The sequence below is a fragment of the Roseibium sp. genome (assembly GCF_048260565.1).
Classification (GTDB): Bacteria; Pseudomonadota; Alphaproteobacteria; order Rhizobiales; family Stappiaceae; genus Roseibium.
Genome location: NZ_JBLXGP010000009.1, coordinates 168,459 through 218,288, shown reverse-complemented (window position 1 = coordinate 218,288; position 49,830 = coordinate 168,459). Strand labels below are relative to the sequence as shown.

Sequence of the window (49,830 nt, the reverse complement as noted above, 5' to 3'; positions counted from 1 at the left end):
TCGGGGCCGGGCTTCTTCAACATCAAAACAGTGAATCAAAAACCCCCGGCTAACGCCAGGGGTTTGTCAGCAGTCTGGACAGCCATTAGAGAGGCTGCCCTTTGTTTTTCTGCTTCCGGGAGGTGTCAGCCGGCCTTTTCGACCGGATCGAATTTGTGCCCGTAGTCGACGGCGACTTCGTAGTCCGGGTCTTCCAGGATCGAGACCTCGACCAGGCTGCCGGCCTTTTCGAGAAGCTTCTGGCAGTCCGGCGACAGGTGGCGCAGGTGCAGGCGTTTGCCCGCAGCCTCGTATTTGGAGGCGAGCGCGTCGATCACTTCCAGGCCGGAGTGGTCAACCACCCGGCTGTCGATGAAGTCGATGACGACATCGTCCGGATCGTTGTTGATGTCGAAGATATCCTGAAAGCCGGTGGTGGAGCCGAAGAACAGCGGTCCGGAGAGGCGATAGACCTTCCAGCCTTCCTTGCTGACGCCGATGCGGGCACTGATCCGGCTGGCGGCATTCCAGGCATAGGCGAGGGCAGAGACGATCACCCCGACCACGACAGCCATGGCAAGGTCGGTCAGAACCGTGACGACCGTGACCAGAACGATCACCAGGGCATCGATCATCGGGATCCGGTGCATGATCTTCAGACTTGTCCACGCGAAGGTGCCGATGACGACCATGAACATGACGCCGACCAGGGAGGCGACCGGGATCTGCTCGATCAGCCGCGAGGCGAACAGGATGAAGGACAGCAGGAACAGTGCTGCCGCGATGCCGGCGATGCGCGTGCGCGCGCCGGATTTCACGTTGATCATCGACTGGCCGATCATGGCGCAGCCGCCCATGCCGCCGAAGAAGCCGGTGACGATGTTGGCCGCGCCCTGGGCCAGGCATTCCCTGGAGGCGCCGCCCTTGGTGTTGGTCAGGTCGGCCACCAGGTTCAGTGTCAGAAGGGATTCGATCAGGCCGACGGCAGCCATGACCACCGCATAGGGCAGGATGATCATGAAGGTGTCCCAGTTGAGCGGCACCATCGGGATGTGGAAATCCGGCAATCCGCCGGCGATGGAGGCGAGATCGCCGACTGAGCGGGTGTCGAGGTCGAGGCCGATCACGAGTGCCGAAACGGCGAGAATGCCGGCAAGCGGAGCCGGGAAGGCCCGCGTGACCTTCGGCAGCAGCCAGATCACCACCATTGTCAGCGCCACCAGTCCGAGCATCAGGTAAAGGTCGGTCCCGCCCATCCAGGTGAAGCCACCGGAGCCGTCCGGCACCTTGAACTGGCCGAGCTGGGCCAGGAAAATGACGATGGCGAGCCCGTTGACGAAGCCGAGCATCACCGGGTGGGGCACCATGCGCATGAACTTGCCCCATCTCAGAAGCCCGACGACGATCTGGATGATCCCCATCAGCACCACGGTGGCGAACAGATATTCCACGCCGTGTTGGGCGACGAGAGAGACCATGACCACGGCAAGCGCGCCGGTTGCGCCTGAAATCATGCCCGGCCGGCCGCCGGCAACGCTGGTGATCAGGCCAACCAGGAAAGCGGCGTAAAGACCGACCAGAGGATTGACCCCGGCGACAAAGGCAAAGGCGACCGCTTCCGGCACCAGCGCAAGGGCCACGGTCAGGCCGGCCAGCAGCTCGGTCTTGATGCGGTTCGGCGTCAGGTTGGTTGAAACAGGCGCGATGGCCTCGGCACGTGCGGTCAAGGGGCACTCCAGCTCGTTGTCGTTTTTCGATCACGCGCCGGGTGTCTTGGGAGAAAGGCGCCTCGGATCAGATGGATTCTTGCGTGTTACTACAGATTTTATTGCGCTGCAGCAAGGGCGCCGGACGCGAAGCGGCCATGTGCCGCGCGCATGGTAGCGGCAGGTGAGCTGCAAAGTGTCGATCAATCTGGCCGATCACGCGCGCCGGCCACGTCCTAAGGACAGTCGCTATCCCGCACATAGCGGGCCTTGACCCATCCATGGGATACCCGGTCGCCGTTGTAGTGAGTGACCGGGCACCAGCGGCTCGGCCACGGTCTTGACGGCGGTTGGCAAGGCGCGTCGAGGTGAATGATCCCGTGGTGGCCTGGTACAAGGACATCGACAATGCGCGATGACGCCGATGCGCGCGAGCGCATGTTGAGTGCGTCATTTGCCGCGACATTGACCACGACCAGACAACCCGGGCCGCTTGTGGCTGCGGCGGGACGAGGCAGGAAAACGAGTGTTGCGAGCGCGCTTGTGGCGATTGCCGCTGACAGGAAACCGTTCTTTCGCATGTCATCCCCCTCCTTCCGGCCCCTTTTGCCGTCGATGGGGAACCGGGTAGCAGAACGTGTCGGGAGATCAGTCTACTTCGAGCGAAGCGGCTTGCAAACTGCGCTTGACGCTGGGTGAAGAGGCAGAGGATCACCGGCCGGTCGCGGTGTGCGCGAAACCGGCCGGGGAAGATGTTTTACGCCTTTGTTGCTTCGTGCCCTGGAGCCGGGGAGGTGAAACGCAGCAGCAGGTAACCCAGAACCGCGCTGGCGATCGAACCGGCCAGCACGCCGAGCCGCAGCTGGGCCATAAGGTCCCTGTTGTCGAACGCGAGCGAGCCGATGAACAGGCTCATGGTGAAGCCGATGCCGCACAAGAGGGCCACGCCATAAATCTGCATCCAGTTCGAGTCGCGGGGCATGGGTGCCAGACGTAATTGGACGGTGAGCCAGATCATGGCGAAGATCCCGATCTGCTTACCCGCGAAAAGGCCAAGTGTAATGCCGAGACTGACCGGTTCCGTAAAGCTGTCGAAGCCCATGCCGGCGAATGAAACGCCTGCGTTGGCAAAGGCAAACAGGGGCAGGATGCCGAACGCGACCCAGCGGTGCAGGCCGTGCTCCAACTCCTCAAGGAGGGTGTGATGAGCCCCTTCCGCTTTGGCAAGCGGGATAGCGAAGGCCGTGATCACGCCGGCAAGCGTGGCGTGCACCCCAGACTTGAGCACGATTGTCCACAATACGACGCCGAGTACGACATAAGGTGCGGTTTTCGTCACCCCCATACGGTTGAGGATGAAGAGAAGGACGATCGGGATGATCGCCAGCGCAAGCACCGTGAGCGACAGCTTGCTGGTGTAGAAGAAGGCGATGATGAGAATGGCGCCAAGATCGTCGAAGATGGCGATCGCCAAAAGCAGGATCTTGAGGCTGCCGGGAATCCGGTTTCCCAGCAGCGACAGCACCGCCAGCGCAAAGGCAATGTCGGTTGCCGCCGGGATCGCCCAGCCGCTCATGCTTTCCGGAGAGTCGAGATTGATCAGGGCGTAAATTCCGGACGGGACCAGGACACCGCCGATTGCGGCGATACCGGGAAGCGCCACTTGCGCAGGCGAGGCCAGTTCGCCGATGCGGAATTCCCGTTTGATTTCCAGCCCTACGAGGAAAAAGAAAATGGCCATAAGGCCATCGTTGATCCACAGCAGGAACGGTTTCGCGATTTCAAGCTCACCGAACTTGACGGCAACCGGTATCTCGAGAAACGCGGTATAGGTACCGACCAATCCGGAATTGGCGAGTACCATGGCAAGGACCGTAGCGGCAACCAGCATCAGCCCGCCTGTCGCTTCCATCTTGAGGAAGTCATTGATTGCTTCGGTCAATTGCCGGCGTTTTTGCCGGATCGCCTGGATCATGTGCCTGTTTCCAAATCCTGTCTGTTTTAAGTCAGACTGAAAGTATGGCAGCAATTCCGAAATTCAAACGTTGAAATGCACTCTTTCGTCGAAAGATGACAGCCTCGGAAGAGGCAGCTGCAAAAACCGCCTTGAGCACGGGCCCCACCGGGAGAAGCCGCAGCATCATCCCAATGGCCGCGATCAGCGGTTGCCGGTCCAGTTTGCGGCGAAGCGCACGCGGCAGCGCGGCATTGCGAAGGATGAACAGGGAAGGCGAGAACCAGCTTCGGGGCGTTGGAACGAAACGGGCGTTCGCGCCTCCGGTTCGCTTTCCCGAACCCGCCGGCGCGAACTGCGTCCGCGAAACCGGCCGGGGGAGCTGTCGGGGCGTTACGCCCCGGCTGCCTGTCGGGATGTGTATCTCAGCAGGAGGTAGCCCAAAGTGGCACTTAAGATCGAGCCGGTCAGGACGCCAAGGCGCAACTGGGCGACATATTCCTGTGTTTCGAAGGCGAGCGTCCCGATGAACAGGCTCATGGTGAAGCCGATACCGCACAAGAGGGCCACGCCGTAAACCTGCCCCCAGTTCGCCCCGCGGGGCATTGGGGCGAGACCGATGGTGATTGTAATCCACAACGTCAGGAAAATACCGATCTGCTTGCCTGCAAATAGGCCGAGGGAAATACCGAGCGCGACCGGTTCCGAAAAACTTTCAAGCCCGATCCCGGCAAAGGAAACGCCGGCATTCGCGAAGGCGAACAGGGGCAGGATACCAAAGGCGACCCAGCGGTGCAGGCCGTGTTCCAGTTCCTCAAGCACCGTATGGTGTGCGCCTTCGGCCTTCGTCAGCGGGATCGCGAAGGCCGTCACCACGCCGGCAATGGTCGCATGAACGCCCGATTTCAGATCGATCACCCAGAGGATGAGGCCGAGAACCACATAGGGAGCGGTTTTTTTGACGCCCGCCCGATTGAGCAGGAAAAGGCCGATGATCGGAAAGATGGAAAGCGCCAGGATCTTGACGGAGAGACCACTGGTATAGAAAACCGCGATGATGACGATTGCGCCGAGGTCGTCGAAGATCGCGATTGCCAGCAGCAGGACCTTGAGGCTGGTGGGAACCCGGGGACCCAGCAGCGAAATCACGGCAACCGCAAACGCAATGTCGGTGGCCGCCGGAATTGCCCAGCCGTTCAGGCCGCCCGGATTGGACAGGTTGAACAGAACATAAATCAGAGCAGGTGCCATCATGCCGCCGATGGCGGCGATGCCGGGAAGCGCGACCTGGGCCGGCGAGGCCAATTCGCCGATGCGGAATTCCCGTTTGATTTCCAGACCCACAAGGAAGAAGAAGATGGCCATCAGGCCGTCATTGATCCATAGAAGGAGCGGCTTTGCGATCTTCAGCTCGCCGAACTGGATGGCGACCGGAATGTCCAGGAACGCCTTGTATGCATCCTGATAGGATGTATTCGCCATCACCATCGCAAGAATAGTTGCCACCACCAGAAACAGGCCGCCTGTGGCTTCCATCTTGAGAAAGTCACCGATCGTTTCGGACAGTTGGCGCCGCTTTTCGCGGATAACTTGGATCATGTGCATGTTTCCAAATCGTGGCTGTTTGTCTTGGATCCGTCGTAGATATGGTAGATCTTCGGAGGATTTACATGGGACAGCGACATCTTTGTTGGAGCGTTGATAACGTTGGTAACCCACGGCGGTAAATAAGTCGTTGCGAGAACGCTCCGGCTGGCCGTATTCCTGCCGCCGGTCTTCCAGATCCTATCCATCCGGCTCAGTTCGATAGCGGTATTCCCCTGTCGGCCGATCGTCCGGTACTCAGGCAAGTGTCTGCAGATCCGCATCGATGCTGATCGCCTGACCTGAGATCGTCCTGCCCCGCTTTGACGCCAGGAACAGCATCATGTCGGCGAGCTGGCCGGGATCGATCATCTCCTTGATCGAGGCATGAGCGAGAAAGTCCGTTTCCGCTTGGCTGTAGGTCTTGCCGAGCGCATCCGCCTTGGCGGCGATCACCCGCGTCAGGCGATCACCTTCCACCAGCCCGGGCAGGATGGTGTTGCAGCGGATGCCGAAGGGGCCGAGTTCGCGCGCGATCGTCTTGGTGAAACCGACGATGCCCCATTTCGCGGCCGAATAGGCGCTTCGAAACTGGAAGCCGAATTTTCCCGCTGCCGACGACAGGTTGATGATCGAAGGATTGTCGGACGCTTTCAAAGGCTCGACGGCAAGCCGCGTGCAGTTGAACTGGCTGGTCAGGGTAACGGCGATGCACCGGTCCCAGTCCGCCGGATCCATTTTTTCCACCGGCGCGGTCGCGCCCGAAATGCCCGCATTGTTGATCAGGCAGTCGAGACCGTCGAAGGTTTCCAGCACCGTGTCGAACAGCGCCTGCACCTGCGCCCGGTCGGCGACGTCGCACAGGCTGGCGCCGATATCCGGATTGTCCGTCCTAAATGCGGACAGCGCCGCTTCGTCGATGTCGCAGATATGCACCCGCGCGCCTTCGGTGGCAAAAGCCCGCGCCGTATGCAGGCCGATCCCCGACGCTCCCGCGGTGACGAGCACCCGCAATCCTTCAAGTCCAAGATCCATTCCCGTTCCTCCCGGTGCAACCTGAATTGTCTTATTTGCTCAAGTCCTAACCGGAGTCGCTCAGCCGGTCGAGCCTCAGCCGGTGGCGGGGATCGGTCAGGCGCCAGGCGCTGGCGAGCACGGCGATCAGGACGCCCATGCCGGTCGCGCCGCCAATCAGGAACATGATCAGAAGCTGGTACTTTACCGCTTCCTGCGGGTCGGCGCCGGACAGGATCTGTCCGGTCATCATACCGGGCAGGGAAACCACGCCGATGGCCGCCATCGCGTTGATGATCGGCGTGAACCCGCTGCGCAAGGCGCGACGGAGCGGCGGCAGGAGCGCGGTCAGGCTGGTCTCGCCGAGGAGAAGCTGGGCCTCGATGGCGCGGCGTTCCCGGTCGACCAGCGAATGCAGGGAATCGAGGCCGAGGCTGACGCCGGTCATGGTGTTGCCGAGGATCATCCCGAACAGGGGAAGCGCGTATTGCGGCGACCACCAGGGCGCGGGCTGGATCTGGGTTGTGAGCGCGAATACGGTGACGAGGGTCCCTGAGAAGGTCATGGCCGCCGCGCCCAGACCGTAACCCCAGAACCCCGTGTGATGGCGTTCCTGCCGGGCGCGGATTTCACGGCCTGCAAACCCGATCATGAAGGTGGCAACAAGGGCCGTCAGCCAGGGGGAGGCCGCCGCGAACACCACCTTGAGAACGAGGCCCACCAGGAGCAACTGCAGGATCATCCGCACGGCGGCGATCAGCAGTTGCCGTTCCAGACCCAGACGAAGCGCCAAAGAAAGCCCTGCGTTGACGAGGATGAACACGGAAGCCAGGACCAGATCCCAGGGCGACAGAACGATGTAGCCCGTCATGCCGCAGCCTCCGGAACTTCCGACAATCGTCCGTCTTCCATCAGGAAATGCCGCCCGCCCAGACGCCGGGCCTGTGCCTGGTCATGGGTGACGAGCAGGATTGTGACCCCCTGGTCCTGCTGCCGGCGCACGATGTCTTCCACCCGTTCGGTGGCCCGGTCGTCGAGCGCGGATGTCGGCTCGTCGAGCAGAAGCACCTGCGGCTTGTTATGAAGCGCCCTTGCCAGGGCGAGACGCTGCTTTTCGCCGGTGGACAGCCGGTTGACCTTCCAGTCGAGCGACTCCGGCAATCCGACAGCATCAAGAAGCGCGGCCGTCTCGGCGCCGAGTTTGAAGTGATCGGACACGTTGTCGGTCCACCATCCGCTTTCCGCAGGGATCATTGCGACGAGGCGGCGCCACTGAGGGGCGGGCATCCCGTTCCGCGACTGCCGATCCAGCCGGACGTCACCCTCGTTCGGGTCGAGATCGGCGATGGCCCGCAAAAGCAGCGACTTTCCGGCACCCGAAGCGCCGCGCAGGGAAACGCATTCGCCGGACGCAATCGAAAGAGAGACCGGCCCCACGAAGGGCGTCTTGAGATCGGCGATTTCAAACATGGCGGCGGCTGGTGTTTGAGACTGACGATCCTACGCTATCGGGTTTGTCCGGAAAGTACACCGTCCAGAATGCCAAAAAGGCCGGCCGCAGGCTGCGCCGGCCTTTTCGGTCATTTGGCATCCAGTCGGATCCGGAGAGGTGTTACTGCCCGGCGGGTTTCGACTGCTGACCGGTGTTCTGGCCACCGATACTTGCGCCGAGAAGGGCAGCCGCGCCGGCTAGCCCGGCACCGTCGCCACCGACGATGGTATTCGGCACCAGCTTGCCGACCAGTCCGACGAGCTCGGGCTTGCGTTCCAGCGAGGCAAGCAGCTTTTCAAGCGCCTGAAGCAGGGCGACCCGGTCCTGGCCGAGCACGTCGACCTGGGCGCGCTGGCCGCGGGCGAGCTCCTCCAGGTACTGGCGTTCGGCGCGGCCGAGGGCGGCGCGTTCCTGTTCGCGCTGGTTGGCGACCTGCACCGCGATCTGGGCTTCCACCAGACGCGGCTGTTCATCGGCGGTGGAGCGGGCCTGCTCGGTCTCGATGCGTTTTTGCTGGGCGTCCGTCTCCCGCTCATAGGCGATCGACAGCTGGTCGGCGAGCTGGACGCGCAGGCGCGACACCAGGAGTTCCGGCGGGATCGCCGGTTCGCCCAGTCGGATCTCGCGGATGTCGACGCCGGCCTTGTTGCCTTCCACCTTGATCTGCGCCTCGATGGTCTGCTCCAGCGCGTCCCGGTTTTCAATCAGGTCCAGCACCCGGGTCGGGCGGACGGTGTAGGTGGCCGGCGAGGCCACAGCGCCGTTGGCATCCTTGTCCTGCACCCGGATCGAGGCGCCGGCCACGTTGCGTACGATGGACCGGATCGCGGGCGTCAGGATGCGGTTCTCGATCTCTTCCAGTCCGCCGACCGAGCCGACCACGACCGGGGCATTGGTCGGATCGACCTGGACCAGGGCACGCAACTCCAGCGGGATGTCCCAGCCTTCGACCTTGACGAACACCGCCTTGTCGGCGGCATCGTTCGGGACCGGTTCGTTCACGGAGCGTTCGGTCTGCTTGATATCGCCTTCCTGGTCGACCGAGAGGTCGATGATCCGCTTGGTATAGCCGCCCTTGTATTCCCAGGTCTGGACGCGGGTGTCGACAAGGGTGACCTCATAGGCCTGGCGGTTCAGATAATAGGCGCCGGGAAAGAGCGGGTCCTTCCAGATCCCGACGCAGCCGCGCGGAACCAGCGGCACGGACAGCGCTTCGCGGGAGACTTGCGAGGCGGAGACTTCCTCCTCCACGCAGTTGATGCCCGGCTGGCTGACGTTGGACTTGACCACGCCCACATGACCGGCCGGAATGACCGTGGCATTGGTGTTTTCGTCGAGCCGGACATCGAACAGATAGCGGTTCAGGCGATACTGTCCCGGCTTCAGCACCGTTTCCTGCGGGCCGCGCAGCCCGCCTTTGGTCAAAAAGACGTCGGCTTTCAGCATGTCGCCCATGTCCTCGTCCGGGATGGCGGGTGCCATGAACATGCCCGACGGCATGGCCTGGCCGTCCAGTGTGGTCAGCTGGCCGTAGTAGCCCTCGGGAATCGTGACCACGTCGAATTCCTCGAAATCGTAGAGGACGCGCACCAGCGGGATGAAATGAAAACCGGGGCCGAGGATTTCCGCCTGCGGACCCTTTTCGCCGTTGAGCGCGATGATCCGTCCCGGGGGCAACTCCTTGAAGGCGTAGATCCGCTTCAGATGGCCGACCTGGTTGGCATCCACGAAGATGAAGGAGGTCGAGGCCAGCATGAACAGGCCGATGCCCAGGGCGATGATCCCGCCGAGCGGACCGTAAAGGAGCCGGCCCATCCTGGACGTCGGCGTCGAAGGGCCCGGGCGGCGGACAATCATGATGATGCCTGCGACGACGGCAATTATGCCAATCAGGACTTCGAGCATGGGGGTTCTCCGAATCGTCTGTCTGAGGCCAGTTGGAGTTTACGCAACGAAAGCAGCCTTCCAAAACAGAATTGTGTCTGAGGCAAAAGGAATGGGGAGGAACACGTGCAAAGACCTCCGGACGGTCCGGAGGTCTTTTGCAGTCAGGAGATCAGGTCTCGACCGGATCAGTAACGGCAGACTTTGCGGTAGCCGACGACAACGTAATGACCGTAGTAAGGATCCCAGCGGCGCACGGCCTTGTTGAAGCAGCGATACGGACGCGGGGCCGGCCGATATCCATAGCCGTAAGCGGGGCCATATCCGGAGTTGTACTGCGATCCGATGATGGCGCCGGTTGCCAGGCCGATGACAGCGCCGGCGGCGAAGGCGCCCTTGCGGCCGTTCTTTGCATCTGCGGTCTGGGTCGTGACGGTCATTGCGGATGTGGCGATGACGGCGACGGCCATGGTGGTCACTGCGATTTTCTTGAACATTGTCTTTCCCTCTGCTTTCCGGCGGGACAGATCATTCCGCCGCCGATGAGGAAAAGCTACACGCAATTGCCCTTGCGTAATGTGATGGCGGTCACGCTTGGAGCTTTTGAGGAATATTGCGCGCCGGAGGGCTTTTCAGACGCGCAAACAGGCTTTTTGTGGAGTCAGGCAGCAAGACGTGCGGCGTCTTCAAGACCGGCGATATCGATCTTCTTCATGGTCATGAGCGCATCGAAGACCCGTTGTGCGGTCTGTGGCCCGCTTGAGCGGATGAGCCTTGGCAGGGCCTTGGGAACGATCTGCCAGTGAACGCCGAACCTGTCCTTTAACCAGCCACACTGACCTTCCTCGCCGCCGTCTGCGATCAGCGCGTGCCAGAGCCGGTCGGTCTCTTCCTGAGTGTCCGTCAGGACCGAGATCGAGGCGAGATGGGAGGAGACCGGGTTCGGGTTGCCGTTCATGGTCATGTAGGCTGTGCCCGCCAGGGAGAACTCGACCACCAGCGCAGGGCCGTTCGGATCCGGCCGGACGATCGAGTCGATCCTGCTGTCGGGCAGGAGAGACACATAGAAGCGGGCGGCTTCTTCGGCCTGTTCGGGCAGGAAAAAGCAGGGTCTGGTCTTTGCGGAGAAATCCGGTTTGCCGGTGCCCGGAGCGTTATCCGCAGCTACCGTGCGCGCCAGTTCGTCCAACTGCGCCGAGGCGGCGGTCCAGCCGGGCTCGAACCCCATTTCCAGATGCTTCTTCTTGTCGTCCTCGGTCTTGTGTCTTGCGCCCCAGATCATCCGGGTATGGCCGTCTTCCGTTTCCGAAAGGATGACATAGCCGGTCATGAAGGGGTTCGGCGCTGGGACAAATCCTTCCCGATAGGCGTCGGTGAACGCGAGCCGTTCGTCGGGCACGATTTCCAGCCAGATCCCCGGCATATCGACCCGCTCGCCTTCGGGACCTTGCATGACGACATTCATGCGCCCCCCCGGTTTCAGGTCGAAATCGGCTTCGGCAACTTTCCAAGGCTTCGGACAGAACCACTGCTTAAGCAGGTCCGGTTCGCTCCAGCAGCGCCAGACCGCGCTGCGCGGCGCCTCGATGATGCGTTCGATTTCCAGGTTCAGGTCGGTATTCCGGAACTGTACTTTTTTATCCATGGTTCTTCCTCCCTTTCGACAAGTGACTAGGCGGACAGATTGAAGAGAAGCCGGACGTACCGGATCAGGTGGTCGATGCTGTCGATGGCCTGTTGCGGTTCGTTGCGCGCTTTTGCGACGATGAAGCCGCCCTGGATGACGGCCTGGGTATGCAGCGCCAGGCTTTCCGAGCTGCAGGGCAGGGTGATCCCGTGACGCTCCGCCGCCTCGGCAATATCGGCGACCAGCGTATCCGCATGTCCGCAGATGCTGTCGGCACAGGCGTCCCGGATCGTCGGGCTGGTGTCGTAGACTTCCTGTGTCATGGTGCCGACAAGGCAGGTGAACTCGGGAACGGCGCCGGCGATCAGCGCCTTGCGGAAGTCCAGATAGCCGAGAAACCGGTCGAGCGGGTCTTCATGGTCGTGATAGGGGGCGCCTTTAAAAAGGGCGCCGGTGGTCTCGGACCAGTAGTCGGCGGCCGTGACGGCCAGATCGTCCTTGGTCTTGAAATGATGAAAGAAGGCGCCCTTGGTCACGCCGGCGGCGCGGCACAGGTCGTCGACACTGGTCGCCGAGTACCCTTTGGCTCGGATGACGCTGAGCGCGGCTTCCAGGAGTTTGGTTCGGGCGTCGGCTTTTCTCTTGTTTTTGGGTTCGTGGGAACTTGTCATATTTAAACATACCAACCGGTTGGTATGTGAGTCAAGTAGCTGCCTTTGCAGCCGGTATCTGAGATTATCTGACCTCACGGAAGACCTGCAGCATCCGGCCGCCATTTCCCTGCGCCAGCCTTGAAAAAGAAAGCCCGTGCAAACACTTCTCGACGCGCCTGGAAGCTGGCGCTAAAAGCCGATAAGCAAAAAAGATTTCGGGTGGTCCAGGGAGGGCCCTCATGAAAGCGACGAATCCCGTTTTTACCGGTCTGGAAACGACCATCTTCGAAACCATGTCGCGGCTCGCCATGACGCATAAGGCGGTCAACCTGGGCCAGGGCTTTCCGGACCTGGACGGTCCGCTCGATATCCGCCAGGCCGCGGCCGATGCGTTGATCTCCGGCCCGAACCAGTATCCGCCGATGCTGGGCCTGCCCGAATTGCGCCAGGCGGTGGCCGCTGCCAACAAGCGCTTTTACGGTCTCGATATCGACTGGCAGAGCCAGGTGATCGTCACCTCCGGCGCCACGGAAGCGCTCGCCGACTGTCTGGTGGCGCTGATCGAGCCCGGCGACGAGGTGATCCTGATCGAGCCGCTTTATGACTGCTATCTGCCTTTGGTGAAGCGGGCCGGCGGCATTCCGGTGCGCTTGCGTGTTACCCCGCCTGAGTGGGCGCTCGATCTGGATGCGCTGGAGCGTGCCTTTAGCGATCAGACCAAGGCGGTCCTGATCAACAACCCGATGAACCCGACCGCCAAGGTCTTTTCCGATGCCGAGCTGCAGGCGATCGCCGACCTGTGCGTCCGCCACGACGTTTTTGCCATTTGCGACGAGGTCTATGAGCATCTGCTGTTCGACGGCATCACCCATCGGCCGCTGATGACCTTCGACGGCATGGCGGACCGGTGCGTGCGCATCGGCTCTGCAGGCAAGACCTTCTCGCTCACCGGCTGGAAGGTCGGTTACATCACCGGCGCGCAGGCGCTGATCGACCCGATCGCCAAGGCGCATCAGTATGTGACCTTCACCACCCCGCCGAACCTGCAGAAGGCGGTCGCCTACGGTCTGGCCAAGGACGAGAGCTACTATGACGGCCTGTCGGCCGAGCTTCAGGCCAAACGCGATCTCATGGCGGCAGGCCTGAAAAGGCTCGGTTTCGGCGTGCTGCCCTGTGCGGCCACTTATTTCCTGACCTGCGACATTTCCGGTCTTGGTCTCGGTGACAACGACATCGAGGTCTGCCAGAAGATGGTGGAGGAGGCCGGGGTTGCCGTTGTGCCGGTTTCCGCCTTCTATGGCGACGAAGCGCCGGGCAATTTCATCCGCTTCTGCTTCTGCAAGCAGGACAGTGTGATCAACGAGGCAATTGAGCGCCTGTCCGCCTGGATGGCGCCCGCGGCGGCCGGCGCGGTTGGCAACTAGGAGTTCTTGAATGACCAATCCCGTCACCGTCGAAGTCACGCGCGGATCGCTGGTCGAAAGCTTTCATCGGGGTGCCGTCGCGGTGGCTGACACAACGGGACGGATCGTCTGTGCCGTCGGCGACACGCGTGAGCGGGTGTTTCCGCGCTCCGCCATCAAGGCGTTTCAGGCCTTGCCGCTGGTGGAATCGGGTGCTGCCGACGCGCTCGACTTCGACGATGCGGAGCTGGCCCTTGCCTGCGCCTCCCATTCCGGCGAGGCGGTGCATGTCAATGCCGCGCGGGTGATGCTGATCAAGGCGGGGCTTTCGGAAGACGACCTGGAATGCGGCTCCCACTGGCCCCGGCGCATGGAGGATATCGCCGAGCTGATCCGCGCCGACGAAACCCCGTGCCCCTTACACAACAACTGTTCGGGAAAACATGCCGGCTTTCTGGGACTGGCAAAGGTCATGGGTGTGCCGACGCGGGGCTATGTGCTGCCCGATCATCCGGTGCAGCAGGAAATCAAGGCGGTGCTGGAACAGCTGACCGGCGACACGCTGACCCCGGATATCTGCGGCACCGACGGCTGTTCGATCCCGACCTATGCCACGCCGCTGGAGAGCTTTGCCCGCGCCTTTGCCTGTTTCGGCACCGGCGAGGGACTGGACACGAACCGCGCGAAGGCGGCGGAACGGATCTACGAGGCCTGTGTCAACGAGCCGTTCATGGTGGCCGGAACCGACCGGTTTTGCACCGACGTGATGGCCGCCTTCAACGGCCGGGTCTTCGTCAAGACCGGGGCGGAAGGCGTGTTCTGCGGCGCCGTCCCCGAGCTGGGTTTTGGCATCGCCCTCAAATGCGACGACGGCGCCACGCGTGCCTCGGAAGTCATGATGGCGGCCGTTCTCGAAGCCATGCTCGAGATGAACGAGGACGAAGTCAAAACACTCGACCGGCTGGTCAATCCGCCGGTCCTGACCCGCCGCGAGGTTCAGGCCGGAGAAATCCGCCCGGCCAAGGATTTCCTGGCAAGTCTGAAATCCGCGCTGTCCTGAGTTCCCTTTCCTGCACACACAAAGGTTTCGAGATGTCCTGCCGCGAAGGCCTGTCCTGGCGTTTCACCCATGCCATCACCCGCACACCCGCCGACAGCGTGGCGAAGGGGTTGCGTGCGGTCGATACGGGAGATCCGAGCGGCGCGGCGTTTCGGGCCGAACATGCGGCCTATGTCCAGGCGCTTGAAACGGCCGGCCTGAGCGTGGATGTCCTGCCGCCGCTTGAGGCCTATCCGGACAGTTGTTTCGTCGAGGATCCCGCCTTCTGCCTGCCCGACGGCGCGATCCTGCTCCGGCCAGGCGCAGAAAGCCGGAAAGGGGAGCCGGGGGAAATCCGCGCAGCACTCGAAAGCCGCTTCGACCGGGTTGTCGAGATCCCCGGCAACGGTCACGTGGATGGCGGCGATGTGCTGATGCTCGACGACGAGATCCTCATCGGCCTGTCCGCCCGGACCGACCGGGAGGGCGCCGACGCCTTTGCCGGTTTGCTCGGGGCCTGGGGCTACACCGCCCGTGTTGCCGAAACGCCCGAGGGCGTTCTTCATTTCAAGACGGCCTGTTCCACTCTTGGGGAAGGCGTGATCCTGGCGACGAAGGTGATGATCGACAGTGGTTTTTTCGGCGGTCGCAAAACGATTGCCGTACCTGATGGCGAAGACTATGCGGCCAATGTCATCCGCGTGAACGACGTGGTTCTCGTCCCCGAAGGCTACCCGAAAACGCTGGCCGCTATCGAAGCTGGCGGCTTCAGGACGGTGATCGTGCCGACCCACGAGGCGCGCAAGGTCGATGGCGGCCTGTCCTGTCTGTCGCTGCGGTTCTCAAAGAGCTAGGCCGTTTCACCTGGCAACCGGCCGGTCAGTGATTGGCGCTCTTTTCGACCACGACCTCGACCGGCAGCTTGCCGGCGCTGCCGAAATCGAGAACGACCTCGAACTGGTCGCCTTCCTTGACGGTCTTCTTCAGACCGGACAGCCAGATGTGCTCGCGCCAGGCGGCCAGTCCGAACGGTTTGTTCGGACGCAGCTCGATGCTGGCCGGCCAGCTCTCCACTCCGTCCTTGGAAATCCGGAACCGGGTCTGGTCCGCGATCGGGCTCGATGCGCCCACGAGTTGGAGGGCTTCGGCTCCGGTGTTGAGGATCGGGCCATAGACCGCAACCCCGTCCTCGCCGTCGGCGGGCGGCGGCGCCCAGGCATGGCCGACCATGATGCCGTGCAGGTTATAGCTGTGCGCCCTGGCGCCGTCGGGCAAATGCCCGATCGCAAAGGTCAGGATGGCGGCAGCCAACAGGAGCGGAGCACGAGACAGGGAAAGATAGCGCATCGTTAAAAGCCGTTTCATTGTCTGGGGGCGTCGTTTTCGAATTGGGCGGAAGCCGAGTTCTTCAGCTTCGCATCCTTTTCTTCCGAACCGGCCTTCAGATCGCGGGCCGCCGCGACGTCTTCCGGCGACAGGTCCTTCTGGCGGAAGAACGTGTAGGACAGGGTGATGTCATGGGCGCCCTTGGCGTCGCTGTCCTTCAGCATTTCCTCGTCGACATAGAAGACGAGGGGCATGCGGGCGCTCTCGCCGGGGCCGAGTTTTTCCTGGGTGAAGCAGAAACACTCGATCTTGAAGAAATAGGGTGCGGCCTGATAGGGCGTGACGTTGTAGGTCGCCTGAGCGATCAGGGTCTCGTCGCTGTTGTTCTTCGCGTAATAGTAGACCTTGGTCGGCTCGCCGATCCGGGCCTCGACCTTGTGCCGTTCCGGTCGGAATTCCCACGGCAGGCCCGGGGCCACGTTGGCGTCGAAGGAGACGGTGACCTTTTCATTGGAGATCGGGGTATCCAGCTGTTTTGCGACCGCGCGCTGCACGGTTCCGCCGTATCCGGTCAGGTTGCAGAACATCCGGTAAAGGGTCGGCGAATAGCTCACCAGCGCGGTCGGGATCGCCAGCAAGATCCCGCTGACCGCGAGAATCTTTGCATGTCTGAAGCGTTTTTCGCTCATTCCACCCGTCCCGATGCCAATCCCGGTTGGTATGGCTCCCCAGCCTTGGGATTTCTAACATCGGTTGAGATACGTACAACGTGACAACACCGCGCACGCAGGCCCGGTATCCGTCGTGCATGCCATCCATGCCGCCGCTTACGCTTCCGGTTACGCCGCGACCTGATTGCCGCTGATGGTCAGGTTGGGCCAGTCGGTCGAGCCGTTCAGCTCGCCGGTTGCCTTGTCGAGCCAGCGATAGCCGTTGATCGCCCCGGTTCGGCTGCCCTGGACGATGTTGTTGCTGATAACCGCCGATCCCGCGCCTTCCACGACCGTGACTGCAATACCCTGGCCGCAATCGCGGAGCATGTTCTGGGACGCAATCAGGTTGCGCATATAGGGCCCCCAGCCGAGAAGCATGCCGAAACGCGGCGCACCCTCGATCACGTTGCCGGTGATCGTCGTGTCCGCCTCGGCGGCGATGCCGATGCCGAAGCCTGCGACCTCGGGCGGGTAGGGACCGACCTCGGTCAGGTTGCGAATGAGATTGCCAGAACACACGGCAAGCCGTCCGCCCTGCATGAAATTCGCGATGGACACCCCGGTCGTCGCACCGTCGATCAGGTTGTCGGAGATGACCGCGCCCTGGAAGGCGAATTCGGAATAGATCGCGACTTCGCCGGAGCGCAGGCAGGAGTTGCCGGTGATCTGCACATTGGACCCGGTGTTGGACCGGATCGCGGAAAAGGCGCAATCGGCGATGCGGTTGCCGGAAATCACCACGCCATGGGCGCGGAACACGTTGATGCCGTTGCCCCACTGGCCAGTGCCGCCGTGTTTGGCGCCGATGCGTTCCACCCGGTTGCCGGAAATCAGCGTGCCGTCTTCGCCCTCGCTCCACCGGTGCACCCAGATGCCGCCGTTGGCGCAATCGGTGACCACATTGCCGGTGAGGGCCAGACCGTCGGCTTCATTGGAAATGATACCGGCTTCAGCGGCACCGGAGACGTGACAGTCGGTCACCCGGCCCGAACAGCGGTCCATCAGCAGGCCGGTCCTGCTGGAACCGGTGACTTCGCAATTCTGCAACGTCAGCTGACGCACGCCGATGAAATGCAGCAACCCGTCGGTCTGGTCGCCGATCGACCGGTTGGCCCCGTCGAAGGTGATGCCGTTGAGCCCGACATTGTTGACGCCCTTGGCCGTGGCGAGCAATCCGCCGCCGCCCTGATAGATCAGCCGGGTGCGTCCGGGAATGCCGACGATGAGCGTGCCGGAGGGAAAATTCAGGTCGGAAACCGGATAGGTGCCGGCCGGCAGGAACAGCGCGCGGCCCTTTTCCGCGGCCCGGTTGACCGCATCCTGGAACAGGGCGCTCTGGTCGCTGGAGGCGTTCGGATAAAGGCCCAGATCGGTCGCGTCGATCGAGCCGCGCAGTTCGGCGACCTGAACAAGGGCCGTTGCAGCCGTGCCGGAAAGGCACAGCGCCGTACCGCCCATTGTCCCACCAAGGAACGCCCTGCGGGTCATTCCCGCACCGAACAGGCGGGAAACCGCTGTATTCCGGACGCAATCTGTCCCGGATTTGGAAATACGTTTGCTCATACGACGACTTGAGCAAACGCCGTGCCGATTGACGAGACCGCCCTTGACGCGGGTCAATGTTTCTCCTGACAGGCCAGGTATCCTGGCCATTGGAGGAAGGGAGGCGGAAGATGATTACGATAGAGGATTGCATCGGTCTGAGCGATCTCAGGGAAGACGAAATCCTGGCCCTTGCCGAGCACGAACATATCCCAGAAATCGCGGCGGCGGCGATGGGCGCCTATCTGCTGCACCAAGAACATGGTCCCGAACGGATCAGGGCCATGATCGAGGATGACATCCGCGCGGCCAATGCCCGAGGCGACCGGATACATGCGTCTGAACTTTTCATGGCCCTTCGCCATTTTCTGTATGACCACCGGGACGCGCTTAATGCGGAGCAGTGAGGATCAGATGCGGCGCCGGATTTCCTCAAGGATCAGGATTGCCGCCTTTTCCATCTGCTGCAACGACAGCCGCGTGTCGAAACGCCCGCGCGGCAGAGGCGGGACATGAACGAAGACGGACGGGATGCCGCTGCCGATGCTGTCCCACAAGGTCGCGTTGCACAGGTAGGTTCCAGCGTCACGGGAAAGAGCGACCGGAAGGCCTGAACGTACGGCGGCCTGATGCAGGGCGCGGACGGGCAGGGTGGACGCTCTCGCCCTCTCCGCGCCGGGCTCCAGCAAGGCTGTTTCGGCATGGGCGCCGGAAGCATCCGGTTTCACCCGTGTCGCCCGGTTGACCGCCCGGGTTTCGATATTGATCGTCCGGCGGCTGCCGTCGACGCCGAAATGGACGATGGCGTCCGGCGAGAGGCCCTGCCGCAACCTGTCGGTAACATCGAGCCGCCCGGCCCAGGTCGTCGGCAGGATTTCGAACCGGAACCGGATCCCGCGAACCTCGGGGATCAGCCGGCGTGGCAACCGCCTCATCAGCAGCGCTGTCGGATTCACCGGCATTTCCGGGGAAAGGCTCGAAGCCTGTGACAAGAACGGTTTTCAAGGTCGGTTCCCCGGAAGCGGCAAAAGGGTGCGAGCGGCAATCATTCCGCCGCAGGATCGCTCCGATTCGGATTTCGGACAACAGTCATTCGAAAACGGATTGCGGACGGAGCGGTGGCGCGCCCCGTCCGCAGCGAGCAGATGCAGCAGCTTGGTTCAGGAGGCTTCTTACTGCAGGTCGCTCGGAGCCTTGTCGGCGATGGTCTGCCACTTTTCATTGGCGGTCTTGATGTAGCCCGGAACATCTTCGTTCCAGCGCTTGGACACGGCCTTGGACAGGTTCAGGTAAAGCTTGTCTTCGACGATCTTCCACACGTGCGGGTCGCCGTCAAACTTGTAGCCCATGGCAGTGCCGAAGGCGCAGAAGCCGCCGTACTGGGGGGCGTATTTGGCCGGATTTGCCTGAAAGGCTTCCTGGTTTTCCTTGGTCGCGAAGCGATAGGTCGCACCCTTGTAGTCGGCGGTCAGGTTGATGTCCCCTGCCTGGGGGTCTCCGGCCTTGAAATAGGACACCGGGTCATAGCCGCGCAGGGCAAGGCCAGTGGTCGTGGCATTGACATCGACGCCGGCGGCCAGCGCATTTGCGGCAAATGCGACGAGGAGGAAAGCCGCGGCAAAGCCGCTACGGATAAAGGACGTCATGGAATGTATCTCCCTATCGGAATATCGATCAGACGACTCGGAGCCGATCGGGACGGTAACCTGAATTATGTACCGGTTGGTTCCCAATTGGCCGAACAGTTCCTTGCGTCGTCGGCTCAGGAAACATATGATTAGGAACCGTTCGGTACAAAACACATTGAGGTGATTGCCGGGTGATCAGGGAAAGACGGTTCGGGAAGACCCCTTCGGGGGTAAGGGAGCTCGCAAAAAATGGCGCGACCGCGTGAATTCGATCCGGAAACGGCCTTAACGGCTGCCATGCACCTGTTCTGGGATCATGGTTACGAGGATGCCTCTCTGGCCGGTCTGCTGGACGTCATGAAGATCACCAAGGGGTCGTTCTACAAGGCCTTTGCGGACAAGAAATCCATCTATCTCAAGACCCTCGACTATTACGACGACAAGGTGGTTGGCCGGACGGTCCGAAACCTGATGGATACGGACCAGGGAAACGGAGCCGATCGCATCCTCGCCCTGTTCGAAGCCGTTGCAACGTCCGCCAGGACTGATGGCGATCGATCCGGATGCTTCCTGTGCAATGCCCTGATAGATCGCGCCGCACATGATGCGGAAATCGAGGAAAGGCTGCAGGCAATGGTATTCCGTCTTGAAAACGGGTTCCGGGCCGCGCTGGAAGACTTGCCGCACCGGCCGGACGCCGAATGGGTCCGGGCGACCGCACGCGGGGTGCTTTCAAGCTATTTCGGATTGCGTGTGCTTGGAAAGGCCGGACTGTCGAAGACAATGGCCGACGATTGTGTCGCCCAGGTCTGGCGCCTGCTTGATCCGGCCGCCTAGGGTACAGATCAAATTCCGATCAACCCGGCGATCTCCTCTACCGCGATCGACACGGATGTTTCACCCTCGCGTACGGACGCTTCGAGGCTCTTCAGCCGGTCCGCGGTCCGTTTGTCGTTTTTCAGTGCCTCCATCATGCGCTGCTGCAGGAGATCCCACATCCAGGAAACCTGCTGGTCCGCGCGGCGGGATTGCCATTCTCCGCTGGCGGTCATTCTGGTCCGGTGCAGTTCGACCTGCTCCCAGAGCGCGTCGAGGCCTTCGTTGGCGAGGCCGGAAATGGTAATCACAGGCGGGGTCCAGGTCGGCGATTTCGGCGCCAGGATATGCAGGGCTGCGCGATAGTCCGAAGCCGCCGAACGGGCCCGCGTGGCGCCGTCTCCGTCCGCCTTGTTGACGGCGATCATGTCGGCGATTTCCAGGACGCCTTTCTTGATCCCCTGCAACTCGTCGCCGGCGCCCGGTAGCATCAGCACGAGAAAGAAGTCGACCATGTCGGCAACGGTGGTCTCCGACTGGCCGATGCCGACCGTTTCCACAAGAATGATGTCGAAGCCTGCCGCCTCGCACAAGAGCATGGTTTCCCGGGTCTTGGCCGCGACCCCGCCGAGCGTGCCGGCCGACGGGGAGGGGCGGATGAAGGCATCCTTGTCGACGGCAAGCTGCGCCATCCGTGTCTTGTCGCCGAGGATCGAGCCGCCGGTGCGCGTCGAGGACGGGTCGACGGCAAGCACGGCGACTTTGTGGCCGGCGGCCGTCAGGTTCGAGCCGAGCGTATCGATCGTCGTCGACTTGCCGACGCCCGGAACGCCGGTAATCCCGACCCGAAGGGCCTTGCCGGTCCGGGGTAGCAGTTCCTGGATCAGTTCCCGGGCAATCCTGCGGTGCTCCGCCTTGCGTGATTCCACGAGGGTAATGGCGCGGGCTAGGGTTGCCCGGTTGCCGGACCGGATGCCTTCGGCAAGGGTTGAAACATCGAGAGCCGGGCGGTTTGCTGGTTTCGTCATGCCCAACGCTTAGCCGAGGAATCGCTGGCCGTCACGGTCGATCTTGGTAGAAGGCGGCAGGTAGGGTAATGATATTCGGAAGACCTGAGTTTCAAGCCTGACGTCGCGAGCTTTATCGATGAATGCCCTGTCTTATCTGAATGCGCCGATCTGGCTCCTGGGTGTTTTCGGGTCGGAAAAATCCTATCGGAAGAACCCGATCATCGGCAGCCCGAAGCTGAACCGCTGGGGCCTGCACCGGAAACGGGTACAGGTGGCAGCCGCCCTTGCCGCTTCGAGGCGCCGGCGTCTGGCATCGGCTGTACCCGAGGAGGAGCGGCGATTTTTCGATGAAAACGGCTATTTCCTCGTCCGTAATTTCCTGCCCGACGATGTTTACAAGACGCTGACGGAAGAAGTCACAAGCGGACCGTTCGAAGCGCGGGAGATGCGCCAGGGCCAGGCCGTGACGCGCATGACGCCTTTGCCTCCGAACGTTCTTGCGGCCAATCCGGCGCTGGCAAGGACCGTCCGCGACCCGCGCGCCCGGGCGATGATCCATTACGCGGCCTCCCAGGGCGGCCAGCCGCAGATGTTTCTGCAGACGGTGATCGCCGAACCGCAGCGCGGCAAGAAGGACCCGCAGACGGATGTCCATGCCGACACCTTCCACGCCACTTCCAAGGCCTGGCTGTTCCTGCAGGATGTCGGCGAGGAGGACGGGCCGTTCTGCTTCGTGCCCGGATCGCACAAGGTCACGCCGGAGCGCCTGGAATGGGAATATCAGTGCTCGCTGACGGCCAGCACCGACGGGCGCAACCACCATGCCAGCGGCTCGTTCCGTATCAGCCCTGAGGAACTGGACGCGCTCGGCCTGCCGCAACCAATCAGGATGGCGGTGCCCGCCAACACGCTCATCGTCGCCGATACCTTCGCCTTCCACGGGCGAACCCCGTCGGACCGGCCGACCACCCGGGCGGAAGTTCACTGGCACATGCGGCGCAACCCTTTCCTGCCCTGGACCGGTCTCGATCCCTTGAACCTGCCCGGCATCCGTGAGCGCGAACTCGGGCTTCACCTGGCCTATTCCGACCTGCGCGAGAAGTATCTCAAGAAACGCAACGTCTGGCGGCCGGTCGGATCTGTGGAACTCCGTTCAGGGCCGCATATCTAGGGTCAGGACCCTGGGTTTTGGAAGGACTGCATTCGGGGAATTTTAGCTCTTCGGCGGGAACCACAGGATCCGCTGGAGGCTCGCCTTGCGCAGCTCGTCTTGCGGTGCAAGTCGGTCGAACGGACCCGGATATTCGGGAATGGCGAAGACCAGTTCCACGTTCGGCGTTCCCCTGGCCTTGCAGATCGCCATCCCGCGCCACAGGTTCTTGCCCACCCGGCAATCGCTGCGCGAGGTGCCGACCTGGGCGAAGGTCATGCCGATCCGCTCTCCGTTCGGGCCCTGCAGATGGTGGGTCACGCCATGTACTGCGCGCACCTTGCCGTCCTTGCCCTTGAAAATCTGAAGCACCTGGAACCCGTCTGAGTTGAAGGCGCCGATCGCCCATTCCGTGGTGTTCTCTTCCGCCGTCTGGATGCCTTCGGCGGAAAATCCGGGCAGGGCGGCTTCGATCGCCTTCTCGCCGTAGCGGGTGTCCGCAGTGATACCGCCGACGCTGTCCCGCGAAATCTCGACCAATGTCACATCGGACGTTTGCGCGACCAGGATGGGTCCTGAATCGTCGATCGTCGGCGAACAGGCGGTAACGAGATAACCGAGAAGACAGGCGGTCAGGAGACGCGACGGGCGCATGGAATAAGATGACTCCGGCAAGGCTTTGTCCGTATTGGCAAAATGGACAGTCCGGCGGACATAGCACCGGGCGCATCCGGATGCAAAGCATCGCAGGTTGTTTGACCCAAGGCTCTTGTGCACAAGAGCGCCGCTACAGGGCGTGACCTTAAATGAACCATGGCAGTCATCCTGATCCGATTTGGGAGGACTGATCGGAAATTGGGGTGTCCTTAACCACGAAATAGACGCGAATTTGCCGGGGTCATTACCTATGGTAATTAGTAATAAGATATATAAAACAATAAGTTGGTTGAAGGTTGAAAAAATTTTGACCGAGTGGAAAATTTTTCCTTGATTTAATTCACCATCTGAATTAATAAATGCGCAGTTTCGTGAGGCATGGACCTCCGTATGGCTTCAGCGTGGAAGCCCAACAGTTCGTTTCAAACATCGAAATCGGATTTCGGCGCCTTGTCGTTAGGGGCCGGACAGGAGTTGCGCGTGGTCAGTCAATTCAAGCCACGGCCGCTACTGCGGTCAGGGACCTATACAATTTCGGATCTGGTTGAGCGGTACGATACCTCGCTCAGGACGCTCCGTTTCTATGAACAGCATGGTCTGGTGCGCCCCGCGCGGCCAAGGCCGAATACGCGGGTCTATACGAGGACCGATGTCGAACGGCTCGACTTCGTGTTCGATTGCCGGTTGACGGGCATGTCGGTGCGCAACATCGCGACGCTTCTCGACCTCCGCGACTCCCTCCCGGAAAAGGAATTCGGCAAGGTGCACGCCGGCGAATTGCGCAAACGGCTGGCCGAACTCCTGGCAGAACTTGAGCAGCTTGGAGCGCAGAAAGAGGCGCTGGAGCGCGGTCTCGGCCGGCTCGAGGAAAAGCTGGCGGGCTGAAAATTTCCCGGCGCTTTCATCTCCGAAAACGCCGGTCACAAAATGCCTTGTGGATGTGGCTCCATATGTCGAAGGGAAAACAACAAGACCCCGGACGCGCGCCGCATATGACCCGGAAATATAACAACAAGTCCGGGTTGCCTCCATCGACCCAAGGCAGGGCACCGCGAACCTGGTTCGCGGTGCTTTTCTTATCGCCCGATGCTCTAGGCGCCCGGCCTCAGGTCTCGTCCTTCTTGATCCACTTCGGCGTCGAGGGCGGCTGGTAGCTGCGAAACAGGTCCAGCAGGTCTTCGGGAGAACCGGCGACCTTCACCATGTCGCGCATGACCGGTTTCATAAAACCTTCGACCGTCTGGTGGTCAAAGAAGCCGATCAACTGATCATAGTACCCGTCCACGTTCAGAAATCCGCACGGCTTGCGGTGCATGCCGAGTTGGCCCCAGGTCCAGACTTCGAAGATTTCCTCCATGGTGCCGGCACCGCCGGGAAGGGCGATAAAGCCGTCCGAGAGCTCGGCCATCTTGGCCTTGCGTTCGTGCATGGAGGAAACGATATGCAGCTCGCTCAGCTTCTCGTGCGCCAGCTCCTTTTCCTGCAGGGCGGTCGGCAGCACGCCGATCACCTTTCCGCCGGCGGCAAGGGCCGCATCCGCGACCGTTCCCATCAGGCCGACCTTGGCGCCGCCATAGACCAGCGTCAGGCCCTGCTCGGCAATGATCCGGCCGGTTTCGGTTGCAACGTCGCCATAGACCTGGCGCGCTCCGAAACTCGACCCGCAAAAAATGCAAACCGCTTTCATTGATCCTGTCCCGCAATGGAGGGTGGGGCAGGGGCCGGAAACCGGTCCCCGCCAGACGTATCAATCTCTTGAGAGGGCATCCAGCACCCGGGCCCAGGAACGGATACCCTTGTGGAAGCTCTTCAGGTTGTATTTTTCATTGGGCGAATGGATCTGATCGTCGTCGAGGCCGAAGCCGATCAGCATGGAATCCATGCCGAGCATGCGCTTGAAATCGCCGACGATCGGGATCGAACCGCCCATGCCGATGAGTGCGGCGGGCTTGCCCCATTCGTCGGAAAGTGCCTTCCGGCCTTTTTCCAGGGCCGGCATGTTGAAGTCGAGCCGCAGCGCGCGGCTGCCTTCCTTGCCCAGGAACTCGACGGAGCAATCGGCCGGAACCTTTGAGCGGACATAGGCGCGGAAGGCGTCTCGGATCTTGTCCGGGTCCTGGTCGCCAACGAGGCGGAAGGTGAACTTGGCGTGGGCTTCCGCTGGAATGACCGTCTTGGAGCCGGGCCCCTGGTAGCCGCCCCACATGCCGTTTACTTCCGCGGTCGGGCGGGTCCAGATGTGCTCCAGCGGCTGGCGGTCCTTTTCGCCGCGCGGATATTTCAGGCCGATTTCGCCCAGGAACGCCTCTGAGGAAAATCCGAGCTCATCCCACATCCTGGTGACCTCTTCCGGCATTTCGACGACACCGTCGTAAAAGCCGGGCAGGGTGATGCGGCCGTTTTCGTCATGCAGGCCGGCGATGATGCTGGCTACGATATGGTTCGGGTTCTGCGCCGCCCCGCCGTAGCTGCCGGAGTGAAGATCCCGGCTGGCGGCTTTGACGATGATTTCGTCGCCGAGCAGACCACGCAGCATGACCGAGATGGCCGGGGTATCCGCGTCCCACATAGCCGTGTCGCAGACGAGTGCAAGGTCGCAGGTCAGTTCGTCCTTGTTGGCGGTCAGGAACGGGTGCAGGGATGGGGAACCCGATTCCTCCTCACCCTCGAACAGGACGGTGACGTCCACCGGCAGGTCGCCGGTCTCGGCGATATAGGCGCGCGCGGCCTCGACGAAGGTCATCAGCTGGCCCTTGTCGTCGGCGGAACCGCGGGCGACGATGATCTTCGTTCCGTCGGCGCGGGTGACGATCCGCGGTTCGAACGGGTCGGTGTCCCAAAGGTCGAGCGGATCGACCGGCTGAACGTCGTAGTGACCGTAAAAAAGGACATGCGGGCCCGCCTTGCCCGTCTTGCGATGACCCACGACCATCGGGTGGCCGTCGGTTTCGCGAACGCTCGCCTCGATACCGATACCGGTGAGTTCCTTCGCCAGCCATTCCGCAGCGGTGCGGCAGTCCTTGTCGAAGGCGGGGTCGGTGGAAATGCTCTTGATCTTCACGAGGTCGAACAGGCGCGCCAGGCTGTTGTCGAGATCGGTATCGATCCGCGCGAGGACCTTGTCTATGGTACTCATCGGTTATCCCTATGGTTTTGCGATTGAAATTCAGGACAGAAGTTGCTGGCTACCGATCTGCCCGATCCCTGAAGGGACCGTGCAGGTCATCGGAGCCTTTAGCTTACATTATGCCCGCCAATTGAGTCGGTCACCAGTTTCCGCCGGAAAAAGAGCGTTTCAATGGTCGGCCGCATTGGGCAATCTGTTGGCGCTTGGGCCAAGGGCCGTCAAGTGACGCCAGGTTTCTCCTGCATCGCCAGTTTATGGCGGGCGGATAGCCATGGGCCGAAAAGCGGCCATTGAAATGGCGGTATCGCCTTTTGTCCAGCGTCGGGTCGCTATCGGCGCTTCGGTGCGGTCTTCAGCCGAAACGCCATGAGGGCGTCGCCTCCCGGACCGAGCACGGCTTCCGCCTCCTTCGGGGAAGCCTGCATGCCGGTCTTTTCGTCGACCAGGGCCAGGCGAAGGCGCGTTCCTGAGCCGCGCCTGACAAGGTCCAACGGCGGACCCTCCGTTCCCGCGTGCGCATCCCATTTGTCGCCCCATTCGCGCAGTGCCGTGACCACCGTCCAGAGATCGCGGCCCTTGTCGGTCAGCACATATTCGTCTCGGGGGGGATGGTCCTGATAGCGCCGTCTGGTAACCAGGTCCGCCGCTTCCAGTTGCTTGAGGCGGGTGGCGAGGGTCTGGGCCGGAATACCGGTCGAGGTCTGAAATTCGTCATAGCGCGACAGGCCGAGCAGCAGGTCGCGCAGGATCAGGAACCCCCATCGGTCGCCGATGGCCTCCAGCGCACCGGCGACGGAACAGTTCATTCCCGAAAAGGATTTGGCGCGCATGTTTCTTCCTCAAAGACGTCGTCTACCCGGGAAAGCAGCGCCCGAAGGCGCGGAAAAGCCCCATGCTCCCTTTGACCCTGACCTTACGCAGGACGATGGCGTTGATCATGCTGTATTCCCGATTCAGGATCTTAATCCAAGTCTTCGCGTCGGCCGTCACTTTCACATCCGCCTCGCCTTGATGCCCCCGCTCGACGGTCAGGCGCTGGTTGTCGATGCGGATGGTGACACAGGTCTCGTCTTCTCCGGTAAAGGTCCAGTGAAAAGTCGCCGACAGTCCCTTGGACCGGCCCGGCTGGAAGCCGAGCGGCAGGCGGGCAAGGAACCCGGCAATCGACGTGACCGCAATCGATTGCCGCACCCGTTTGACCGCCTTGTGGGGATAGCGCCGGCGCGCATAGTCCTCCGCATCCGAGCCAGGCAGAACGAACAAGGTTTCTTCCTTTTCCTGCAATGGCTTGACCACCTTGGTGACGTAGTCCGGCCGATCTTCCAGAAACGGGTTGATGACATCTTCTCCGGCCGGACACACGGCAACGCAATAGGCGGCCTTGTATCCCGGTTTGAAGGAAAGCGACTGCCACATGGAGGTTGTTTCTCCGTCGCTGAACCGTTTGCGATAGGTCGCCATGTCTTTCGATTCGACGACGGCCCCGACGAAATCCGAGAAATTGCCCAGGAAATCCCGGTAGTTATGGGTGTAGCAGCTCAGGAAATCGAAACGGCCATCCGGTTTCAGGGCGCCGACCGGGCAGGCGGCGACGCATAACTTGCATTCCAGGCAGGGATTGTAGTCGATCGGCTGGTCGTAGGCGTCGGCGTCCGCACCGATCAGGATGGTGTCCAGCAGGATGAAGGATCCGAACTTCGGGTGAATGACGCTCCTGTGCAGGCCCATCTTGCCGAGGCCCGCGGCGACGGCAATGGGTTTGTGAGCGACGGTCCACGTCCGTCCGGGAAGCTGGGCTTCCATCGGGAATGCGGCAACGGCATTGCAGGCCGGGATGCCCAGTTCCGAGAGTTCGGTAACGATGGCGCGCGCCACCTCGTTCACTTCGTCGTAGACGGTGTGAAACTCCTGGTTTGCGACGGAGCGGACCGGAGAGCGGACCGGTTCCCGGTTCATGCGGCTGCAGACCGCGAGAAGCGTCTTCGTCTCCGGGAAAACCTGGCGGATGTAGTCGAGCTGGTCGGCGAGTTCCGGACGGTCGATCTCGACCAGGCCGGCATCTCCGGCCCCGTGTTTCCTGGCAAGGTCTTTCAGCCATTCCGCCGACAAGGGAGCTTCCGGGCCTTTTTGATGGCGGGGAGCGTTTCTGACGTTCACCACGGTGGGATGATTGTCGAATTTCATCGCGACCTCCTTAGTAACTCTAATAATGAGAGTTACTAGATAAAGCCAGGGATGGCAAGGCGCATGATGGGCAACGTCAGTCGGCCGCCGCGCCTTGCCCCAGGCGGGATGTTTCCCCAAGGCAAAGCAACCGGTTGCGGATCGAAACGCCACACCGGTGAAAGCTCGGATGGTAATGAGGTCCGGATAGCGGACTTAGAAGCCCCGTTTGATGCTGCCCAGAAGGCCGCGCACGAGCGCCCGTCCAAGCGATGAGCCGAGACTGCGGGCGGCCGATTTCAGGCCGGCCTCGAGCGCGGTGTCCCGGTTCGACCGGCGGCTTGACTGCTTGCGGATACTGTCGCGGCGCGGACGGTCGTCCCGTCCGAAGTCGGGGAGCTGAAAGCCGGACCGGGTCCGCCGCGGCTCGCCGCGCTTTTCCGCATAGCGTTCTTCTTCCTGGCGCTGCTGTTCTTCCTGCCGCAGTTTTTCTTCCGCCCTCTGGGCCAGCATTTCATAGGCCGAGTGACGGTCCTTCGTTCGCTCATAGTGGCCGAAGACCGGGCTCGACTGGATCATCTTGCGCCGCTCGGCGTCGGTGATCGGACCGAGCCGCGAGGAGGGCGGACGGATCAGGGTACGCTGGACGATGGACGGAATGCCTTTGCCCTCCAGCGTGGAAACGAGCGCCTCGCCGACGCCGAGCTCCGTAATCGCCCGTTCCGTATCCAGCTCTGGGTTCGGGCGGAAGGTTTCCGCTGCCGCGCGCACGGCCCGTTGGTCGCGCGGGGTGAAGGCGCGTAGCGCATGCTGGATCCGGTTGCCGAGCTGTGACAGCACCGTTTCGGGAACATCGAGCGGGTTCTGGGTGACGAAATAAACCCCGACCCCCTTGGAGCGGACCAGCCGGACCACCTGTTCCACCTTTTCGATCAGCGCTTTCGGTGCGCCGTCGAAAAGCAGGTGCGCTTCATCGAAGAAGAACACCAGCTTCGGTTTTTCCGGGTCGCCCACTTCCGGCAGTTCCTCAAACAGTTCAGACAGCAGCCAGAGCAGGAACACCGCATAAAGCCTTGGCGAGGTCATCAGCTTGTCGGCGGCCAGAATGTTGACCATGCCCCGGCCGTCGGGAGCCGTGCGGATAAAGTCGCGGATGTCCAGTGCCGGTTCGCCGAACAGGTTTTCGCCGCCCTGGCGCTCCAGCACCAGCAGGCGCCGCTGGATCGCGCCGACGGAGGCCTTGGAGACGTTACCGTAAAGCTTCGACAATTCCGCCGCCCGGTCGGAGACATGGGCGAGCATGGACCGCAGGTCCTTGAAATCGAGCAGAAGCAGGCCTTCGTCGTCGGCCAGTTCGAACAGGACGTTCAGGACGCCTTCCTGGGTGTCGTTGAGTTCCAGCAGGCGTGCCAGAAGCAGCGGTCCGACTTCGGAGACGGTGGTGCGGATCGGGTGGCCCTGCTCGCCGAACAGGTCCCAGAAGACGGTCGGGAAGGCCTCATAGGTATACCGGTCCGAAAAGCCGATTGTCGCCGCGCGCTTTTCCAGAAAATCCTTGGAAACACCAGCCTCCGCGAGACCGGAAAGATCCCCCTTGATGTCGGCGCAGAAGACCGGCACGCCGGCGGCCGAAAAGCCTTCCGCCAGGATCTGCAGAGAAACGGTCTTGCCTGTACCCGTCGCGCCCGTAATCAGTCCGTGCCGGTTGGCGAGTTTCAGGGTGAGGGTTTCTTCCTTGTTGCTCGTGCCGATAAAGATTGTGTCCTGCGTACTCACCCTTTCCCCCACTTCATTTTCGTTCTGCACCCGGAACGGGCTAACCAATAAAAAACAGTTCACACGACGCAACGTGACCCATCGACGCCGCAATCCATCTACGTGTATAGCCTGTGTCAGACTTTAAGGCCCATAAACTTCGTGCGGGCGCAAGATTGGGAGAAAGACATGGAAGAGCTTATCAACCGGATCGTTGCAGCTTCAGGTGTCGGCGAGGAGCAGGCCCGCGAGGCCGTCGCGATCATCCTCAAGTTTCTGAACAAGGATGGACCGCAGGAACAGATGCAGCAGATTTTCGATGCTCTGCCGGGAGCGCGCGAACTGGTCGCGGAACGCGAAGGCAAAAGCGGAGGCGGGCTGCTCGGTGGCCTGGGCAGCATGATGGGCGGCGGAATGGGCGCAATGGCGGCGCTGAACGAACTGACCTCTGCCGGTCTCGACATGGGGGAAGTCCAGTCCGTGACCAAGGAACTGGTCGCCTACGCCAAGGAAAAAGCCGGTGATGACGTGGTTGATGAAGTCGTTTCGCAAATTCCTGGTCTGAGCCAGGTCATCTGACCGCCATCGAAACAGAAGACCGGAAGAGCGGCTCAAATATTTGGCCCTACGCCGGGCCGGAGCGGGCACCGGAAAGCAACGGCGAGGCGCACGCGTCTCGCTTTTTCAGTTTTTGCAGGGCGTGAGCGTTTGGCGGCGCCTGACGGAACCGGGTCCGGGAAGAGGCTTCCGCCGGATTGGAACATGCGCAAACATCCCGAATTCCTGCGGCGGAGTTCGAGACGGAATGTCGCGTACCTGACTGGCAGGCACGGCAGATCAGGTTAGAGAAAAAGAAGCCTGGACCGTCTTTGGCCCAGCGAACCAGCATCGGCTCGTAAAGGCATTCTCATTCACGATGCGTCGTCTTCGCGACGTCTTTCTATTTGCACAGTTCTTTATTGCCGCGCTCCATGCGCGTTTCTCTATTATTGCTCTCCGGGAACCGGAGAGATGATGGCCCCTGGAGGCCTGACGCCGGCGGTGTCGTCGGCGCTTTTCCTTGCCCTCTCGATCGTCCGGAAAACCGGACGAGGGTGTTGTTCCGTCCCTAGAGCATCCTGCGTTCGAGCGCACGCAGACAAGATTCTCTAACATTTTAAGATCGATCAACTTTTCTGCTTTCATGTGTTCCTACTTGAAAGCAGGTTGATCTTGACGTTGAACACCTGACCGGATTTAGACCCGGATCTGACCGTAGCGCAGGGCTTCGATGACCGTGTGGGTCTTGTTCGAAGCATTCAGCTTGACGCTGGCATTCTGCAGGTGTGCGTGAACGGTCCGCTGCGAAATATCCAGAACATCTGCAATTTCACTTGCGGTTTTGCCGTAAGCCGTCAGCTCCAGCACTTTCCGTTCGCGCGTGGACAGGGCGCCCGGGCGCTGGCCCGAAACGGCACCAAGATCCCGCAGGCGCGAGAAGGCGGCAGCTGCGAGTACCTCAAGTCCGGCCAGGTCCCACTTGTTTGCATGCAGCGAAGGGCCGCTTGCAAAGACAAATGCCTGGAACGGATGCAGCTCGGTTACCGGAACGACAATGATCTTATTGCCTTCGCCGGCAGCTGCCAGGAGGTCGGAATGTTCCATGTCACCGGCGGTGATGGTCCATTCGGTCGCACGGTTGGACGCAAGACCAAGCATCAGGGCACTGTCGGTTGCCGAAAGCGAGGCGCTTTCGATACCGTCATTGCGCTGATCGGGCCAGCGGAACCGATGTACGAGATTGTCGATGGGCCTGTTGGGCATGGGAAGGCCGGTCACCAGGATATGGGTGGCTCCCATCCGCCGAAGGTTGGATTCAAGAATATCCAGCACGTGGTGCGCTGCATTCGCCTCTGAGATAGCTCTCAGCTTGTTTTTCAATTCCGTATGATCAATCATTGTGCACATCCATTATTATGCAATCTGTGATTGCTTTTATTGAAGCATCAGGTTGCGTTTTCCGCTTTTTGCCCTGATACGCCGCCGATGGGATTTTGTAGTTGTTGCCAGCCCCTTTCTTCTTCTACAGATCGTTTGCAGAGAATCTGCGTGAATGGGATTGTGAATTTCCCATACGGCAGTTCGTTCAAATTACAATACAATCGCGCAAGATACCAATGGGGAAATTGGCATGATTTGGCTTATCACGCCAGAATCTTGTCCGGTTGTTTCCTTCGATGGCGTATTTTGGAGGCGGCGGCGATCCGCTCCCCATTGTTAAATTAAACAAACATTTAACGCCGGAATCCGGATTTTTGACTGTGCAGTCCGATTTTGGTCGTGAACCTATTACCCAATCTGGCTAGTTGCCATCATTCCTCGGGGAGGAATAAATAGGGGCCAGGAGATGAAAATGCCCCTGATGCTGCCTGAAGAATTTTTGAATTTCGGCGAGGACGCCTGGCTTGAAGCCGTCGATCGTGCCCTGAAGGGCGCCCCGAGGTCGCGGCTCACCGGGCGAACCGACGACGGATTGGAGATCCATCCGCTCTATCGCCAGCGCAGTGATGCCCGTCCGCTGGCAACACGGAAGGCGCAAACACCCTGGGAGATCATCCAGCGGATCGACCTTCCGAATCCGTCGATGGCCAATGCGCAGATCCTGGAAGATCTGAAAGACGGCGCGGACGGCATTGAAGTGATCTTCGCAACCTCCACCATCTCCGTCGGACAGGGCGTGCGGGTGGACGACCTGTCCGGGATGGAACGGTTGTTTGATGGGGTCCTGCTCGATCTGATCCGGCTTCGGCTCGGAGCCGGTCATGAAACCTCGTCGATCGTCACGATGATGCTGGCCTATGCGGAACGCAGGGGCATCGATCCGGCCAAGCTTCGCCTCAGCGCCGGACTGGACCTTTTCGGCTGGGTTGCGCGGCGCGGCCAGTTCCGTTCGGACTTCGAAGCAGTCGAGGAACGCATCTTCGATCTGCTGCATTTCCTGAAGGGGCAGGATCTCAAGTATGAATTCTTCTGCGCGGACGGGCGGGTCTGGCACGGGGCCGGGGCAACGCCGGCACAGGAATTGGCCTGTGCCTTCGCGAATGCCCTTTACTGCCTCCGTTTTCTGGAGCGGGCGGGAATCGATCCGTCCGACTGGAGAAACTGGATCAACTTCACCCTGATCGCCGATGCCGACCAGGTCGGCACGATCGCCAAGGCAAGAGCGGCGCGGCGGATCTGGGCACGGATCCTCGACGCGTGCGACCTGCCGCAGAAGCCGATGTCGCTTCATATGCCGACGTCGCGGCGCATGCTGACGGCCAACGACCCTTGGGTAAACCTGTTGCGGACGACCGTTGCCGCGTTTTCGGCCGGTGTCGGCGGCGCGGACAGCGTGACGGTCCTGCCGTTCACGATGGCCCGGGGGCTGCCGGACGGATTTGCGCGTCGTCTCGCCCGAAATACCCAGGCGATGCTGATCGAGGAAAGCAATCTTCATCAGGTGGCGGATCCCTCGGCGGGATCGGGCGCCATTGAGGCGCGCACCGATGATCTGGTCGATGCAGCCTGGGCGCAGTTGCAGGAGATCGAAGCCGAAGGCGGGATCTGGAAAAGCCTCGTGGATGGTAGAATTCAGAGCCGAATCGCCAAATCACTCGAAGCATTGAATAAAGCGGTTGCGACGCGCAAAAAGCCGATTACCGGCGTGAGCGAATATCCCGACCTTAAAGAGACGCCGGTCCCGGTTCTGGACGACACCCTGGATGATGTCGCGCCATTGAACCACCATGTCGACCTGCCGCCTGCCGGCAAGGGAGAGCGGACGGCCGCCATGAAAGAAGCCTTCCTGGGCGGGTCGACCCTGGCGGTTGCGATCGCGACGCATCCGCATGCGGAAAAACCGGTGCGCATCGACAAGGTACCCTTGATCCGCCTGTCCGAAGAGTTCGAAGAACTGCGTGAGCTTGCTGCCGTTTCCCGGGCGGGAACGCCGCCGATCGTGTTTCTCGCCTGCCTCGGCCCGCTTGCCCAGTTCACGGCCCGCGCGACCTGGACGAGCAACGTGTTCGCAGCCGGCGGGATCGCATCCGTCGGCGGCGATGCGCACTCCGGTCTTGATGATCTGGTGGCCGCCTTCAAGGCGTCCGGTGCGAAGCTTGCGGTTCTTGTTTCTTCCGACCAGGTCTATGAAAGCGACGCCGAGGCGGCTGCGCGGGCGCTGAAGGAAGCTGGTGCCGACTACCTCTATCTTGCCGGAAGGCCGGGTGAGCTGGAGGAGAGGCTGCGGGCAGCAGGTGTCGACACCTTTGTCTATGCAGGCTGCAATGTGCTCGACCTGCTGCGCGAGGCCCAGGGCCGGATCGGCCTGGTGGATGTTGAGGAGGTGCCGGCATGAGCAGGGTCCCCGATTTTAACCGCGTCGGTTTCAAGGATGTCCTGTCCGAGGCGGACACCGGGAAAAGCACTCCTTGGGAAACGCCTGAGGGCATTGACGTGTCCGGCGTTTATACCTCGGCGGATACGGCGGGCCTGAGCCATATCGATACCTGGCCCGGCCTGCCGCCGTTCCTGCGCGGTCCCTATCCGACCATGTACGTCCAACAGCCCTGGACCGTGCGCCAGTACGCGGGCTTTTCCACGGCCGAAGAATCCAACGCCTTTTACCGGCGCAATCTGGCGGCCGGCCAGAAAGGCCTGTCGGTCGCCTTCGACCTTGCCACACACCGCGGTTATGACAGCGATCATCCCAGGGTTGCCGGCGACGTCGGCATGGCGGGTGTCGCCATCGACAGCATCTATGACATGCGCACGCTGTTCTCCGGCATTCCGCTGGACAAGATGAGCGTGTCCATGACCATGAACGGGGCGGTGCTGCCGGTCCTGGCGCTCTATATCGTTGCAGCGGAAGAGCAGGGGGTTGCCCAGGCGGATCTTTCGGGAACCATTCAGAACGACATTCTGAAGGAGTTCATGGTCCGCAACACCTATATCTATCCGCCGAAGGCCTCGATGAAGATCATCTCCGATATCTTCGCCTTCACGAGCGCGAACATGCCGCGGTTCAACTCCATCTCGATTTCCGGCTACCACATGCAGGAAGCCGGCGCGACGGCGGACCTGGAACTTGCCTACACCATTGCCGACGGCATCGAATATGCACGGGCCGGCGTGGCCGCGGGCATGGACATCGACAAGTTCGCGCCGCGTCTGTCCTTCTTCTGGGCGATCGGCATGAACTTCTTCATGGAAGTCGCCAAGTTGCGCGCCGCGCGGCTTATCTGGGCGAAGCTGATGCAGGAGAACTTCCAGCCGCAGAACGCCAAGTCGCTGAGCCTGCGGACCCACTCGCAGACCTCGGGCTGGTCGCTGACGGCGCAGGATGTCTTCAACAATGTGGTGCGTACCTGCGTGGAAGCCATGGCGGCAACGCAAGGCCACACCCAGTCGCTGCACACCAATGCGCTCGACGAGGCGTTGGCCCTGCCGACGGATTTCTCCGCCCGGATCGCGCGCAATACCCAGCTCTTCCTCCAGCAGGAATCCGGCACGACCGCGCCCATCGATATCTGGGGCGGGTCCTTCTACGTTGAAAAACTGACCAGTGATCTCGCCGAAAAGGCGCTCGCCCATATCCGGGAAGTGGAAGAACTGGGCGGCATGGCCAAGGCCATCGAAAAGGGCATTCCGAAGCTCCGGATCGAGGAAGCCGCCGCCAAGACCCAGGCGCGCATCGATTCCGGCGCCCAGACCGTGGTCGGCGTCAACAAGTACAAGCCGCGATCCGAAAAGCCGATCGACGTGCTGAAGGTCGACAATGCCGATGTCCGCGCCCAGCAGCTTGCCAAGCTGGAGCGTCTGAAGGCGGAACGCAACGAAACTGAGACGCAGGCCGCGCTCGAGGCATTGACGAAATGCGCCGAGACGGGCGAGGGCAATCTGCTCGACCTGTCGGTCAAGGCAGCGCGCGCCATGGCCACCGTCGGTGAGATCTCCATGGCCATGGAAAAGGTCTTCGGGCGCCACAAGGCAGAGATCAAGTCGATTGCCGGGGTCTACAAACGGGAGGCGGGCGCCATGTCCGGAGCCATCCAGAAGGTCCAGAAGATGGTCGAGCAGTTCGAGGAAAACGACGGTCGCCGGCCGCGTATCCTCGTCGCCAAGATGGGCCAGGACGGTCATGACCGCGGCCAGAAGGTGATCGCCTCCGCCTTTGCCGACCTCGGCTTCGACGTGGATATCGGGCCGTTGTTCCAGACGCCGGAAGAAGCCGCCCGCCAGGCGGTCGAAAACGATGTCCATGTGGTCGGCGTGTCGTCGCTGGCCGCCGGTCACCTGACGCTCGTGCCTGCGTTGAAGAAGGCGTTGGCCGACGAGGGCCGCGAGGACATCATGATCGTCGTCGGCGGTGTCGTGCCGCCGCAGGATTACGACGAACTCTACCGGTCAGGCGCTGCGGCGATCTTCCCGCCTGGAACCGTGATCGCCGAAGCGGCCGTGGACCTGATCGACAAGCTGAACGCCGAGCTTGGCTACGAGCCCGCCCAGGCGGCGGAATAGGGACGGGGTGCATGGAGGTCCACTTTGTCGGATGCGGTGACGCATTCGGCAGCGGCGGGCGCTTCAACACCTGCTTTCACGTCACCGGCGAGACCGCGAATTTCCTGATCGACTGCGGCGCGACCTCCCTGGTCGCGCTGAAACGGGCGAATGTCGTGCTCAATGACATCAGCGTCATTCTGATCACCCATTTCCACGCCGACCACTTCGGCGGCATTCCTCCGTTCATGCTCGATGCCCAGTTCTTTTCCAAACGGACCGCGCCGTTGACGGTTGCCGGTCCGTTCGGCTTGAAGGACTCGTTCGTTCAGGCAATGGAAACGGCCTTTCCCGGATCTTCGAAGACGAAGCCGAAGTTCAATCTTGAGCTTCTGGAACTGACCGAGAAAGAGACCGTCCGGATCGACAGTCTTGCCGTCGCGTCTTTTCTCGTCCGCCACGGCCCTCCGGGCGGTCCGTTCTTCGCCTATCGCATTGAGGTCGAAGGCCGGATCATGGCCTATACCGGCGATACGGAATGGACCGATGCGCTGATCGAGGCGGGCAGGGAGGCGGACCTGTTCGTGGCCGAGGCCTATTTCCGAGATAAGAAGGTGCCGTTGCATCTGGATCTGGCCTCACTTGAGGCGCATCTGCCCGAGATCCGGCCGAAGCGGCTTGTGTTGACCCACATGTCGGAAGACATGCTTCGTCAACGCGACCAGGTTCCTTACGAATGCGCCGAGGACGGCTTGAGGATTTCCATCTGACGGCGACCGGGAACGGCCTGTGTCAAACCTCGCGAACAGGTTCCCGCGGGATATCGGCGCGGGTGCCGCCATGGTAACAAGTGACAGGATGCATCTGGGAGGACGTTTGCATGTGGAACCAGCTTGAAAACACCCGACTGAAAGCGGCGTTCGCCGCGATTTGCCTTAGCCTGCCTCTGATGGCCCTGCCGGCTCACGCGGAGAGCCAGCTTGTCCGCACCGAAATCAGCCGGGACGATCTGTCCGGTTCGGACACGATGGAAGTGGTCGTCTCGCGTCTGGAAGTCCCGCCGGGCGCCATGATCCCGCTGCACACCCATTTCGGCGACGAGCACATGGTCGTGTTCGAGGGCGGCGACATGACCGCGCCCAATGGCAAGGTGATCACGTTCAAGCCCGGAATGGCCGGCTTTTTCCCGGCCGGCAAAGTGCACGGCGGCCTGACCAATACGGGAGACACGCCGCTCGTTGCCTACACCACGCATATTCTGGAAAAGGGCAAGCCGTTCAGCACGCCGGCGCAGTAAGGCGTGCGGTTGGGAGGGGGCTTTCAGTCCCCTTCGACGACCGCATAATAGTTGTATTGCAGCGCCTGCAGGCGCTGGGCCTTGAACATGGAGACCGGCGCCGGCGGGATCTCGAAGGCGACGCCGAGCTGCTTGCCGTCCCGCCAGGCCACGCGGGCAAGGGCAATGGTCTTGTCCAGATCGTCGAAGATCAGGATTTCCTCAGGCAGCGACACATGGTCGGGGACCAGCAGCCGGCAGCCGCCCTTGGACAGGTCGAAGATCGTGCACTCGCTCAAGAAGCGGTCGGTCAGGTCGGCGACCTTGCCGCCGCGCAGCCGCGTCTTGCGTCTGGGATGGGCGCGTTGTTCTCGTTTCGGCATCGTTTCGTTGCCCTCTGGTTGGGGCGGCAGCCGACCGGGCTATCGGGCAGGGATTGAAAGGTCCGGTCAGCTGCCAACCCCGGTTCGTCGGGGGGAGGTCAACCATGGAAGGCGAAGGTTGTGCGAGGCTTGCCGAACGTATGCATTGCGTTGCGGCGCTGGCTGGCGTTCAGTTCGCCGGTCCCTGAAGCTGGCGTTCCAGGACCTCGATCATCCTTGCTGTTTCATCCGGTGTAAGGCGCCCGTGATCCTGCAGGAAATCGGCGATATTTCTGCCCGAATAGCGGCCAACGAGAATGCCGTCCTTCATGATCAGCTGTGACCGGGCCAAGTCCACGGCTCGGTCATGGCAGGTGAGGCATTTGTCGTGAAAGAGCTGCCCGGACCGGCGGATGGCGATCAAATGATCGATGAGGATCTGCCGTTCCGCGTCCGAAAGCCTGCCATGGCCTCCGGCCAGAAACGTCTCGACGTCGCGGCCGGAGGATTTGCCGACGAGCCGGCCTTCCTTAAGGTCGAGTTTGTTATGGACGAAATCGCCTGCATGGGCCTCGTGGCAGCGGGCGCAGCTCTGTTCGTAGATGGCATGGGGGTCGGCTTCCTGCGCGGAGGCGGCGCTTGGCGCCGCTAGGGCAATCAGGAAAAGAAACGCCGTCAGCCGTTTCATTGCATTGGCCTCCTGCATTGCAGGTCTTCGCATATTGGGGACGGATACCCTGAAAACTGACGAAGTTTCAGTCAGGCTTCCGACCGGAAAAACCTGTAGCGTGAAACGGATTGTAGCGCGTTGACCTGCCGCAAAGAGCTGCCGGACCTGCGTTCTAACCCAGCGCCTGCAATCCGGTCAGGTCGTTCAGGACCGCGGCCGGGGAGAGGTCGAGGTACTCGTCCGGCATGCCGGCGCGGTTCATCCAAACGGTGCGAAAGCCGAAGGCGGTCGCACCCGCGACGTCCCACCGGTTGGAGGACTGGAAGGACACCGTGTCCGGATAGATCCGGTATTGTGTGGTGACCATTTCGTAGACCCGGGGGTCGGTCTTGTAGGTCTTGAGTTCATCCACGGAAAACACGTCGTCGAACAGATCGCCCAGGTTGGAGGCCTGCACCGCGGCATCCAGCATGGCCGGAGACCCGTTGGAGAGAATGGCGATCTTGGCGCCGGTGGCCTTCAGGTTCGTCAGTACCTGGGGAACCTCCGGATAGCAATCGAGCTTCCAGTAGGCGTTGAGAAGCTCATCGCGCAGGGACTTGTCGGCACTTGGAACCAGGGCAAAGGCGGTATCGAGCGCCTGCTGGGTCAGGACCCAGAAATCCAGGTACTGCCCACCCATCAGGGCGCGGATCCAGGAATACTCCAGCTGCTTTTCCCGCCAGAGGGACGACAGACGCTGGGAATCGGGACCCAGCTTCTCCGCATGTTTGCGAACGGCGGCATGTACGTCGAACAGGGTGCCATAGGCATCGAAAACATAAGCCGCGTGGGCCATTGCACTCTCCAGACCAGTCCCGACAAAAGGGTGGCTGCAGAAAACTACCTATAATTTTGGCCGTCAAGCCGCTCCGCGTAGCACAAAGGTCGCAATCGGAACTATTTGACCGGAATAGCGATGTTTCCGTGGCTATCGATCGGCCAGAACGGATTGTAGGCGATCTCAAGGAGATGGCCGCCGGGAATCGCGACATAGGAGGAATAACCGCCCCAGAAAACCTTGGCCGGACGCTTGACCGGTTCGGCTCCGGCATCGACCGCCTGCTGAAACACCTTGTCCACATCCGCCTCGCTGCGGCCGTTCCAGGCGATGGTCATGGCGCCGAGCGTTTCTGCCGGCAGGGCGCGGCCGATCTCTTTTTCCAGGGCTTTGCGGGCATAAAGCGCCAGGATGCTGCCGCCGGTCTGATAGAAGGCGATGTCGCCTTCTCCCTCCGCCCGGATCCAGCCGAGGCCGTTCTCGAAGAACGCGGCGACGGCACCGACATCTTCTACGGCGAGGGTAATGAGGCTGATGCGTTGATCCATTTTCGGTTCTCCCCATGAGTGATCGTGCAGGAACATATCATGAACATATGCGAGTTGCCATCCGGGATCACAATAACCGGAACCGATCCGCGTTCGGGTTTCCGGCGGCAGGGCTTCGAACGCGATCGTGGGAAAAATCTTTCCGGATGAGGGGTTCTGTGAAAGAAATTCTTCCCGATCAGGCTGATCCGGAAAAGGATCCGGGCAATCTTGTCGCACTCCTGAGAAGGTGTTGACTGAGGCACATGAAAGTCGTTTTTTGCCGTACGTCTAAAGTATGTGATGAGGAAACGACCATGAGCGGCTGGAGCGAAACCTGGACCTGGATCGATGGGACCTGGCATGAAGGCAATCCACCGATGATGGGCCCGCGCACCCATGCGGCCTGGCTCGGCTCCAGCGTCTTCGACGGGGCCCGATCCTTCGAAGGCACCACGCCCGACCTCGATCTCCATTGCCAGCGGGTCAACGATTCGGCCCTGGCGTTGGCCCTGAAGCCGACCATGCAGGTCGGAGAAATGATGGAACTCGCCCTGGAAGGGGCAAAGAAGTTTTCTCCCGACAAGCAGCTCTATATCAAACCCATGTATTGGGCGGAGGGCGACGGCGCCGGTGTCATTGCCGCCGATCCGGAGAGCACCCGTTTCTGCATGTGCCTGTTCGACGCGCCCATGGCGGGCAAGGAAGCGGCCAATTCCATTACCCTGTCCCACTTCCGCCGCCCGACGATCGAAACCATGCCGGTCAATGCCAAGGCCGGTTGTCTATATCCGAACAACGCCCGCGCCATGGCGGAAGCAAAGGGGAGGGGTTTCGACAACGCGGTCGTCCTCGACATGCTCGGGAACGTGGCCGAGCTCACCTCGGCCAATATCTTCATGGCCAAGGATGGGGTGGTGCATACGCCGGTGCCGAACGGTACGTTCCTGGCCGGGATTACGCGCTTCCGGGTGATCAAGCTCCTGCGTGATGCCGGATATACGGTGCACGAGCGAACGCTGCGCTATGAAGAGTTTCTGGATGCCGACGAGATCTTTTCCACCGGCAATTACAACAAGGTCGTCCCTGTCAACCGCATCGAGACCCGCGATATCCAACCCGGCCCGATCGCGGCAAAGGCGCGCGCGCTCTATTGGGACTTCGCGCACGCCTGACGGTCAGTCCTTCAGGTACCCGTTCTCCCGCAGCTGCCGGATGGCGTCTATCTTGCCGCCCTGTGCCCGAAGCGTTTCGATGGCATCGACGAGGTCTGTTTTGCCTTCCGACAGGAGCTGGGCCCGGAGGCTTTCCCAGTCGGCAACAACCGGTCTGGGACTTTCCTTGGGGACCGAATTGGTGCGTGCGAGAACCAGCAGGGCCGCGATCACCAGGGCGATCGCCGCGGCAAAGGATGCAGCCTGAAAGTCGCCGGTCAGTTCGTGAAGCAGACCGGCGAACCAGGGGCCGACCACCTGGCCGAGGCCGAAACTGGCGGTCATGATCCCCAGCGCCTGCCGCGGATCACCGGTCGTCAGGCGGCGGGCCTCGAGCAGGCCGAGAGCGGAGATTGCCACGAAGGTGCCGCCAACCAGGGCGGCTGACACGATGATCAGGATCGGGGTGTTTGCTATGACGCTCAGTCCGACCCCGATTGCTTCGGCCATGCAGGCGGCCGCGAAGGTTCTGCTCGGCCCGTAGGCTCCGGACAAGCGATTCCAGACATAGATCGAAGGCGCTGCCGACAGGCCGACGGCAAGCCAGACGACCGCCTCGGCGTCGTTCAGTTCCGGTGTCTGCCGGGTGATGACAGAGATGAAGGTGGTCGTGATCACATAACCGAAGCCGAACAGACCGTAGGCGATGACAAGCCGCAGGAGTTCGCCCGAATATCGGCCGCTCTTGGGGTAGGAACGGGGTCTGTGTGCCCCCGGCGCATCTGGTTCTCCGGGCGGGCGTGGCACCAGGCGGGTGATGACGATCAGAAGGACGAGCGTTGTCAGACCGCTTGCGAACCACAGCTCCTGCCAGGAAAACCCGTTTCCGCCGAGCAGGGCGACCATAATGGCGGAGAGCGCGATCCCGGAGCCGACGCCGGCAAAATGCAACGCCGAAAGGCCGGCACGACCGTTCATGGCAAGCTGTTCCAGAACCAGGGCCGATGCGAATACCAGAACGAAGGCGCTTGCGACACCGCCGAAAAATCGCAGGAGCAGGAAGATGGCGAGGTTATCGGTCAGACCCATCGCGATCGTAGTGGCCGCACTTGCCAGAAGCGCGGACAGGAACCAGGTTCGCGGGCTGCCGGGAAGTCTGCCGAGGGAACCGGCCAGCGCCCCGACCAGATAGCCGAGAAAATTCGAAGAGGCGATCAGTCCGGCATTGGCTGCCGATAACGGGATGCCTTCTGCCATGAACGGCAGGATCGGCGTGTAGACGAACCGTCCGATGCCCATGGCGGCGGCAAGCGCAAACGCGCCGCCGAGGGCAAGGCGAAGGGATGCCGTCTTGGCGGAAACGGGACGCGGCGAAGCGGACAACGGATGTACCTGAAAAAGTCGCAGAGAATCGTACCCTAGAACTGCGGCTGAGGTTGCTGCAAGAGCTTGGCAGGATCGGCGTCGGATCGATTCAGATAAAAACAACGAAGCTTTGCTCAAATAACGCCCGGTTTTTGGGCGCTGGCGTTTTCGCCGGCAGATAAGGGCGGTTCAGCGGTCATGAATTTTCTGGCGAAGTTCGAAAGGTCCATGGCGCTGGGAGCAGCCTGTTTCCGCGTCCTCATGATGGACAAGGAAATGCTGGTCTTTCCGCTCCTGAGCCTGCTTGCGCTCGGCGTGCTTTTTGCCGCCGGGATTGGTCCGCTAGCGGCGAGCGGCCAGCTGGAAGTCTTCCGGCAGATGCTTGAGGAAAATCCGGATGTCACCCAGGAACCCTGGTTTCTTGCCGCATTGTTCGGGGTCTACTTCGTCTGCTATTTCGTGGTGATCTTTTTCAATGCCGCCCTCGTCACCTGCGCGATGATCCGGTTTGCCGGCGGCGATCCCACGGTCATGGACGGCCTGCGGTCGTCCGTCCGCACCCTGCCGAATATCCTCGCCTGGTCGCTGTTCGCCGCCAGTATCGGCTTTATTCTGAGTATGATCGAAGACCGATCGAAGGGACTTGCCCGTTTCGTCATGGGGCTGATCGGAACCGGCTGGAAAGTCGCGACCTATTTCGCGGTCCCTGTTCTTGTCGTCGAACGCGTCGGGCCCATTGAAGCAGTCTCCCGGTCGATCGGCATCCTGCGGAAAACTTGGGGTGAGGCGCTGATCTCCCATTTCGGACTTTCCGCGCTTTATCTTATTCCGGTCGCAGGCGGCTTCCTGTTCGCCTTCGCGGGCGGTACCCAGTTCGACGTGCGTCCGCTGTTCGCTTCGGTCCTCTGGGTGATGGCCGTTGTGTTCGTTTTTCTGTCGACGCTCGTGATCTCGACGCTCGGATCGATCCTGAAGGCAGCGCTCTACGTCTATGCGGTCGAAGGAACCTTGCCCTCCGGGACGTTCGACAACCGCCTGATCTCGGATGCCTTCAAGGACTGAGCGGCTGCCAGTGTTCGGTTCCGCGACGTTGCCTCGCCCCGTCCTTCGGTTGGCGTTGACGCGACGGAGTTGCCTCACGGGTGGACCGGGAGCAGGATTGAAAAAAACAATAAAAATATTTTTTTATTTGGTGTTTGGGCGTTGCCGGGAGCGGTGAAGGCTCCTATGTTGCCCCTCGAAGCAGGCCGTATTTTTACCGACGGCCTGCTGAAAGCATCCGGCGTTCATTCGAACGCGGACAGGATGGTCTAAAAGTACAAGACCGATCGGCTTTTTGTTTTCATGTGCCCCCCACATGAAGAAGGCCGGTCGGGACGCTGCCCCACAGGAGGACATGCCATGTCATTTGAACTTCCCGATCTCCCTTACGCCTATGATGCCCTCAGCCCGTACATGTCGGCTGAAACGCTCGAGTATCACCACGACAAGCACCATCAGGCCTATGTGACCAACGGCAACAACCTGCTGAAGGACAGCGGCCTGGAAGGCAAGTCTCTGGAAGACGTCGTCAAGGAAAGCTTCGGCAAGAACCCGGGCCTGTTCAACAATGCTGCCCAGCACTACAACCACATCCATTTCTGGAAGTGGATGAAGAAGGACGGTGGCGGCACCTCCCTGCCGGGCGTGCTGGCTTCCAAGATCGACAGCGATCTGGGCGGCTACGACAAGTTCCGCGCCGATTTCCTGGCTGCCGGCGCCACCCAGTTCGGGTCCGGTTGGGCCTGGCTTGCGCTCAAGGGCGGCAAGCTGGAAATCATGAAGACCCCGAACGGCGAAAACCCGCTGGTTCACGGTGCCACGCCGCTGCTCGGCTGCGATGTCTGGGAACATTCCTACTACATCGACTACCGCAACGCGCGGCCGAAGTATCTGGAAGCCTTCGTCGACAACATGATCAACTGGGACTACGTCCTCGAACTCTACGAAGCCGCTTCCTGATCTGAAACGGACGTTCCGTATTGTAAACCCCGGTCCGGGCTTGATGCCCGGCCCGGGGTTTATTTTTGGCGGTTTGTTTCCGTTCCGTTGACAGTGCGTCAATTGGTTCCACCCAACCTCACAGGGTCGTGATTTCAAATCACCGAACAGATAGTCCTCATTGGGTCCGTACCCTAGGGTGGGATCGAAAGCGTTTGAAGAGGAGAGGACCATGCGTAAGCTTGTACTTGGTGTCGCGGCTTTGTGCCTGAGTGGAATGACGGCGATGGCGGCCGATGATCCGATTGCCGTGCGTAAACATATCATGGCTTCCGTCGGCGCCGCAGCCGGTCTGAGCGGCAGCATGATGAAGGGGGAGGTTGCCTATTCCCCTGCCGCGGGCAAGTCTGCGATCGCGACCATGGCGGCGGCTGCGTCTTCCTTCGGGTCGTTTTTCCCGGAAGGCTCGGACAAAGGCGATACCACCGCAGCGCCGAAAATCTGGGAGGATGCCGCCGGTTTCCAGACAGCCCTGGACAAATTCGCAGCCGACGCGGGCGCTGCCGTGGCAGCCTCCGGCAAGGACGGCCCGGCGGACCTTGAGGCCTTCAAGGCGGCAATGGGGCCGGTCATGGGGAATTGCAAGTCCTGCCATGAAGCCTATCGTGTGAAGAAATAGGACTTCATAAAAAGGCATGTCATGATCAGAAAGCTTGTCGCTGCAATCGTCGTTCTGGGAATTGCCGCCGCAGCGGCAGGCTGGTTTCTGTCTGCGCCCGAACATCTGCCTGAATCAGTTGTCGCAAGTCTGCCCGCCGGCGATGCGGGGCGGGGCGAATTGATATTCTGGGCCGGCGGCTGTGCATCGTGCCATGCGCCTGCCGGCGCAAAGGGAGAGGCGAAGCTCGGCCTCAGTGGCGGACAGCGCCTGGAAACGCCGTTCGGCATCTTCGTCGCGCCGAATATCTCCAGCGATCCCCGCGACGGCATCGGTGCATGGACGCTGGCCGAATTTGCCGATGCCATGCTGAAGGGCACGTCGCCGCAGGGTGAGAACTTCTATCCGGCCTTCCCCTACACGTCCTATGCCCGCATGACGCCGCAGGACGTTTCCGATCTCTTCGCCTTCATGCAATCCCTGCCGCCGGTCAGCGGAAAAGCGGCCGGTCACGAACTCGGCTTTCCCTTCAATATCCGCAGGGGCGTGGGTCTGTGGAAACGGCTCTATCTCGACAGCGCCCCGGTCATTGCGGAAGACCAGCTGCACGGAAACACGGACCTGAGCGTCCTTAACCGCGGCCGTTATCTGGTGGAAGGACCGGGACATTGCGGGGAGTGCCACACGCCTCGTAATGCAATCGGCGGCTTGGAGAAGAACCTCTGGCTGGCGGGAGCCCCGGCCGCTGCGGGCGAGGGAAAGGTGCCGAACATCACGTCGGGCGAAGGCGGTATTTCCAGCTGGAGCGCTTCGGATATCGCCTACTATCTGGAGTCGGGTTTCACGCCCGATTACGACAGTGTCGGCGGGGAAATGGTCTCCGTCCAGGAGAACATGGCAAAACTGCCCGCCAGCGATCGGGAAGCGATTGCGGCCTATCTGAAGGCCGTGCCCGCCCACTGACCCCGGTTTTTGACCGTGGGGTCGCCTCTTGCGAGGGACCCCGTGGTCACCCCGTCATCAACGGCGGGGGTACGGATCGCAGCCGGCGTAGGTGGTGAAGTCGAAATAGCCCTGCATGTAGGTTATGAAGGTCTGGCATTCCTGCTGTGTCTGGAAGCAGCCCGCGCGTGAACGGACGATGACGTGTTCGAAGTCGTTGATCCGCCCGCTGACAATGCCCTTCCAGCCGGCCTTGCCTGAAGCCTGGAAGGCCCGGCAGTCGTATTTGGTTCCGTAAGTCTCCGGTACCTTGGTCGGGTCGTAGGTCGGTGCGAACAGCAGGTTTTCGAGAAAACCGGCCTGGGCGATCGGAGCCGACGCGGTAAAGGACATGAACGCGCCTGCCAGGATTGCAGCCATGCGTTTTTTCATCGGGTAGCTCCTTGTAGTATGACCGGGCACAGGATTCCGCCGATCCTCGTAGCATATCGTTCGGACGGCCCATTTGATATATGCCTTGTCCCACGGAAGTCTATGCGATTGCACGTAAATGAGGTCTTATCTGAGGCCGGAAAAGATAAGGGGCGGGGTTTTTGGAATGATCGATGCAGCGGTTCTCGACCGTCTTGGCCTGTCGGACCTGCCGGAAGGCGAAAGACGGCTTGTGGCCGGGGCTCTGCGGATCGTCGATCTGCCGCCGGGTACGACGGTTTTTTCGCCCGGCTCGCTTTGCGCGGGCTGGATCATGGTCGAAGAGGGCTCTGTGCGGGTCGTCATGACCTCCGACACCGGCCGGGAAATTCTGCTATACCGGGTCGGCGCCGGAGAAAGCTGCGCGTTGACCACCGCCTGCCTGTTCGGTGAGGACCCTTACGCGGCAACCGGTATGACGGAAGTGGCGACACGGGCCGTTCTGATACCGGCCGCGACCGTGTTCCGCCTGATCGAGATGTCCGACGCCTTCCGCAAGATGGTGTTTAAGGGGTTCGGCCATCGCATCACCGATATCCTGCACACGATGGAAGATGCGGTCTTTCATCCTCTGGACGCACGTCTCGCGGCACTCCTGCTGGATCGGGCAGGACCGGATGGAACCGTGACCGCGACCCAGGCGGAACTGGCTGCGGAACTCGGCTCCGTGCGTGAGGTCGTCACACGGAAACTGGGGAAATTGTCCGATGCGGGCATCCTGGAACGCCAGCGCGGTACCATTCGGGTGATGAAGCCGGAGGGGTTGCGGCAGATCCGGATGAGCGACCAGTGACACCTAAAGGGTTCCTGAGTGACTAAGTCACAGACCCGCGGACCGCTTTCGGCTAGGAATGCAATATCACGAGTTGTTCGAGCCGATCCGGAGCCGGTTCGGCGTAATAGAGAGGGTCATCATGATGAAAAATATGGGTTCTGTGGACCGCATCCTGCGTCTCATCGTCGGGGTCGCACTGGTGCTCTTCGCTCTGTTCGGTCCCGCCGAAATCACCTGGAAGTGGGTTGCCTGGATCGGCGTGGTTCCGATAGTCACCGCGCTGATCGGTTGGTGTCCGGCTTACACGGTGCTCGGCATCAAGACCTGCAAGTCCGCCTGATAACCAAGTCCATCTGAGAACGGACGGCCCGTAAGGTCGGCGGAAAGAGGCAAAAGCCTTTCGTCGGATCTTGAGTGGCCCCATCCCACGGGCCAATCGGCCCGTGGCAACTGTCTGTCCTCTTGCTCGGACAGATGCTGGAGTCAGCGCCAAGACCCACCCGTACGGCGCTGGCTCTTTTTCTACGACGCTGACGTCAGGCCTTTCCGGCGACCATCAGCGCGAAGGCCTGAACGAGGGCGACTTCCTTCAGGCTGTCGAAACGGCCCGATGCGCCGCCGTGGCCGGCTTCCATGTTGGTCTTTAGCATCAGCAGGCTGTCGCCGGTCTTTTTGGCGCGCAGTTTTGCGACCCATTTCGCCGGCTCCCAGTAAGTAACACGCGGATCGGTCAGCCCGCCGACGGCGAAGATCGCCGGGTAGTCCTTTGCCTCCACATTGTCGTAAGGCGAATAGGAGGCGATGTATCTGTAAGCCGCTTCATCGGTGATCGGATTGCCCCATTCGGGCCATTCCGGCGGGGTCAGCGGCAATGTGTCGTCGAGCATCGTGGAGAGCACGTCGACGAAGGGCACCTCCGCAATGATGCCGGCGAATTTTTCCGGCGCCATATTGGCGACAGCCCCCATCAGCTGACCGCCGGCGGATCCTCCCTGCGCGATGATCCGGTCGTGTGCGGTGAATTTCTCCGCGACCAGATGATCGGCCGCGGAGATGAAGTCGGTGAAGGTGTTCTTCTTGTTTTCCCGCCGGCCGGCCTTGTACCAGGCGAAACCCTTGTCCTTGCCGCCGCGGACGTGGGCAATGGCATAGACGAAGCCCCGGTCCACAAGCGACAGGGCGCTCGTGCTGAAACTTGCGGGCATGGACATGCCGTAAGCGCCGTAGCCGTAAAGCAGGCAGGGCGCGGAGCCGTCGAGCGGCGTGTCCTTGTGGTAGAGCACGGACACCGGCACGGTCTCGCCGTCGACCGCAGGCGCATGCAACCGGCGTGTGACATAGTTATCCGGATCATGCCCGGAAGGCACCTCCTGTTCCTTGCGCAAGACCCGCTCGCGGGTTTCGACATTGTAGTCGTAGACCCGCGACGGCGTGGTCATGGAGGAATAGGAAAAGCGGATCATGGTCGTGTCGAATTCATAGCCGCCGCTTAGGCCCAGCGAGTAGGCTTCCTCGTCGAAGGCGATCCTGTGCTCGATGTTGTCCGCCAGCCGGTGGATGACGATCCGCGGCAGGCCGTCCTCGCGTTCCAGCCGGACCATGAAGGTCTTGTAGACGTCATGGGACAGGATCAGCCGGCCCGGCTTGTGGGGTACGAGATCGGTCCAGAACTCCCGCCCCGGCGTTGCCTTGGGCGCGGTGACGATCTTGAAGTCTTCCGCGTCGTCGACGTTGGTCAGGATGTAGTAATACTCGCCGTTATCCTCGACGGAATATTCGACCCCCGTGTCGCGCGCCGCGATCAGATGCGGCGGATCCAGCGGACGATGGGCGGAAATCGTCCGGACCTCGGAGGTCTCGTGATCGTGGATATGAACCAGGATCGTGTCGCCCGACTGCGTCTTGCCGACACTCATGAAAAAGCCCGGATCCTGTTCCTCATAGACGAGAACGTCGGTCTCCGGATCTGCGCCGACCTCATGGCGGAACAGCTTTGAGGGGCGATGGTTCTGGTCCTGGCGGACATAGAACAGATACCTGCCGTCCGCGGAGAAGACCCCGCCGCCGAACGTATCCTTGAGATCGTAGCCGG

Annotated in this window: 50 protein-coding genes (1 of these 50 cut by a window edge); 19 read left to right on the top strand and 31 right to left on the bottom strand. The window is 61.4% G+C overall.

Going from position 1 to position 49,830, the window contains the following annotated elements; translation table 11 throughout:
- Window positions 1-125 precede the first annotated feature (125 nt).
- The 11 genes from ACN0SO_RS18855 to ACN0SO_RS18805 form a co-directional block, all read right to left on the bottom strand.
- Entirely contained in the window at window positions 126-1,706 is a 1,581-nt protein-coding gene (locus tag ACN0SO_RS18855) for a SulP family inorganic anion transporter (protein ID WP_417680271.1), read from the bottom strand.
- 215 nt (window positions 1,707-1,921) lie between these two features.
- On the bottom strand, window positions 1,922-2,266 hold the full coding sequence (locus ACN0SO_RS18850) for a hypothetical protein (RefSeq protein WP_417680270.1): 345 nt from the start codon (window positions 2,264-2,266) through the stop codon (window positions 1,922-1,924).
- Between the two features lie 176 nt (window positions 2,267-2,442).
- Window positions 2,443-3,660 (bottom strand): Na+/H+ antiporter NhaA, encoded by a 1,218-nt coding sequence (nhaA, locus tag ACN0SO_RS18845; protein WP_417680269.1) that lies wholly within the window; start codon window positions 3,658-3,660, stop codon window positions 2,443-2,445.
- Between the two features lie 372 nt (window positions 3,661-4,032).
- Window positions 4,033-5,238: a Na+/H+ antiporter NhaA gene (nhaA, locus tag ACN0SO_RS18840; RefSeq protein ID WP_417680268.1), complete on the bottom strand. Its 1,206-nt coding sequence runs from the start codon at window positions 5,236-5,238 to the stop codon at window positions 4,033-4,035.
- 243 nt (window positions 5,239-5,481) lie between these two features.
- Window positions 5,482-6,258, bottom strand: a complete 777-nt coding sequence (locus ACN0SO_RS18835; protein ID WP_417680267.1) for an SDR family oxidoreductase — start codon at window positions 6,256-6,258, stop codon at window positions 5,482-5,484.
- 46 nt (window positions 6,259-6,304) lie between these two features.
- A complete protein-coding gene (locus ACN0SO_RS18830; protein ID WP_417680266.1) occupies window positions 6,305-7,108 on the bottom strand; it encodes an ABC transporter permease in 804 nt (267 codons plus the stop codon).
- Window positions 7,105-7,707 carry an ABC transporter ATP-binding protein gene (locus ACN0SO_RS18825; protein ID WP_417680265.1) on the bottom strand — a complete coding sequence of 201 codons (603 nt, stop codon included), beginning with the start codon at window positions 7,705-7,707 and terminating at the stop codon, window positions 7,105-7,107. Before ACN0SO_RS18825 ends, ACN0SO_RS18830 begins: the two co-directional genes overlap by 4 nt.
- A gap of 142 nt (window positions 7,708-7,849) precedes the next feature.
- A complete protein-coding gene (locus ACN0SO_RS18820) occupies window positions 7,850-9,634 on the bottom strand; it encodes a hypothetical protein (RefSeq protein ID WP_417680264.1) in 1,785 nt (594 codons plus the stop codon).
- Window positions 9,635-9,801: 167 nt separating this feature from the next.
- A complete protein-coding gene (locus ACN0SO_RS18815) occupies window positions 9,802-10,110 on the bottom strand; it encodes a tyrosyl-tRNA synthetase (protein WP_417680263.1) in 309 nt (102 codons plus the stop codon).
- Between the two features lie 164 nt (window positions 10,111-10,274).
- The gene (locus ACN0SO_RS18810) at window positions 10,275-11,258 is read right to left on the bottom strand and encodes a VOC family protein (RefSeq protein ID WP_417680262.1); all 984 of its coding nucleotides are present in this window, start codon (window positions 11,256-11,258) and stop codon (window positions 10,275-10,277) included.
- 26 nt (window positions 11,259-11,284) lie between these two features.
- Window positions 11,285-11,911, bottom strand: coding sequence for a TetR/AcrR family transcriptional regulator (locus tag ACN0SO_RS18805; RefSeq protein ID WP_417680261.1), 627 nt, complete (start codon window positions 11,909-11,911; stop codon window positions 11,285-11,287).
- A gap of 221 nt (window positions 11,912-12,132) precedes the next feature.
- Here ACN0SO_RS18805 and ACN0SO_RS18800 point away from each other — a divergent pair, with 221 nt between their 5' ends.
- Genes ACN0SO_RS18800 through ACN0SO_RS18790 form a run of 3 tightly spaced genes read left to right on the top strand, consistent with a single transcriptional unit; the run spans window position 12,133 to window position 15,189 of the window.
- Window positions 12,133-13,317 (top strand): aminotransferase, encoded by a 1,185-nt coding sequence (locus ACN0SO_RS18800; protein ID WP_417680260.1) that lies wholly within the window; start codon window positions 12,133-12,135, stop codon window positions 13,315-13,317.
- A 10-nt stretch (window positions 13,318-13,327) separates the two neighbouring features.
- A complete protein-coding gene (locus ACN0SO_RS18795; protein ID WP_417680259.1) occupies window positions 13,328-14,356 on the top strand; it encodes an asparaginase in 1,029 nt (342 codons plus the stop codon).
- Window positions 14,357-14,388: 32 nt separating this feature from the next.
- Entirely contained in the window at window positions 14,389-15,189 is an 801-nt protein-coding gene (locus tag ACN0SO_RS18790) for a dimethylarginine dimethylaminohydrolase family protein (protein WP_417680258.1), read from the top strand.
- Between the two features lie 25 nt (window positions 15,190-15,214).
- Here ACN0SO_RS18790 and ACN0SO_RS18785 read toward each other — a convergent pair whose 3' ends face one another.
- The 3 genes from ACN0SO_RS18785 to ACN0SO_RS18775 form a co-directional block, all read right to left on the bottom strand.
- Window positions 15,215-15,700: a copper chaperone PCu(A)C gene (locus ACN0SO_RS18785; protein ID WP_417680257.1), complete on the bottom strand. Its 486-nt coding sequence runs from the start codon at window positions 15,698-15,700 to the stop codon at window positions 15,215-15,217.
- Window positions 15,697-16,350, bottom strand: a complete 654-nt coding sequence (locus ACN0SO_RS18780) for a cytochrome c oxidase assembly protein (protein WP_417680256.1) — start codon at window positions 16,348-16,350, stop codon at window positions 15,697-15,699. Before ACN0SO_RS18780 ends, ACN0SO_RS18785 begins: the two co-directional genes overlap by 4 nt.
- Window positions 16,351-16,500: 150 nt before the next feature.
- Window positions 16,501-17,862, bottom strand: a complete 1,362-nt coding sequence (locus ACN0SO_RS18775) for a TIGR03808 family TAT-translocated repetitive protein (protein ID WP_417680274.1) — start codon at window positions 17,860-17,862, stop codon at window positions 16,501-16,503.
- A gap of 185 nt (window positions 17,863-18,047) precedes the next feature.
- On the opposite strand from ACN0SO_RS18775, the gene ACN0SO_RS18770 reads away from it, so the two are divergent.
- Complete coding sequence (locus ACN0SO_RS18770) at window positions 18,048-18,323, top strand: hypothetical protein (protein WP_417680255.1); 276 nt, start codon at window positions 18,048-18,050, stop codon at window positions 18,321-18,323.
- Window positions 18,324-18,326: 3 nt separating this feature from the next.
- Here the strand turns inward: ACN0SO_RS18770 and ACN0SO_RS18765 are convergent, their stop codons facing one another.
- Together ACN0SO_RS18765 and ACN0SO_RS18760 are read right to left on the bottom strand one after the other, a co-directional pair.
- Window positions 18,327-18,872: a peptidase C15 gene (locus ACN0SO_RS18765; protein WP_417680254.1), complete on the bottom strand. Its 546-nt coding sequence runs from the start codon at window positions 18,870-18,872 to the stop codon at window positions 18,327-18,329.
- Between the two features lie 216 nt (window positions 18,873-19,088).
- The gene (locus ACN0SO_RS18760; RefSeq protein WP_417680253.1) at window positions 19,089-19,562 is read right to left on the bottom strand and encodes a YHS domain-containing (seleno)protein; all 474 of its coding nucleotides are present in this window, start codon (window positions 19,560-19,562) and stop codon (window positions 19,089-19,091) included.
- A 231-nt stretch (window positions 19,563-19,793) separates the two neighbouring features.
- Here ACN0SO_RS18760 and ACN0SO_RS18755 point away from each other — a divergent pair, with 231 nt between their 5' ends.
- Complete coding sequence (locus tag ACN0SO_RS18755; protein ID WP_417680252.1) at window positions 19,794-20,381, top strand: TetR/AcrR family transcriptional regulator; 588 nt, start codon at window positions 19,794-19,796, stop codon at window positions 20,379-20,381.
- Window positions 20,382-20,389: 8 nt separating this feature from the next.
- Here the strand turns inward: ACN0SO_RS18755 and meaB are convergent, their stop codons facing one another.
- On the bottom strand, window positions 20,390-21,388 hold the full coding sequence (meaB, locus tag ACN0SO_RS18750; RefSeq protein WP_417680251.1) for a methylmalonyl Co-A mutase-associated GTPase MeaB: 999 nt from the start codon (window positions 21,386-21,388) through the stop codon (window positions 20,390-20,392).
- Between the two features lie 118 nt (window positions 21,389-21,506).
- On the opposite strand from meaB, the gene ACN0SO_RS18745 reads away from it, so the two are divergent.
- Window positions 21,507-22,541 (top strand): phytanoyl-CoA dioxygenase family protein, encoded by a 1,035-nt coding sequence (locus ACN0SO_RS18745; protein WP_417680250.1) that lies wholly within the window; start codon window positions 21,507-21,509, stop codon window positions 22,539-22,541.
- 42 nt (window positions 22,542-22,583) lie between these two features.
- Here the strand turns inward: ACN0SO_RS18745 and ACN0SO_RS18740 are convergent, their stop codons facing one another.
- Window positions 22,584-23,195, bottom strand: coding sequence for a DUF1131 family protein (locus ACN0SO_RS18740; protein ID WP_417680249.1), 612 nt, complete (start codon window positions 23,193-23,195; stop codon window positions 22,584-22,586).
- Between the two features lie 462 nt (window positions 23,196-23,657).
- Between ACN0SO_RS18740 and ACN0SO_RS18735 the strand changes: the two genes are divergently transcribed.
- Window positions 23,658-24,062, top strand: a complete 405-nt coding sequence (locus ACN0SO_RS18735; RefSeq protein ID WP_417680248.1) for a MerR family transcriptional regulator — start codon at window positions 23,658-23,660, stop codon at window positions 24,060-24,062.
- 220 nt (window positions 24,063-24,282) lie between these two features.
- Here the strand turns inward: ACN0SO_RS18735 and ACN0SO_RS18730 are convergent, their stop codons facing one another.
- The 5 genes from ACN0SO_RS18730 to ACN0SO_RS18710 all read right to left on the bottom strand — a co-directional run bounded on the left by ACN0SO_RS18730 (window position 24,283) and on the right by ACN0SO_RS18710 (window position 30,243).
- Complete coding sequence (locus ACN0SO_RS18730; RefSeq protein WP_417680247.1) at window positions 24,283-24,864, bottom strand: TIGR00730 family Rossman fold protein; 582 nt, start codon at window positions 24,862-24,864, stop codon at window positions 24,283-24,285.
- A gap of 60 nt (window positions 24,865-24,924) precedes the next feature.
- Complete coding sequence (locus ACN0SO_RS18725; RefSeq protein WP_417680246.1) at window positions 24,925-26,313, bottom strand: dipeptidase; 1,389 nt, start codon at window positions 26,311-26,313, stop codon at window positions 24,925-24,927.
- Window positions 26,314-26,633: 320 nt separating this feature from the next.
- Window positions 26,634-27,134: a winged helix-turn-helix transcriptional regulator gene (locus ACN0SO_RS18720; protein WP_417680245.1), complete on the bottom strand. Its 501-nt coding sequence runs from the start codon at window positions 27,132-27,134 to the stop codon at window positions 26,634-26,636.
- 22 nt (window positions 27,135-27,156) lie between these two features.
- Window positions 27,157-28,488, bottom strand: coding sequence for an SCP2 sterol-binding domain-containing protein (locus tag ACN0SO_RS18715; protein WP_417680244.1), 1,332 nt, complete (start codon window positions 28,486-28,488; stop codon window positions 27,157-27,159).
- A gap of 195 nt (window positions 28,489-28,683) precedes the next feature.
- Window positions 28,684-30,243 (bottom strand): helicase HerA-like domain-containing protein, encoded by a 1,560-nt coding sequence (locus tag ACN0SO_RS18710; RefSeq protein ID WP_417680243.1) that lies wholly within the window; start codon window positions 30,241-30,243, stop codon window positions 28,684-28,686.
- Between the two features lie 168 nt (window positions 30,244-30,411).
- On the opposite strand from ACN0SO_RS18710, the gene ACN0SO_RS18705 reads away from it, so the two are divergent.
- Window positions 30,412-30,801, top strand: coding sequence for a DUF2780 domain-containing protein (locus ACN0SO_RS18705; RefSeq protein WP_417680242.1), 390 nt, complete (start codon window positions 30,412-30,414; stop codon window positions 30,799-30,801).
- 657 nt (window positions 30,802-31,458) lie between these two features.
- On the opposite strand, the gene ACN0SO_RS18700 is transcribed toward ACN0SO_RS18705, so the two are convergent.
- Complete coding sequence (locus ACN0SO_RS18700) at window positions 31,459-32,160, bottom strand: LuxR C-terminal-related transcriptional regulator (protein WP_417680241.1); 702 nt, start codon at window positions 32,158-32,160, stop codon at window positions 31,459-31,461.
- A gap of 454 nt (window positions 32,161-32,614) precedes the next feature.
- Here ACN0SO_RS18700 and ACN0SO_RS18695 point away from each other — a divergent pair, with 454 nt between their 5' ends.
- The 4 genes from ACN0SO_RS18695 (at window position 32,615) to ACN0SO_RS18680 (ending at window position 38,035) form a co-directional block, all read left to right on the top strand.
- A complete protein-coding gene (locus tag ACN0SO_RS18695; RefSeq protein ID WP_417680240.1) occupies window positions 32,615-34,597 on the top strand; it encodes a methylmalonyl-CoA mutase family protein in 1,983 nt (660 codons plus the stop codon).
- On the top strand, window positions 34,594-36,759 hold the full coding sequence (gene scpA / locus ACN0SO_RS18690) for a methylmalonyl-CoA mutase (protein ID WP_417680239.1): 2,166 nt from the start codon (window positions 34,594-34,596) through the stop codon (window positions 36,757-36,759). The genes ACN0SO_RS18695 and scpA overlap by 4 nt, the downstream gene beginning before the upstream one ends.
- A gap of 11 nt (window positions 36,760-36,770) precedes the next feature.
- A complete protein-coding gene (locus ACN0SO_RS18685) occupies window positions 36,771-37,508 on the top strand; it encodes an MBL fold metallo-hydrolase (protein WP_417680238.1) in 738 nt (245 codons plus the stop codon).
- A gap of 110 nt (window positions 37,509-37,618) precedes the next feature.
- The gene (locus ACN0SO_RS18680; protein WP_417680237.1) at window positions 37,619-38,035 is read left to right on the top strand and encodes a cupin domain-containing protein; all 417 of its coding nucleotides are present in this window, start codon (window positions 37,619-37,621) and stop codon (window positions 38,033-38,035) included.
- 23 nt (window positions 38,036-38,058) lie between these two features.
- Here the strand turns inward: ACN0SO_RS18680 and ACN0SO_RS18675 are convergent, their stop codons facing one another.
- The 4 genes from ACN0SO_RS18675 to ACN0SO_RS18660 all read right to left on the bottom strand — a co-directional run bounded on the left by ACN0SO_RS18675 (window position 38,059) and on the right by ACN0SO_RS18660 (window position 40,414).
- Window positions 38,059-38,397, bottom strand: a complete 339-nt coding sequence (locus ACN0SO_RS18675; RefSeq protein WP_417680236.1) for a PilZ domain-containing protein — start codon at window positions 38,395-38,397, stop codon at window positions 38,059-38,061.
- Between the two features lie 169 nt (window positions 38,398-38,566).
- The gene (locus ACN0SO_RS18670) at window positions 38,567-39,064 is read right to left on the bottom strand and encodes a hypothetical protein (RefSeq protein ID WP_417680235.1); all 498 of its coding nucleotides are present in this window, start codon (window positions 39,062-39,064) and stop codon (window positions 38,567-38,569) included.
- Window positions 39,065-39,218: 154 nt separating this feature from the next.
- Complete coding sequence (locus ACN0SO_RS18665) at window positions 39,219-39,884, bottom strand: haloacid dehalogenase type II (protein ID WP_417680234.1); 666 nt, start codon at window positions 39,882-39,884, stop codon at window positions 39,219-39,221.
- 101 nt (window positions 39,885-39,985) lie between these two features.
- Complete coding sequence (locus ACN0SO_RS18660; protein ID WP_417680233.1) at window positions 39,986-40,414, bottom strand: VOC family protein; 429 nt, start codon at window positions 40,412-40,414, stop codon at window positions 39,986-39,988.
- A 296-nt stretch (window positions 40,415-40,710) separates the two neighbouring features.
- On the opposite strand from ACN0SO_RS18660, the gene ACN0SO_RS18655 reads away from it, so the two are divergent.
- Window positions 40,711-41,568, top strand: coding sequence for a branched-chain amino acid aminotransferase (locus ACN0SO_RS18655; protein ID WP_417680232.1), 858 nt, complete (start codon window positions 40,711-40,713; stop codon window positions 41,566-41,568).
- A gap of 3 nt (window positions 41,569-41,571) precedes the next feature.
- Here the strand turns inward: ACN0SO_RS18655 and ACN0SO_RS18650 are convergent, their stop codons facing one another.
- Complete coding sequence (locus ACN0SO_RS18650; protein ID WP_417680231.1) at window positions 41,572-42,930, bottom strand: YbfB/YjiJ family MFS transporter; 1,359 nt, start codon at window positions 42,928-42,930, stop codon at window positions 41,572-41,574.
- A gap of 180 nt (window positions 42,931-43,110) precedes the next feature.
- Between ACN0SO_RS18650 and ACN0SO_RS18645 the strand changes: the two genes are divergently transcribed.
- From ACN0SO_RS18645 to ACN0SO_RS18630, 4 genes are all read left to right on the top strand, one after another.
- Window positions 43,111-43,974, top strand: a complete 864-nt coding sequence (locus ACN0SO_RS18645; RefSeq protein ID WP_417680230.1) for a DUF6159 family protein — start codon at window positions 43,111-43,113, stop codon at window positions 43,972-43,974.
- A 339-nt stretch (window positions 43,975-44,313) separates the two neighbouring features.
- Complete coding sequence (locus ACN0SO_RS18640; protein ID WP_346910636.1) at window positions 44,314-44,913, top strand: superoxide dismutase; 600 nt, start codon at window positions 44,314-44,316, stop codon at window positions 44,911-44,913.
- A gap of 211 nt (window positions 44,914-45,124) precedes the next feature.
- Window positions 45,125-45,571: a c-type cytochrome gene (locus ACN0SO_RS18635; protein WP_417680229.1), complete on the top strand. Its 447-nt coding sequence runs from the start codon at window positions 45,125-45,127 to the stop codon at window positions 45,569-45,571.
- A 21-nt stretch (window positions 45,572-45,592) separates the two neighbouring features.
- Window positions 45,593-46,513: a c-type cytochrome gene (locus tag ACN0SO_RS18630; RefSeq protein ID WP_417680228.1), complete on the top strand. Its 921-nt coding sequence runs from the start codon at window positions 45,593-45,595 to the stop codon at window positions 46,511-46,513.
- A gap of 57 nt (window positions 46,514-46,570) precedes the next feature.
- Here the strand turns inward: ACN0SO_RS18630 and ACN0SO_RS18625 are convergent, their stop codons facing one another.
- Window positions 46,571-46,924, bottom strand: a complete 354-nt coding sequence (locus tag ACN0SO_RS18625) for a hypothetical protein (RefSeq protein ID WP_417680227.1) — start codon at window positions 46,922-46,924, stop codon at window positions 46,571-46,573.
- A gap of 166 nt (window positions 46,925-47,090) precedes the next feature.
- Here ACN0SO_RS18625 and ACN0SO_RS18620 point away from each other — a divergent pair, with 166 nt between their 5' ends.
- Window positions 47,091-47,756: a Crp/Fnr family transcriptional regulator gene (locus ACN0SO_RS18620; protein WP_417680226.1), complete on the top strand. Its 666-nt coding sequence runs from the start codon at window positions 47,091-47,093 to the stop codon at window positions 47,754-47,756.
- Between the two features lie 121 nt (window positions 47,757-47,877).
- Window positions 47,878-48,078: a DUF2892 domain-containing protein gene (locus tag ACN0SO_RS18615; RefSeq protein WP_417680225.1), complete on the top strand. Its 201-nt coding sequence runs from the start codon at window positions 47,878-47,880 to the stop codon at window positions 48,076-48,078.
- Window positions 48,079-48,274: 196 nt separating this feature from the next.
- On the opposite strand, the gene ACN0SO_RS18610 is transcribed toward ACN0SO_RS18615, so the two are convergent.
- Window positions 48,275-49,830, bottom strand: the 3' portion of a protein-coding gene (locus tag ACN0SO_RS18610; protein ID WP_417680224.1) for a S9 family peptidase. Its footprint extends 529 nt past the window's final position; 1,556 of the gene's 2,085 nt are visible here — the last part of the coding sequence; its start codon lies off the right edge, out of view; it ends in the stop codon at window positions 48,275-48,277.

Coding starts and splice junctions, on each gene's coding strand:
- ACN0SO_RS18850 (WP_417680270.1), bottom strand. CDS start 2,266: ATGCGAAAGAACGGTTTCCTGTCAGCGGCAATCGCCACAAGCGCGCTC.
- nhaA (WP_417680269.1), bottom strand. CDS start 3,660: ATGATCCAGGCGATCCGGCAAAAACGCCGGCAATTGACCGAAGCAATC.
- nhaA (WP_417680268.1), bottom strand. CDS start 5,238: ATGATCCAAGTTATCCGCGAAAAGCGGCGCCAACTGTCCGAAACGATC.
- ACN0SO_RS18835 (WP_417680267.1), bottom strand. CDS start 6,258: ATGGATCTTGGACTTGAAGGATTGCGGGTGCTCGTCACCGCGGGAGCG.
- ACN0SO_RS18830 (WP_417680266.1), bottom strand. CDS start 7,108: ATGACGGGCTACATCGTTCTGTCGCCCTGGGATCTGGTCCTGGCTTCC.
- ACN0SO_RS18825 (WP_417680265.1), bottom strand. CDS start 7,707: ATGTTTGAAATCGCCGATCTCAAGACGCCCTTCGTGGGGCCGGTCTCT.
- ACN0SO_RS18820 (WP_417680264.1), bottom strand. CDS start 9,634: ATGCTCGAAGTCCTGATTGGCATAATTGCCGTCGTCGCAGGCATCATC.
- ACN0SO_RS18815 (WP_417680263.1), bottom strand. CDS start 10,110: ATGTTCAAGAAAATCGCAGTGACCACCATGGCCGTCGCCGTCATCGCC.
- ACN0SO_RS18810 (WP_417680262.1), bottom strand. CDS start 11,258: ATGGATAAAAAAGTACAGTTCCGGAATACCGACCTGAACCTGGAAATC.
- ACN0SO_RS18805 (WP_417680261.1), bottom strand. CDS start 11,911: ATGACAAGTTCCCACGAACCCAAAAACAAGAGAAAAGCCGACGCCCGA.
- ACN0SO_RS18800 (WP_417680260.1), top strand. CDS start 12,133: ATGAAAGCGACGAATCCCGTTTTTACCGGTCTGGAAACGACCATCTTC.
- ACN0SO_RS18795 (WP_417680259.1), top strand. CDS start 13,328: ATGACCAATCCCGTCACCGTCGAAGTCACGCGCGGATCGCTGGTCGAA.
- ACN0SO_RS18790 (WP_417680258.1), top strand. CDS start 14,389: ATGTCCTGCCGCGAAGGCCTGTCCTGGCGTTTCACCCATGCCATCACC.
- ACN0SO_RS18785 (WP_417680257.1), bottom strand. CDS start 15,700: ATGAAACGGCTTTTAACGATGCGCTATCTTTCCCTGTCTCGTGCTCCG.
- ACN0SO_RS18780 (WP_417680256.1), bottom strand. CDS start 16,350: ATGAGCGAAAAACGCTTCAGACATGCAAAGATTCTCGCGGTCAGCGGG.
- ACN0SO_RS18775 (WP_417680274.1), bottom strand. CDS start 17,862: ATGACCCGCAGGGCGTTCCTTGGTGGGACAATGGGCGGTACGGCGCTG.
- ACN0SO_RS18770 (WP_417680255.1), top strand. CDS start 18,048: ATGATTACGATAGAGGATTGCATCGGTCTGAGCGATCTCAGGGAAGAC.
- ACN0SO_RS18760 (WP_417680253.1), bottom strand. CDS start 19,562: ATGACGTCCTTTATCCGTAGCGGCTTTGCCGCGGCTTTCCTCCTCGTC.
- ACN0SO_RS18755 (WP_417680252.1), top strand. CDS start 19,794: ATGGCGCGACCGCGTGAATTCGATCCGGAAACGGCCTTAACGGCTGCC.
- meaB (WP_417680251.1), bottom strand. CDS start 21,388: ATGACGAAACCAGCAAACCGCCCGGCTCTCGATGTTTCAACCCTTGCC.
- ACN0SO_RS18745 (WP_417680250.1), top strand. CDS start 21,507: ATGAATGCCCTGTCTTATCTGAATGCGCCGATCTGGCTCCTGGGTGTT.
- ACN0SO_RS18730 (WP_417680247.1), bottom strand. CDS start 24,864: ATGAAAGCGGTTTGCATTTTTTGCGGGTCGAGTTTCGGAGCGCGCCAG.
- ACN0SO_RS18725 (WP_417680246.1), bottom strand. CDS start 26,313: ATGAGTACCATAGACAAGGTCCTCGCGCGGATCGATACCGATCTCGAC.
- ACN0SO_RS18720 (WP_417680245.1), bottom strand. CDS start 27,134: ATGCGCGCCAAATCCTTTTCGGGAATGAACTGTTCCGTCGCCGGTGCG.
- ACN0SO_RS18715 (WP_417680244.1), bottom strand. CDS start 28,488: ATGAAATTCGACAATCATCCCACCGTGGTGAACGTCAGAAACGCTCCC.
- ACN0SO_RS18705 (WP_417680242.1), top strand. CDS start 30,412: ATGGAAGAGCTTATCAACCGGATCGTTGCAGCTTCAGGTGTCGGCGAG.
- ACN0SO_RS18700 (WP_417680241.1), bottom strand. CDS start 32,160: ATGATTGATCATACGGAATTGAAAAACAAGCTGAGAGCTATCTCAGAG.
- ACN0SO_RS18695 (WP_417680240.1), top strand. CDS start 32,615: ATGCCCCTGATGCTGCCTGAAGAATTTTTGAATTTCGGCGAGGACGCC.
- scpA (WP_417680239.1), top strand. CDS start 34,594: ATGAGCAGGGTCCCCGATTTTAACCGCGTCGGTTTCAAGGATGTCCTG.
- ACN0SO_RS18685 (WP_417680238.1), top strand. CDS start 36,771: ATGGAGGTCCACTTTGTCGGATGCGGTGACGCATTCGGCAGCGGCGGG.
- ACN0SO_RS18680 (WP_417680237.1), top strand. CDS start 37,619: ATGTGGAACCAGCTTGAAAACACCCGACTGAAAGCGGCGTTCGCCGCG.
- ACN0SO_RS18675 (WP_417680236.1), bottom strand. CDS start 38,397: ATGCCGAAACGAGAACAACGCGCCCATCCCAGACGCAAGACGCGGCTG.
- ACN0SO_RS18670 (WP_417680235.1), bottom strand. CDS start 39,064: ATGAAACGGCTGACGGCGTTTCTTTTCCTGATTGCCCTAGCGGCGCCA.
- ACN0SO_RS18665 (WP_417680234.1), bottom strand. CDS start 39,884: ATGGCCCACGCGGCTTATGTTTTCGATGCCTATGGCACCCTGTTCGAC.
- ACN0SO_RS18660 (WP_417680233.1), bottom strand. CDS start 40,414: ATGGATCAACGCATCAGCCTCATTACCCTCGCCGTAGAAGATGTCGGT.
- ACN0SO_RS18655 (WP_417680232.1), top strand. CDS start 40,711: ATGAGCGGCTGGAGCGAAACCTGGACCTGGATCGATGGGACCTGGCAT.
- ACN0SO_RS18645 (WP_417680230.1), top strand. CDS start 43,111: ATGAATTTTCTGGCGAAGTTCGAAAGGTCCATGGCGCTGGGAGCAGCC.
- ACN0SO_RS18640 (WP_346910636.1), top strand. CDS start 44,314: ATGTCATTTGAACTTCCCGATCTCCCTTACGCCTATGATGCCCTCAGC.
- ACN0SO_RS18635 (WP_417680229.1), top strand. CDS start 45,125: ATGCGTAAGCTTGTACTTGGTGTCGCGGCTTTGTGCCTGAGTGGAATG.
- ACN0SO_RS18630 (WP_417680228.1), top strand. CDS start 45,593: ATGATCAGAAAGCTTGTCGCTGCAATCGTCGTTCTGGGAATTGCCGCC.
- ACN0SO_RS18625 (WP_417680227.1), bottom strand. CDS start 46,924: ATGAAAAAACGCATGGCTGCAATCCTGGCAGGCGCGTTCATGTCCTTT.
- ACN0SO_RS18620 (WP_417680226.1), top strand. CDS start 47,091: ATGATCGATGCAGCGGTTCTCGACCGTCTTGGCCTGTCGGACCTGCCG.
- ACN0SO_RS18615 (WP_417680225.1), top strand. CDS start 47,878: ATGATGAAAAATATGGGTTCTGTGGACCGCATCCTGCGTCTCATCGTC.